Origin of the sequence: Sinorhizobium sp. 8-89, assembly GCF_030124325.1 — a bacterium.
In the GTDB taxonomy this organism is placed as follows: Bacteria; Pseudomonadota; Alphaproteobacteria; order Rhizobiales; family Rhizobiaceae; genus Sinorhizobium.
Genome location: NZ_JASKLR010000026.1, coordinates 21,730 through 72,404, shown reverse-complemented (window position 1 = coordinate 72,404; position 50,675 = coordinate 21,730). Strand labels below are relative to the sequence as shown.

Sequence of the window (50,675 nt, the reverse complement as noted above, 5' to 3'; positions counted from 1 at the left end):
GGCGCTGCTGCGCAAGCGGGCCGCTCGCAGCTTCGACGCCATCGCCGAGGCCCTCGGCGACATCTGCAATCTCTTCTCCGTCACAGAATGCAGAAACTATTTCAATGCGGCCGGATATGAGGCCAATTAAATGCGACACGCTTTAATCGAGCGCGATTTGACCCCTCGCGTTTGGTCTCTTCCCTATTTCACCCCGCCATGTGCGAGCCCGCTGACCAGGTAACGCTGCATGAAAAGCGCGATCAGGTAGACGGGCGAGATGCCGGCGAGCGAGGCAGCCGCCATCTGGCCGAAGTTCACCAGCCTGTCATCCTGGAAGAGCGATATGCCGACTGGCAGCGTTCGCGTGGCGTCGGAAAAGGTGAAGGCGGAGGCGAACAGGAACTCGTTGTAGGAAAGCACCGTGACGATGATCAGCGTCGCCACGATGCCCGGCGCGATGACCGGTGCGACGATCTGCAAAAGCGTGCGAAACGGTCCCGCGCCGTCCATCGCCGCCGCATGCTCGATCTCGATCGGCATCCGGCGCAGGAACGGCGTCAGCAGCCAGAAGGCGACCGGCACGTTGGCGAAGCCATAAACAAGGATGAGACCGGCGCGCGTGTTGAGAAGGCCGGTTGCCTTCAGCAGGAAGAAGAGGGGGATCAGGGCCACGATGGGCGGCGCCATGTAGCTCGAAAGCGCCACGTCCGCCAGCCACTTGCCGCCAATCTTGAGCCGCAACACGGCGTAGCTCGAGGGGAGCGTAAGCGCGATGGTGAGGAGGCCGGCAAACACGGAGACCGCGACCGAGTTGAATATGAAACCGTCAATATCGGCCGCCTCGAAGGCGCCCGGCCAGTTCGCAAATGTCGGCACTGTCGGCCAGAAATGGCCGCTCAGCACGTCGTCCTTGGTCTTGAAGGAAACGGCCAGGAGATAGAGGATGGGCAGGGCGAAGAAGCCGACGATCGGCGCCGTCGCCATCGCCAGCCAGAGATGTCGAGTGCCGAGCCTCATGCTTCCCGCCTTTCGAAATGCTGGTGCAGGCGAACGACCGGGAGCGTCGCCAATCCTATGACTAGGCCATAGACGATCGTCTCGGCCGCCGCGCGCCCCACGTCGAACTGCTCGATCGCCCGCCGGTAGATGGAAAAGCCGGCAGATGTCGTCGCGAAACCCGGCCCGCCGAAAGTGAGGATGTAGACGAGGTCGAAGAGCTTGAACGAGAGAATGAGTTTCAGAAGATAGATCGACGAGAGCGGCGCGGCGACGAGTGGGAGCGTGATGTGCCGAAAGCGTTGCCAGGCATTCGCGCCGTCGACGAGCGCTGCCTCGTGGACGCCTTCCGGTATCGTCGAAAGTGCCGCAAAGCAGAGAATGACGATGAAGGGCGTCCATTGCCAGAGGTCGGCGACGGCGATCGCCAGCCAGGCGAGCGAGGGATGGCCGAGGAAGGAAATCGGTTCGGAGATCACCCCGTATTTGATCAAAGTACCGTTTAGGAGCCCTCCGGCCGGCGCGAGAATGAGCTTCCAGGCGACGCCGACCATCACCGGCGGCGTCATCAGCGGCAGCAGCACGAGGCTCATCAGGAAGCGTCCCGCCTTCAAAAGGGAGCTGAAAAGAAGCGCGATCACGAAGCCGAGTGCGAGTTGCAGCAGCGAAGTTGAAAGCGCATAGGCCACACTTCGTCCGATCGCCGAGAGAAAGAGCGGATCCTGTAAGGTTATCGCGAAATGCTTCATGCCAACGAAGCCGCGGAACGGCCTTCCAAGCGTGCTCTTGCTGAAGGCGAGCGCCAGCAGAAAGATGGTCGGGTAGAGCGTCGTGACGCTGAGCGCAAGCATAATCGGTGCAATCCACAACGCACGGCTGAGCCGCGCCGGAAGGGTGCTCCGGCGCGTGGCAAGGCGGGTTTCATCAAGCCGCAGGGCGTCGGCGGCGAAGACGGTCATGCCGCCTCCGAGAGATCGGGACGTGTCGGCCCGGTGCCGGCCTGGGTGGCGAGGAGCATGTCTTCGACGTCGTCGAGATCACGCGGCGAAAGGGCGCTTGTTGCCGCATCGATCCAGCCGTCGATGTGCTCCGGCTTGCGTGCTCCGATGATGGCGCCCGTGATGCCGGGCCAGGCAAGAACCCAGGCGGCCGCGACGGCCGCAACGGTCGTATGGTGCCGCGCGGCAATCGGCCTCAGCCCATCTGCGAAGGCAAGATTGCGGTGAAGGGCCTCCCCTCCAAACTCCTCGTCGCGCGAGCGCCAGTCATTTTCAGGGAGGGCGCGAGCGCGCGCTGGGGTGAAAGCACCGGTGAGCAGGCCCGACTGGAGGGGACTGTAAGCAATGACGCCGCTGCCATGGGCCCGCACCCAGGGCAGGTCTTCCTCGGCGAATCCGCGTTTGATGGCGGAGAAGGGCGGCTGCACCACGTCCACGGGGGCAACTTTCGCCGCTCGCTGCAACAGTTCCCGATCGTGGTTCGATAGCCCGATGGCTCCGACCTTACCCTCGGCTTTCAGGTCGGCGAAAGTGGCCCAGTATTCCTCGATCGGCGTACCGTCATTGGCCGGCCAGTGCATCTGGTAGAGGTCGATGACCTCGACATCGAGGCGCCGCAGCGAATCTTCGACCTCGCGACGCAAGGACTTTGCATCACCGATGCGGGCGGGTAGGGCATTGCGGTTCTCGGAGTCCCAGACAAGACCGGCCTTGGTGAACACGAAGGGACGCTCGGATCTCGGGATCGTCGAGAGTGCCTCGCGAACGATCTCCTCGGAATGGCCGAGACCGTAGACCGGGGCCGTGTCGATCCAGTTGATGCCGCGCGCAATTGCATGGTGGAGGGCCGCGATCGACTGGGCATCATCCTGCGTCCCCCAGCCCCAACCCCAATCGGGGCCGCCGATGGCCCAGGCTCCAAAGCCAACCGGTGTGATGTCGAAATCGGTGCGGCCGAGCCTGCGCTTCGGCAAGGAATGTTCGCTCATGGTCTCTCGCCTCGTTTTGGAAGTGGCGGGGCGCGCCGGAAGGAAGCGATGGCGCGCGCCCCTAGCGCAATCAGCCGTTGACCTCGATGATCTCGGTCCAGGCCCGGTGGGCATCGGCGATCGCCTGTTCGGCGCTCTTGGTACCGGCGAGCGCCAGTGCCAGTTCGTCGGTGAGCGCGTTTTCGAGCTTCGGCGCGTAGACGGCCGTCGGCCAGGCAAGGCTGTTTTCCAAGGCGCCGTCGTCGAGCAGCGGCTGTACGAGCGGTTGGAAGGCCTTGAACTTCTCGGATCTCAGACCCGACTGGCGGTCGGGATCGATGCCCGAACCGGTGAGCGCCAGGAGCTCTTCATGATAGCCTTTGCTGGTGACCAGCTTGATCAGTTCCCAAGCCACATCCTTGTTCTGCGATCCGGTGGTGATTGCAAAGCCGAAGCCGGCATTGAAGGCCAGGCGCGGCGTCTTGTTGCCGCCGCCAACCGGGATGCGCGCCACACCCCATTTGTCGACGATCTTCGATCCCTTGGGGTCCTGAGCATAGCCGCCGAGGTCGGTCCAGAAGTCGATCTGCGCCGCCTTGCCATTCAGGAACGCCGGCAGGCCTTCCTCGAACCGGGTCTCGAGCGGCGTCGGCAGCGCGTGGGGCGCGGAGGCGAGCAGCGACTTCAGCGCCTCGACAGCCTCTGCGCTATCGAGCGCCGACGAACCGTCCGCTTTGAGGAAATTGCCGCCGAAGCCCGTCAGCCGGTTGGCATAGGTGGACAGGATGATGACCGGGATTTTCGCTCCTAGCACGGCGGCACCGTAGATGCCGTTCTTCGACTCGGCCTCAGTGATGACCTTGGCGTTCTCGTTGTACTCGTCCCAGGTCGTCGGCGCCTTCAGTCCATAGCGATCGAAAAGCTCCCGGTTGTAGAAGAGAAGATGGCTGTCGCCGTCATAGGGCAGGCCATAGCGACGGCCATCATGCAAGGTGTACTGGTCGTAGATGGTCTGGATGAAATCTTCCGGCTGGATTTCGGCCTTGTCGCGCTCGATGAGATCCGTCACGTCCTCGGTGACGCCGTCGTCGGCGAGCTGACCCTTGTAGGTATAGAAGTAGTCGATGACATCGAACTCGTTGGCGCCCGATTGCACGTCGAGCGTCGCCTTCACGCTGACCTGGTCATAGGGCACCGCGGTGACATTGACCTTGGCTCCGGTTAACTTCTCGAAATCCTCGGCGATCTTCTTGCCGGTTACGACGTGCGGCTGGATGATCAAGAGGTTGATGGTGCGGCCCGCAAACTTGTTGCTCGAGGCGAGTGCCGTCGACGAGGCCAGCGGCGCGATAAAGGGCAACGCGCCGGCGGCTGCGAGCGATTTCAGTATGCTGCGGCGGCGATAGGTCTGACTGGAAATGGGATTGGACATGCATTCCTCCATCGGGGTCTGTTTGGGCAGCCAATGACCGGCGGGCGAGCTGCTTGCCTGCGGCCTTCGTTCTGCATGATGCGACAGGCGACGAGAGGAATACACATATAGTCCATCGATTATGTGTATTAATCTGGAATGATTTTCCTCCGAGGATGGCGCCTGCGGGGCACGACATGCTCCGAAGCCTGCAGCGGCACGGGACTCTACACGAGGAAGTAATGGGCTGGCCTTCAGCGCGCCCGCCCAAGTTCTCTTCGCATTTGAGCCCGGCGAAAAGTCGACGCAGCCGGATAGCACTCCAGTTTGTGCGCACCGGTCCACGACTTTAAGGGCGGCCTAAATTAGGCGTGAAATCGCGCCGTCGACCTCCGATCAGGATTTTTGAATTTTCCGCGCCGGCAAAATTGGGAGAATTTTTCTTACTGCAGTCCACTAATTGGTAGAGTAAGTCAGCAACTTGGAACCGCGATGCAAATGAATACCGGTGAGTCCGCAGAGAACCACGTTGTTTGCCGGTGAGCATGGACCGGCACTGGTTGCCACCAAAGCATGAAACCCTGGAGAGGAAGACAAATGTCGCATGCAAATAGAGAAGCGGTGAAATTCGCCTACTGGGTGCCGAACGTTTCGGGCGGTCTGGTCATTTCCAATATCGAGCAGCGGACAAGCTGGACGATCGACTATAACCGCAAGCTCGCGCAAATCGCCGAGGAGAACGGCTTCGAATATGCCTTGAGCCAGATCCGCTTCACCGCCGGCTATGGCGCGGAATTCCAGCATGAGTCCGTCTCGTTCAGCCATGCGCTGCTCGAATCGACCAAGACGCTGAAGGTCATCGCCGCCATCCTGCCGGGACCGTGGAATCCGGCGCTCGCGGCCAAGCAGATCGCCACGATCAATCATCTCACCAACGGGCGTGTCGCCGTCAATGTCGTCAGCGGCTGGTTCCGCGGCGAGTTCGCCGCAATCGGCGAGCACTGGCTCGACCACGACGAACGCTATCGCCGTTCGGAAGAGTTCATCCGGGCGCTGCGCGGCATCTGGACCGAGGACAATTTCACCTTCCGCGGCGACTTCTATCGGTTCAACAATTATTCGCTGAAGCCGAAGCCTATCGATCCGCAGCCGGAAATCTTCCAGGGCGGCTCGTCGCGCGCCGCGCGCGACATGGCGGCCCGCGTTTCCGACTGGTATTTCACCAATGGCAACACGCCGGACCAGATCGCCAAGCAGGTGAATGACATCCGCCAGAAGGCCAAGGAAAGCGACCACTCGGTTCGGGTCGGCGTCAATGCCTTCGCAATCGTCCGCGAGACGGAGGAAGAGGCGAAGGCCGTGCTTGCCGAGATCATCGAGAAGGCCAATCCGGAGGCGGTCAATGCGTTTGGTCACGAGGTCAAGAATGCCGGCAAGGCTTCGCCGGAAGGCAAGGGCAACTGGGCGAAATCCTCCTTCGAGGATCTCGTCCAATACAATGACGGCTTCCGCTCCAATCTGATCGGTACACCGCGGCAGGTGGCCGAGCGGATCCTCGACCTGAAGCGCGCCGGGGCCGACCTCATCCTGCTCGGTTTCCTGCATTTCCAGGAAGAGGTCGAATATTTCGGCAAGTACGTCATTCCGCTGGTGCGCGAACTGGAAGCGGCAGAGGCGCTGCAGCCGGTTGCTGCGGAGTAGTCGGTAGAATTCACCTTGATGGAATAAGGCATGCTGGAACGCCGGTCCGTACCACAACAGAATTACCGGGCTTCATTGGGACGGCCGGGGGAAGCTGTGCGCCGGTGGCAACGGGCTGTCGTGGCGCCCGGAAGCTGTTGAGAGGGAAAATATGCACGCGATGACATTTGCCCTTGGGGGGCTGGGCACGTCTGCCTTCCCGCCAGAGGTCCAGGAGCACCTCCTCGACGTTGCCGCCAGGCCGACGCCTCAGCCGCATGCGGCGATTTCCAGCGACCTGCTGCTTGGCCTTGAAAGCGTGAGCCTCTCGTTCGGCGGCGTCACGGCTCTGGACAATGTCGATCTCGCGGTGCGACGCGGCGAAATCCGCGCCATCATCGGCCCGAACGGCGCCGGCAAGAGTTCGCTCATCAACGTGATCAGCGGCATCTACCGGCCGGATCGAGGTCAGGTGGCGATCGGCGGCAAGCGCTACGGCGCGGTGCCGACCGAAAGGCTGGCGCGCCTCGGTATCGCCCGGACCTTTCAGAACCTCGCCTTGTTCAAAGGCCTGAGCGTCCTCGACAACGTGGTCGCCGGGCGGGCACACACGGTCCGCTCGACGTTTCTCGGTCAGATCGCCCGTGTCGGCGCCGCCCGCCGCGAAGAGGCGGACGCGCGCGACCGGGCCCGGCGCATCCTCGGCTTCCTTCATCTCGAACACGTCGCCGGCCGCCTTGCCGGCACCTTGCCCTATGGGCTGCAGAAGCGGGTGGAACTCGCCCGTGCGCTGGTGGCGGAGCCGGAGATCCTGCTTCTCGACGAGCCGATGGCCGGCATGACCGCCACCGAGAAGAACGAGATGGCCGCCTTCGTGCGGGCGACCCGAGAAACCTATGGCACGACCGTGATCCTCATCGAACATGATATCGGCGTGGTCATGGAACTGTCGGACCGGATCGCCGTGCTCGACTACGGCCGCAAGATCGCTGACGGAACGCCGGAAGAGGTGAGGGCAGACCAGCGCGTCATCGACGCCTATCTGGGCGTCGCGCCCGAGAATGAAGACGGAGCGGGGATCTGATGTCGGACTTCGATTGGCTTTTCTTCACCGAGGTGCTCGTCGGCGGGCTGCTCTCGGGCGTCATGTACTCGCTGGTCGCGATCGGCTTCGTGCTGATCTATAAAACCTCAGGCGTGTTGAATTTCGCGCAAGGAGCGCTGCTGCTCTTCGCGGCACTGACTTTCGTCAGCCTCGTCGAACGCGGCGTGCCTTTCGCGCTGGCGCTCGCCATCACCTTTGCCCTGATGGTCGTCATCGGCATCGTTATCGAGCGAACCGTACTTCGCCCGCTCACCAACAAGCCGCCGATCACCCTTTTCATGGCGACGCTCGGCCTCTCCTATGTCATCGAAGGGGCTGCGCAGCTCCTCTGGGGGACGCAAGTGCATGCGCTTGAGCTCGGCATCGAGGACATCCCCTTCGATGTCGGTGGCGTCCTCATCAGCCAGTTCGACATTTTCGCCGCGGCTGTTGCGGCCGGCATGGTGGCGCTGTTGTCGGTCTTCTTCCGCTACACTCGCGTCGGTCTCGCCTTCCGTGCGGTGGCGGACGATCAGTTCGCGGCGCTCGCCATCGGCCTGCGGCTGCCGTGGATCTGGGCGACCGTCTGGGCGACCGCCGGCCTGGTGGCGCTGGTCGCCGGTCTCCTCTGGGGCTCGCCTCGGTGTGCAGTTCTCGCTGTCGCTCGTTGTCCTCCAGGCTCTTCCGGTCCTCGTTCTCGGTGGCTTCGATTCAATTCTCGGCGCCATCGTCGGCGGCCTGCTGATCGGCGCGACCGAGAAGCTCGCCGAAGTCTATCTAGGTGACTATTTCGGCGGCGGCATCGAAAGCTGGTTCGCCTATGTCGTGGCACTCGCCTTCCTTCTTGTCCGCCCCTCCGGTCTTTTTGGCCAGAAGCTCGTGGAAAGGGTCTGATCATGGTCTCGATTGCAACCGACCTTCCCGCGTCCTCGACGCTTCCGCGCTGGCTGGCGCCAGTGGCGCTCCTTGCCGTTGCCTATCTCGTCGTTCCATTCGTCGGCACCAGCTATTTCTTCGAGGCGATCCTCCTGCCGTTCCTGGCGCTCAGCCTCGCTGGCGTCGGCCTCAACCTTCTGACCGGCTATGCCGGCCAGGTATCGCTCGGCAGCGCTGCCTTCATGGCGGTCGGTGCCTTCGCCGCCTATAATTTCAACCTGCGCGTCGAGGGCCTGCCGCTTGTCGCGAGCATCGTGCTCGCCGGCTTTTCCGCAGCTGCGATCGGCATCGTCTTCGGCCTGCCAAGCCTCAGGCTGAAGGGCTTCTATCTGGCGGTCTCGACGCTTGCCGCACAGTTCTTCGTGCAGTGGGCCCTGACGAAATTCGGTTGGTTCTCCAACAATTCCGCTTCCGGCGTCATCGATGCGCCGCCGCTGGCGATCGCCGGTATTACCTTTGAAACCGCCGCCGGCCGGTATCTCTTCGCGCTGAGCGTCGTGGCGCTGCTGACCTTTCTGGCGCTGAGGCTCGTCTCCTCTCAGACCGGGCGCAACTTCATTGCGGTGCGCGACAACGAGACGGCCGCCCGCATCATCGGCGTGAGCCGGAGGATTTCGTCCACTGGCTCGAGCAGCATGCGAGGAAGGTTTCATCGGAGGGCTTCGCGTCGCGAGGTGACTATGGTCTTTATCTGCGCGACCGGCTGGCGTCGCTGCTTCGAAATGGCGACCGCCGCGCGAGGTTCGATTTCGTCAACGCGAAGGCGCAGAATTGCGTTCATTCCAGTGAGGCCGGCCTTGTCTTCAAACTGGACAACGGCACGGAGCTTAACGCGCGCCACGTAGTGCTCTGTCTTGGTGTCGGAAACGCCGATCTGCCACTCAAACCGGATCATATCGCGACAGGCGCGCAAAAGCGCATTGTGCGCAATCCCTGGCGGCTGAGCTGGCTTTCGAGGGTCGGCCGCAGCGACACCATCTGCATTCTCGGCTCCGGATTGACGATGGTCGATCAGGTGCTTGCATTACGGGTCCACGGTCACCGCGGACCGATCCGCGTCCTGTCGCGCCGTGGGTTGCTGCCGCATCCGCATGCGCAGGCAAGCCACCGTGCGCAACCGATCGAACCGGAGCTTGCGGGTTCGCGGGAAATCAGTGCCTTGCTTCAGGGCTTTCGCAGGCAGGTTCGCAACGGCGCGGACTGGCGGGGTCTGATGGACGGTCTCAGGCCGATGGCGCAAGGGCTATGGCAGCAGCTTTCGAACGATCAACGTGCCCGATTCCTGCGCCATGGACTCGCGTGGTGGAACATCCATCGTCATCGCATCGCTCCGGAGATATTCCTGCGACTCGAGACGTTGAGACGCGACGGCATCGTCACTGTCAATGCCGGTTTCCTCGAGGCGATCGAGGAAGGACATCGTGGCGTGCTGGTGCGCTACAGACAGCGGCAGAGCCACCGCTCAAGGTCATTCAATGCAGATTGGATCGTTAACTGCACCGGCATGGAGCGCGCCGGTGTTAGCCATTCTCCGCTGCTTAAAGGAATGCATCGACACGGATTGATCGCCGCCGATGAGCTCGGGCTCGGCCTTTCGGTCGACAGGCACTCCCGTGTAATTGACTGCGAAGGAAAGCCGCAGCCCGGGCTCTACGCCGTTGGCGCTCTGACAGCCGGCCAGTTCTGGGAAATTACTGCGGCTCCCGATATCCGCGTGCAGGCGACTAACGTCGTAGGTGCGATCGCTTCGAGGCTCCGATACGGCGTTCGAAGCTAAGTCTGCTATGCCGGTGGAAAGACGGCATGCTGCACAAGGCAAGCATGCCGTCCGGGCGTCTTCAAGCGGCGTCGATCGCCTGCGCAAGGTCTGCGATGAGGTCGTCGGGATGCTCAATGCCGATCGACAGGCGGACATAGCCGGGCGTCACGCCCGTGGCGAGTTGATCCTCGGCGGAGAGCTGCGAGTGGGTCGTGGTCGACGGATGGATTGCCAGTGACCGCGCGTCGCCGATGTTAGCGATATGATAGAAGAGCTGCAGGGCGTCGATGAAACGGCGGCCGGCCTCGCGCCCGCCCTTCAGCTCGAAACCGACCAGCGCGCCATAGGAGCCGGATTTGAAATACTTGGCCGCCCGCTCCGCTGCCACGCCCCTCTGGAACTTCGGGAAGACGACGTTCGAGACGTTCGGGTGGGCCTTCAGGTAGTCGGCGATCTTGATCGCATTCTCGTTGTGCTGGCGCAGCCGCAAGGGCAGGGTTTCAAGGCCCTGGATGAGCTGGAAGGCGATTGCTTCCGCCTTCTCGACCCAGGTCTTGCCCTGATAGCTCGGATCCGGCTCGTTGATGTTCGGCTGCCGTTCCCTGACCTCGGCCCAAGGGAAATTGCCGCCATCGACGATAGCGCCGCCGATAGAAGTTCCATGGCCACCGATGTATTTCGTCGCCGAATAGACGATGATGGCGGCGCCATGGTCGAGTGGCCGGATGATCACGGGAGCCGCGGTGTTGTCGACGATCAGCGGAATGCCGAAGCGGCGTCCGATGGCCGCGACTTCAGCGATCGGGAAAACCTCGAGCTTTGGGTTCGGGAGGGCTTCGGCGTAATAGGCGCGGGTGCGGTCGTCGGTCGCGCGGGCGAAGGCTTCCGGATCCGCCGCATCGACGAATCGTGTCTCGACGCCGAAGCTCTTCAGCGTGGCGGCGAAAAGCGCCCAGGTGCCGCCGTAAAGGCCCGCGGCGCTGACGACATTGTCGCCAGCGCGAGCGACGTTGAGGATGGCGAAGGCGGATGCGGCCTGGCCGGAGGAAACCGCGAGCGCGGCGGCGCCGCCCTCGAGCTCGGCGAGGCGTTGCTCGAAGGCGTCCTGGGTCGGGTTCGATACCCGAGTGTAAAGGTGGCCGGCCGCTTCCAGCGCGAAGAGCTTGTCGGCGCCTTCCGTTCCGAGAAGCTGATACGTGGTCTGGTAGATCGGCACGGCGACCGCCCCTGTCGTCGGGTCGAAACGGAAGCTTCCGCCGTGCAGGGCCTGGGTTTCGGGATGGCGGCTCTTGAAGGTCGGCGCGCCCGGCGCCGCCTGTGGCGTTGCGGACTGCTTGAGGGTCTCGGTAGATTGCTGGATGGTCATCGTTTCCTCCGTGGAAAGGGTTGGGTTAGCGAAGACGAGGGGAGTCGAGCAGGAGGGGCGGCGCCTCAATAGGCGGAACCGCCTGCACTGCCGGACAGTTGTTCCGGGCTCAACAGATCGGCATGATGGGTGCGCGCCACATCCGGATGGGAACGCAGCCGGCTCTTCAGGTGGTTTTGGCCCACCTCGCGGAAGATCGGGTTGAGCGGATCAACCGATACGCCGCGCTCGGCGTGCTTCAACTCTTCGGGCAGCTTGATGACCGGGATGGTGGCGTCGTAGCGAGCTCCCAGGAAGAAGGCGACGGAGTACCGTTCCGTGCCCGCCGGCGGTGCGACCACGACGTGGATGTCGGCGCGGACGAAGCCGTTCGTCGCGAGTTCCAGGAGCTCGCCGGTGTTGACGACGAAGGTGCCCGGAACGGGCGGCGCGTCGATCCAGACGCCATCCTCGGTCTGCACCCTGAGCCCGGCAATCGTGTCCTGCAGCAGCACCGTGACGAAGCCGCCATCCTTATGGGCGCCGACGCCCTGTTCCGTCTCGGCGACGTCACGGCCGGGATAGCGGATGATCTTCAGGAGTTGCGAAGGCTGCGGCTCGTAAATCTCGGCGAAGGCATTTTCCGGCTGCCCGAGGGCCACGGCTATAGCCTTCAAAACGTCGATGCCGATCCGCGTGACCTCCGCCTGATACGCGAGCAGCAGGAGTTTGAGTTCCGGCAGCGCGTTCGGCCATTGGTTCGGTCCGATGAGGCGCTTCCAAGCCGGAGTGTCGGGACCGATTTCGACGGCGGCGCCTTCGGTGTTGATGTCGAGCTGTTCGCGCCAGTCCTGCTGGCCGCGCGTGCGTTCGTAGCCCGCGCGGTTGTAGCCGCGGAAAGGCGGCGACTTCACCATTTCGATCTTCAGCTTCTCCTCGAGCGGGAGTGCGAAGAAGTGCTTAGAGATCGCCAGCACGCCGGCGATCAGCTTCGGAGCGACGCCGTGACCGGTCAGATAGAAGAAACCATGGTCATGCAATCTCTTGCGGAGCTCGCCGACGAAGCGGGCACGCTCCTCCTGTCCGCCGTGGAACCGGGAGATATCGATCAGTGGCAAATGTGTCGGTAGGGCGTGGATGCTCATGCTACTCTCCTGATGTGGCCGCGGCAGGCGGTCTCAACCGGCATCTCTTTCGCGGCACCTTGGAAAAGCCTATAATCTACAAATCTAGTAGACAAAGTATGTTCATGCCGCGGAAGCAGCGGTTCGGGAAATGCTTTTGCCGCCCGCGCGGGCGGGCATTGAAATTGGCCTAGCGCCGCTTGGTTGTGCCAAGCCGTGGCGGGACTGGTAATCTGCTTTTCTCGAAATGAGAGGACTCGAAGAAAAAACTTCCACGAGTTAATATATTAAAATGATGGAATAACTGTATTGCTGCTGCCGAACTGCGATGCTGATGGCGAACGATTTCTCGGCCGAACCGGACGGAGCCTCCGATGAGCAAGACCATTCGCTTCAATGCCTTCGACATGAACTGCGTTGGCCATCAGTCGCCCGGGCTCTGGGCGCATCCGCGCGATAGATCCTTCAAATACAAGGATCTGGACTATTGGCAGGACCTGGCGCGCACGCTCGAGCGCGGCGTCTTCGACGGCATCTTCATCGCCGACGTGATCGGCTATTATGACGTCTACAGGGGCAACAACTATCACGCCATCCACCAGGCGGCGCAGATTCCGGTCAACGACCCGCTGCAGCTCGCCGCCCCGATCGCGCTGGCGACCGAGCACCTCGGAATCGGCATCACGGCGTCAATCTCGTTCGAGCATCCCTACACCTTCGCGAGGCGGCTTTCGACGGCGGATCACCACACCAAAGGCCGGATCGGCTGGAACATCGTCACCTCCTATCTCGAAAGCGGCGCGCAGAATGTCGGCCAGGGCGGTTTGCGCAAGCATGACGACCGCTATGCCGTCGCCCAAGAGTACCTGGAAGTGATTTACAAGCTGCTTGAAGGCTCCTGGGAGGATGACGCCGTGGTCCGCGACCGGGAAGCCCGCGTCTTTACCCATCCCGAAAAGGTTCACGAGATCGGACACAGCGGCAAATATTTCGAGGTGCCGGGCTATCATCTTTCCGAACCATCGCCGCAGCGCACTCCGGTCCTCTACCAGGCCGGCGCGTCCGGACCGGGCAAGAAGTTTGCCGCAGAGCATGCCGAATGTGTCTTCGTCGCGGCCCAGACGAAGACGATTCTTCGCAACTACGTCGCCGATATACGGGCAAGAGCCGTGGCTGCCGGCCGTTCGCCCGACGGTTTCAAGATGTACAACCTCTTGACCGTTATCGTCGATGAGACTGAGGAGAAGGCGCGGGCAAAGTTCCGCGACTATCTCGACTATGTCTCCTATGACGGTTCGCTGGTCTTCATGTCCGGCTGGACCGGCATTGATTTTTTCCGCTATGAGCCGGACGACCTGGTGCGGAAGGTCGAGACGAACGCCATTCACTCCGCCGTCGAAAGTCTTTCTGAAGGCGATCCGAACAAGCGCTGGACCATTCGCGAGCTCGCCGAATGGGGCGGCGTGGGCGGCATGGGGCCGGTCGTCGTCGGCTCTGCCTCGACCGTTGCGGACGAGTTGCAGCAGTGGGTCGAGGAGACCGGTGTCGACGGCTTCAACCTCGCCTATGCGGTGACGCCCGAGACCTTCGAGGACATCGTCGGCTATCTCGTCCCGGAGCTGCAGAAGCGCGGCGTCTATCCCAGGCAATACCGTCCCGGCACATTGCGCGAAAAGCTGTTCGGGCGCGGGCCCCGCCTGGAGGCGCCGCATCCGGGCGCAAATTACCGCGACATCGAAGCCGTCAAACGCGGCGAAGCGCTGCGGGCCACCGGCAGCTAACTCTCACCAAGGAGCATCAGAGCATGGGCACACTCCCGGACGCGCAAATCGACCATTCCGTCCACCCCCGCGTGAACTCGGCCGATCCGGTGGCGCCGCGTCCCAAGCCGGCGACGCCGGCGCACGTCATCAGGAGCGATCAAGAGGCGATCGAAATCGCCGAAAGGCTGGCGGAAAAATTCAAGGCCGGAGCGGCGCTGCGGGACCGCGAAGGCCTGCTGCCGATCACCGAGCTGGACGAGTATTCACAAAGCGGCCTCTGGAGCATCAACGTGCCGAAGGCCTATGGCGGACCGGAGGTCTCCTATGCGACGCTCGCCCGGGTCATCGCCACCATCGCCGCCGGCGATCCAGCGATCGCCCAGATCACCCAAAACCATCTCGCCATCGTCGCGACCGTGGATCTCGACGGTACCGAGGAACAGAAAAAGCTGTTCTTCTCCTGGGCGCTTCAGGGCATCCGCTACGGCAACGCTTTCTCCGAACTGAAGAGCAAGACGGTGGCGGCGTTCGAGACCAAGGTCGTCTTCGACGGCGATGACGTGATCGTCAACGGGGAAAAATTCTATACGACCGGCGCGCTTCTTGCGCATGTGGTGCCGATCGTCGCGGTCGACGAGAACGGGCAGGGCCACCTGGTCTTCGCCGACCGCGACGCGCCCGGACTGACGGTCACCAACAACTGGTCGAGCTTCGGCCAGCGCACGACGGCTTCCGGCTCGGTGAAAATCAATAACGTCCGCGTGCCGCGTTCCCGCGCGGTGCATGTCACCTCCTTCGATCATCCGACGGTCGGCGGTCCGGTCTCGCAGATCATTCAGTCGGCGATCGACGTCGGAATTGCGCGAGGCGCGATCGAGGACACGATCGCCTTCGTCAAGAACCACAGCCGTCCCTGGATCGACAGCGGCAAGGAAACGGCGGGCGAGGATCTGTTCACGATCGCAGCCGTTGGCGACCTGAAGATCAAATTGCACGCCGCCGAGGCGCTTCTCGAGATCGCCGGCCAGAGCATCGACGCAGCAAAAGCGAACCCGACGCTCGAGACGGTCTCCGAGGCGACGATCAAGACCGGGGAATCCAAGGTGTTCACAACTGAAATCGCCATTCTCGCGACCAACAAGCTGTTCGAGCTTGCCGGCACGCGCTCGACCCTCGCTGAGCACAATCTCGACCGGCACTGGCGCAATGCGCGCGTCCATACCCTTCACGATCCGGTGCGCTGGAAGTTCTATCACGTCGGCAACTACTACCTGAACGGCGTGCATCCGCCGCGCCACGCCTGGAATTGAGGGGGAAGCGATGAGCCACAACGACCGCAGACTGCACCGGGAGGCGGCACTCGTCGCCGGCCGCCCCGCGCCCCATATCCCGCCGCGTCGGGTGAAGGCGCACCGCATCAAGGACGACGGCGAGGCGATCGCCGTCGCACGCGAGCTCGCGCGCGAGTTTGCGATCGGCGCCGCCGAGCGCGACCGGGAGCGGCGCCTGCCGATCGCCGAGATCGAGCGCTTCTCGCAATCGGGTCTTTGGGCGATCACCGTGCCGAAGGCCTATGGGGGCGCCGGCGCTTCCGCCGTCACGCTCGCCGAGGTCACGGCGATCATTTCCGCCGCCGATTCGAGCATCGGACAGATTCCGCAGAACCACTACTACATGGTGGAGGCACTAGGACTCGCCGGCGGCGAAGCGCAGAAGGCGCATTTCTTTGCGCGCATTCTCGACGGAGACCGCCTCGGCAACGCATTCACCGAGATCGGCACGAAGACGCCAGTCGATTTCAAGACACGTTTTCGCCAGCAAGACGGAAAGCTGCTGCTCGACGGGCAGAAATTCTACTCGACCGGTTCGCTTTTTGCCCACATCGTCGTCGCCGTGGCGAAGGACGAGGCCGGCCGGGTGCATCTCGTCTTCATCGATCGGGCAACCCCAGGCCTTGATCTCGTCGACGACTGGAGTTCGTTCGGCCAACGGTCGACGGGAAGCGGCACAGTCACCTTCGATGACGTCGAGATCACGCCCTTCCAGATCGTCGATCACGATGGGGTTTTCGAGCGGTCGACGCCGATGGGACCCTTCGCACAGATCATTCATTCGGCAGTGCAGGTCGGGATCGCCCGCGGCGCTCTTGCGGAAACGATCTCCTATGTGCGGGCGCATGCCCGGCCGTTCTTCGAGCTCTCGATCGAGCACGGATACGAGGACCCGCACACGATCCATGCGGTTGGAGACGTCTCGATCCGTGTGCATGCGGCTGACGCGCTGCTTTCCCGCGCTGGCCGGCTACTCGACGTCACGAGGGAAAATCCAACGGAAGGCACGGTTGCGGCCGCATCGATCGCCGTCGCGGAGGTCAAGGCGCTCGGGACGGAAGTCGCCCAGCTTGCGTCGACGAAGCTGATCGAACTCGGCGGAACGCGCTCGACCCTCGAGAGCTACGGCCTTGACCGCTTCTGGCGCAATGCCCGCACCCATTCGCTGCACGATCCGGTGCGGTGGAAGTATCATCATATCGGCAACTATTACCTGAACGGGCTGTTGCCGCCGCGGCACGGCGCCATTTGACATTTGAGGTGTCTTTTCGACCGCGCCCCGGGCGCGGGAACTGGGGGGGGCCTACATGCGGAAATTCGAGCCTTTGCCAGTCCTGGCCATCGTCGGAGGCGGCTTCAGCGGTGCCGCCGTCGCACTGCATCTGGCACGCAGCGAGCGGCCAGAGGCCCGCGTGGTCGTGTTTGAACCGCGCCCCAGGCTCGGTGCCGGCCTCGCTTACGACACGGCTGAACTGACGAATCGGATCAATGTACCCGCCGGCAGAATGAGCCTCTATCCGGACGAGCCGGAGAGTTTCGTCGCCTATCTGGAACGGGCAAATGCGCTCGCCGGCGACCCGGATGCCATCACCGCGGACGGCGTCGCCTATCCGCGCCGATCCGTGTTCGGTGATTATGTGGCGAGCGAGCTTGCGCCTTATCTCTCGAGCGGGGCGATCGAGCACCGACGCGCCCAGGTGCTCGGCATCAGACGCTCGACGGGCCAGTGGACGATCTCCACCAGCAACGGTGAGGAACTGGTGGCCGACATCGTGGTGATCGCGGTCAGTCATCCGCCGCCCGCTTTGCCGAAAGCCCTGCTGCCCGTGCTGTCACATCCGAAGCTGGTGGCCGATCCGACGAAGGCCGGAGCGTTCGAGGTCATTGCGCCAGCGGATCGGGTCCTCATAATCGGCAACGGTCTGACGTCAGCCGATGTCGTCGCCGCGCTCGAGCACCGGGGCCATCATGGCGCGATCATTTCCATCTCGCGTCGGGGCCTGCGGTCCCGAGGCCATCCCGCCCTCGCGCAGGATCCTTATGGCGACTTTGTCTCCGAACCGATCACCCACGCCTCCGAACTTCTTCGTCGCATCCGCCAGGCGCTTCACGCGGCCCGGCAACAGGGGCTCGACTGGCATCCCGTCCTCGATGCCCTGCGGGCGCAAGGCCAGCAGATCTGGCAGGCCCTACCCGTCGTTGAGCGCCGGCGCATCGCCCGACTTGGGCGGCCCTATTGGGACGTCCACCGCTTCCGTATAGCGCCACAGGTCGAAACGGTGATCGATCGCGCGGTGGAAAGCGGCAGGCTGAACATTCTAGCTGCCTCCATCGTATCTGCGGCGATTGAAAGGCAGGAGATCGTGGTCGACTTGAAGGAGAGGGGGCCGGGCGCACGGCGCCGGATTGCGGCAGACGCCATCCTCGTCACCACCGGTCCCGCTCACGGAGGCATTCTCCGATCCCAGCCCTTCCTTGCAGCGTTGGAAGAGGCCGGCGCACTAACACCATGCGAAACCGGGCTCGGCATTGCTTGCGATCTCCAGGCGCGCGCCATCGGCGCCAATGGCCTTGCCGACCCAAGCTTGCTCATAGCGGGGCCGCTCGCACGCGGCACCTTTGGCGAACTGATGGGGCTCCCGCAGGTGACCGAGCATGCGGTTTTCGTTGCCCGTGAAGTGGAAGCGCTCTTGGCGGTCGATGCGCCGGCCAGCCAAACCGGCCAGGGCGGTTGGGCGGCGAGGGGATAGCACAGGCATTCGCGTACTGATCCGAGTGTGACGGATAATCTCCGGGAAGGTCTTCTCTTTGAAAAAATATTGCTTAGTAAAACTATAGATTATCATATTATCACCACATGATCGGTGATGCGCTGCGGTTCGGTGAAAGATTGAGGCGGGTCACGATAACTCGCAGGCGCGCGCTGGCGCTTTGCGGCTGAAAGGATAGAAAATGACCAAGACTGACAAACCGCTTGATTTCCTTTGGTTCATTCCCTCCTCGGGCGACGGCGCCTATCTCGGATCCGATGATCTGAGCCGGCCCTCCGATCCCGGCTATTTCCGCGAGATCGCGTCGGCTGTCGACCGGCTGGGCTATTCCGGCGTGCTCATCCCGACCGGAATAGCCTGTGAGGAATCCTTCATTCTTGCGGCCAACCTGGCGGCCTTCACGGAAAAGCTTAAATTCCTCGTTGCTATTCGCCCCGGAATCGCCTCGCCTGCCTACTATGCTCGCCTCGCCTCGACGCTCGACCGCGTCTCGCATGGCCGTCTGCTCCTCAATATCGTCGCGGGTGGAAGCGCCCAGGAGCTCGCCGGCGACGGGGTCTTTCTTGCACATGACGAGCGGTACGAGCATGCGGACGAGTTCTTCCAGGTCTTCAATCGGCTCCTCGAGACCGGCAAGGCCAAGCTGGATGGCAAGTACATAAAGGCTCACGATGCACAGCTCGGTTTCCCGCCGGTACAGGAACCGCGCCCGCCGCTCTATTTCGGTGGATCGTCCGATGCAGCCATCGAGTTTTCCGCCGGTCTCGTCGACAAATATCTCACGTGGGGCGAGACGCCGGACCAGGTCGGCGAAAAGGTCGCCAAAGTGCGCAAGGTTGCTGCCGCCAAAGGGCGTGAAGTGACCTTCGGCATCCGCCTGCACTTCATCGTGCGCGAAACCGACGACGAAGCCTGGGCCGCCGCCGACCGACTGATTTCCAAGCTCTCCGACAAGACGATCGCTGCCGCGCAGGAAGGATTTGCGAAAAATTCCGATTCCGTCGGGCAGGCGCGCATGCTGGCGCTTCACGGGGGCCGCCGCGACAAGCTCGAGGTTTCGCCCAATCTTTGGGCCGGCATCGGACTCGTCCGCTCGGGCGCGGGGACCGCGCTCGTAGGCTCGCCGAAGACGGTCGCAGCGCGCCTGAAGGAATACCAGGCCCTCGGCATCGATACGGTCATCGCCTCCGGCTATCCCCATCTTGAGGAAGCCTATCGCGTGTCCGAACTGCTGTTCCCGGAAATAGGCCTCGGTGGCCCGCGCAACCAGATCCGCTCGTCCTTCGGTGAGCGGCAGGTTTTTGGCGGCGGCGGACACGGCGGCAATCTGCGGGTCGTGGCAGGCTCCTGACTTTCGCTTGGGCAACTAGCGAATGGCCCGCGCGCGGGCTGCTGATCTGGCGAAGGTGGAATTCCTGAACAGAGGGAGTGATAGATGTCGGTTCAATCGTCCGTGCGGACATTTGATGTCGAAAGAATAACCAGCCATTCAGCAAACCGTCCCGTCGATGCTGACGGTTTGAAGGCGGCGCTGCGCGCTTTGGGTGGCGGCGTCAGCATCATAACAGCGGGGGAGGGCGAAATACGCACCGGAGCCACGGTCACCTCGGCGACGGCCCTATCCGTCGAACCGCCGCGCATGCTCGTTTCCCTCAATCGATCATCATCGACCTGGCCCGTCGTTGAGCGTTTCGGCCACTTCTGCGTCAACGTCGTCGGCTCGTCGCACGAAGCACTTGCCAACCAGTTTGCCGGCCGCGGCGGACTGAAAGGGGTGGACCGCTACCGCGGCGGCGCATGGACGCGCCTCGTGAGCGGCGCGCCGGTCCTCGAGGATGCGGCGGCGGCAATAGACTGCGAAGTCGAGGAGGCGATCGAACGCCACAGCCATGCGATCGTGCTTGGCCGCGTCGTTGGTATTCGGATTGGCAATGGCGGCTCGCTGGTTTACCGCGATGGCCGATACCTCGCGCTCGGTGGCTAGCCGTCTACCAGACGTCGCACATACCGCACAGTTTATATCGAATTATTGACGAATAACCAGAACGCGGCGAAAGTGTGCGCCGCCTCAAAACGGTTCAAGCGAGAGGAATGGTCAAATGCCGCTCGGTATGGTGAACTTTTCCTTCGATCTTCTCGCCCCTTGGCGCAGGCGAGCCGAGGCGTGCGACATCCGCTCCGCGAGCGCGGCTGCGAAAAAGCAGGATAACAACGAAACCGTCCCAGGCGTCCGATCCGAAGAGGAGCGAGAACACGAACAGGCGCTGTTCTGGGGTCTCTTTCCCGTTCTCTAAGCGGGAGAGGAAGAGTGTGGAGCGGTTTTCCGCGCTCGTGTCTTGGGCTGGAGCCGATCGGGTCCAAGCCCTCGGCAGCGCCTGACAATGCGAAAACCGCCTGTCCGGCTGGCTATCATCAGGGAGGATGCATCTGAGATGGGATCCATTACACATCTGCATGAGCGCCCGCGACCGGCGCCGCTTCGCATCGCCTCCGACGAAGAGGTGCTTACCGCGGCCGGCGAGGTCATCGCGCTCGGTACTGATGCTCCCGCAGCCCTCCTGGTCGAGTCGCTGGTGAGTTCAGGCCTGCTTGCCATATCCATTCCGAGCGACTTTGATGGCGCGGACGTATCGAACGGCTTGATAGCACAAGTGGTATCGCAGATTGCGCAAGTGCAGCCGGCTGCCGCACGCGCTCTGGTCCAGCATTTTCGCGCGCTTGAACTGGTTCGCAACTCCGGCAGCGAAGAACAACGACGCAGCATTTATCTGCACGTGGAATCGGGTGAAAGGCTGTCGTGTGGAGGCATTGGAGAGCATACGGCGAGCCAGCGCTATTTCACCGATGGCATAGGGTTCAGACTAAGCGGCGCGCTCGAGGTGGCCAGTCTTGGCGTTCCGGACTGGTTTGCAGTGCTCGCCAGTAGCGAGGCCAAGTTGCTCAGCCTGCTCCTGGTTCAACGGGGCAGCACGCGCACCGAACTCGTCGCCGGGAGCCAGCCGGCGCGCTACCGACTCGACGAGGCCCATGTGCCCGCGGACGCGGTGCTTGCTTTGCACGAAGATGCGCTGCCGCTTTCGCAGTCACTGGGGACGATCCTGCATGCTTCGACAATCCTGGGCGAGAAACGCCAGCGCCTCGGTGCAGATCTGGCGCTTTGGCGGGGCGGCGTCCGTTCCGGCGACCGCCCATGGGACGAGCGGATCGGAAAGCTCCAGGTGGATATCGAAATACTGGCAGCGCTGATAGATCGGGCAGCGACCGCGCTTGATCTGGCGCAGGTCAATCCCTCCCCGGCTGGCGTGTTCCATGTATGCCGCAGCGCTTCTGCACTTGAATTCGCTGCTCTACCTGACTGCCATCGCGCGCGCGACAGCGACCGCCTGCTCGCCCAACTCGGACGGACACTTTTGACGGATTAGCGTGGCGCTGCTGTTGCCGCAGGCAAGACCGCTTCACTCGCCGGCGATGAGCGTTTCGGTATAGCTATCGGCATCCGCACCATCTTTGGCGACGAACTGAGCAAGCGTCATGTTGTCGAGGATGGTCGCGATCGCGTCGCGAACCTCCGTCATCGACAATCGCACCTGACAGCCGACCGGATCGTTGCAATCGTCACAGGCCTCGAAAGCGGTCCGGCTCGCGCAGCGGATGGGGGCGAGTGGTCCGTCGAGTGCGCGGATTACCTGGCCGATCATGATCTCCGAGGCTGGCCTCGAGAGAGCGTAACCGCCGTTTGGGCCCTTTTTCGATCGCAGGATTCCCACATTGCGAAGCTCGAGCAGAATTGTGTCAAGGAACTTCTTCGGCAGGTTGTTGCGCTTGGCGATCTCCGTCACGAACGCCGTTTCGCCGGGATCGAGGCGTGCCAGATCAACCAGCGCCTTCAATCCGTACTTGCCCTTTTTCGTAAGCATTCTGGAACTCGGATGGTGTCGATGTTGCACGTGCCGAGCGGCAACGTGCGGGAGGCGAAAACCTACTATTTCTGACTAAGTAAATAGGTTTTGGCGATTTAATGTGCAAGTGAATTTCGCGTGGAATTATGCCCTAATTCCGAGAAATCTCCTACCCACCGAGGTTGATGTGGCGCGAGGTCTGAAAATCGACAGCAGGCATTTTTCACCCCTTGCCGAAAAATATTGTCTATTATCTAGATAATATTGGTAGATTATTATTTGAGACAGATGTCTTCGAGCCGTTAGGGTTCCACATCGGCAATCTCCATTGCAGCTTCCGCACGCGTGGGGCGCAGATGGCAGCCTTGCCCCGGTTAGGAAGTACTGCCTGGGAGACTATTCGATGAACGCAGCTATACGGTACCTTGCTAAGATTGCTCTCGCCGGGAGCATCGCTCTCAGCCTCGCCACAGTTGCTAAGGCCGAGGACAAGATCGTCAGGATCGGGTTCCAGAAGTACGGCACCCTCATTCTGCTAAAGGCAAAGGGCCTGCTCGAGGAAAGGCTGAAGCCGCAGGGCTATACGGTCGAGTGGACGGAATTTCCGGCTGGGCCGCAACTCCTAGAGGCCCTCAACGTCGGGTCCGTCGATTTCGGTACTACGGGTGAGGCGCCTCCCATCTTTGCGCAAGCGGCCGGAGCTCCGCTCGTCTATGTCGGCTATGAGCCGGCGGCCCCGGAAGCGGAGGCGATCATCGTCCCGAAGGACAGCCCGCTCAAGGGAGTTGCCGATCTCAAGGGCAAGAAGGTCGCGCTGAACAAAGGCTCGAACGTCCACTATCTCCTGGTCAAGGCACTCGAGAAGGCGGGGCTTTCCTATTCCGACATTGACGTTTCGTTCCTGCCGCCGGCGGACGCGCGTGCCGCCTTTGAAAAGGGGGCGGTTGACGCTTGGGTAATCTGGGAACCTTTCCTCGCTGCCGCGGAGGCCGCTACAGGCGCAAGGCAGCTCGCGAATGGTACCGGCGTGGTGGACAACCACGAGTTCTATCTCGCCTCCCGCAACTTCATCGATACGCACCCCCAAGTGGTTGAGACTATCGTCGCGTCGCTCGGCGAGGTCGACACTTGGATTAATGCCAATCGCAGCGACGTTGCCGAGCAGTTTTCTCCAGCACTCGGCCTTCCCAAAGACGTGCTCGAAGTGGCCGTCGAGCGGCGCCAGTATGGAGTGAAGCCGATCACGCCGGAGGTGGTCGCCGCACAACAGAAGATCGCCGACGTGTTTCATGAGCTCGGTCTCATTCCGACGGCAATCAAGATCGCCGACGCGGTGGAGAAGTGACCGTCGGCAGCGAAACAGCTAGGAAGAAAGACGTCCTGATGGCAATTCGTCCAGCTCAAACCCGAAGCGCGACAGCACTCACGTTCATCGCTTCCTGGGCGCTGCCGCTCGGTCTTCTGGTCGTATGGGAGATCGCCTCGCGCAGTGGCGTCCTGTCGACCCGTCTCCTGCCGGCACCGAGCGCTGTCGCTGCCGCCTTTGCGGAAAGCGTGCGCAACGGCACGCTCCCGACAAATGCCGCGATCTCGACAGAGCGGGCGTTGAAAGGCCTCGCAATCGGTGGCGGGATCGGCTTCGTCCTTGGGATCTTTGCCGGAATTTCGCGCCTCATCGAGGTCGTGTTCGACTCCTCGATGCAGATGCTCCGCAATGTACCGCATCTCGCCATCATTCCGCTCGTCATCCTGTGGTTCGGAATAGGCGAGGAGGCGAAGATCTTTCTCGTGGCAATCGGAACCGCCTTTCCCCTTTACCTGAACACCTTTCATGGAATTCGCACGATCGACGTCCGCTTGATCGAGATGGCGCGTGTCTATGGGCTCGGCCGCCTGGCTCTGTTCTGGCGGGTTATCCTTCCCGGCGCTTTGCCATCGATACTGATCGGTCTGCGATTTTCGCTCGGCATCATGTGGTTGACACTCATCGTCGCCGAGACGATCTCGTCGACGTCGGGTATTGGCTACATGACCATGAACGCGCGGGAGTTTCTGCAGACCGACGTCGTCGTGCTCGGCGTCATTGTCTACGCGCTGCTCGGCAAGCTTGCCGACACCATTACTCGGCTGATCGAGGCCCGCGCGCTCGCCTGGCATCCCGCCTACCGACTAAACGCAACCAGGGAAGCGACATCATGAGCGAGCCCGCATCCGACCTTCGTTTGCGTGAACGGTCAGTACTCCGGGAATCGCCGGGCCCGACCGAACGGAACGTCGTCCGCGCGTTGAAGCCGCGGAAGCAAGAGGAGCGGCGGGTAAATGGGCAGGCCGTGTTGCTCGAAGGACTATCGAAGTCGTTCGGGCGCAGACATGTGCTCTCGCGCTTGAATCTTGAGATTCCTGCCGGCCAGTTGCTGGCGATCGTCGGGCGGTCCGGTTGCGGCAAGTCCACGCTTCTGCGTCTCATTGCGGGCCTCGACCGTTCGAGCAGCGGTACGATTTCAGTGGGCGGTGCTGAGGTGAATTCGCTTCAGTCGAATGTGCGGCTGCTGTTTCAGGATGCGAGGCTGCTTCCCTGGCATCGGGTGATCAGCAACGTCGGGATCGCGCGGGCAAAGAACTGGCGCGACAGCGCCGCGGCGGCTCTTGCCGATGTCGGGCTCGCGGATCGGGCGAATGACTGGCCGGCTGTCCTCTCGGGCGGCCAGGCCCAACGCGTCGCCCTCGCACGCGCCTTGGTCAGCCGGCCGGGCGTGCTTCTGCTGGACGAACCATTCGGCGCGCTCGATGCCCTCACGCGCACGGAGATGCACCGCCTGCTCGAACGCATCTGGCACGAGCACGGCTTTACGACGGTTCTGATCACGCACGATGTTGCGGAGGCAGTCGCGCTTGCCGATCGGGTGATCGTCCTGCGCGACGGCGGGATCGCCCTCGACATTCCGATCGACCTTCACCGCCCGCGTCGCGGGCCGGCGGACACGTCAGCCGTCGCGTTTCAGGCGCGAATTCTGAACGAGGTATAGGGACAGCCATGGTCTCGTCAGCATCGGAGATGGATGCAACTCCGCTGCCGGTGACAGAGAAGCCTGCTGCTCGACGAGTGCGTGGAAGGATTGGGCGCAGCCGTCGTAGGTGGTGGCCGGCCATTCAGAAGGAGGTTGTTCGCATGAAGCCGCTGATTCCGGACACCGAAACTCTCATTCTTCCGGGGCTGAACGGATCGCCCGATGATCATTGGCAGGCCCACTGGGCGCGGGACAACGCAGGCAGCCGCGTGGTCGAGCAGGACAGTTGGACCTGTCCCGACCTGGATAGTTGGATGGGGTGCCTGGAAAGGGCGATCGAAGCCGCCCCCGGCGATGTCGGGCTCGTCGCCCATAGCCTCGGCTGCTTGCTTGCAGCAAACCTTGCGAGCCACCGCCTCACATCCCGCGTTCGCGGCGCGCTGCTGGTGGCGCCTTGTGACCTCGAAACGACGGAGAAGCTGCATCCCTGCGTGATCAACTTCGGCGGTATGCCACGTTCACGACTGCCGTTCCCGAGCCTCGTCGTCGCAAGTATCAATGATCCCTATATGTCGGTGGAAAGAGTCCGGCTTACGGCCCGATGCTGGGGTAGTGCGCTCATAGATCTTGGCGAGGCCGGGCATATCAACATCGCAAGCGGCTTCGGTCGCTGGCAGACGGGATATGCCTTGTTCGACCTTCTAAGGTCATCGAGCAAACGTTTGCCCATCGGGCGACCACCGCACGACGAGCTTTTCCCGAGAGCAGCCACCGGTGCGCCCCTGGTCCTAAACTAGCGAGAGCGACGATCGCAGAGGCTGCGGCAATATCGGCGGCGGCAAATTACAGCGATCAGCAACAGCCATGAGCCGAATCACGCGCGGCGAAACGGTCGTTCCCGCCACCCCTGATGGAAATTCTGCGGCGAGATTACATTGGAGGCAGTGACCATATCGTCTCCCGGGACTTCCGGCACCCGCCCATATGACTACCAACTTGGCCGATAGGGTTGTCGCTGTTGCCGGACCCATCGCCAGCCGGCTTGATACTGAAACCTGCACTGCAATCATTGCATCACAGTTTGCCCGACCAACGTATTCGACGCCGCTGTCGATGGCACCGCGATCATCGCCCGTCAGAGCGATTGCCAAACCTGCTTCATGTGCGAGGTCTGTTGTCCGGCGGATTCGCTCTACGCCGACCCCGATCCGGCCGTTCCGAACAGAGTGACGTGACGGTGGATGTGAAGCAGGCGGGCCTCGTCGACAGCTATCGCCCGACCGATCGCCTTGGGGCGAGGGAAACGCGCCACCTGCGCCGGGTCGACGACCATTTTCGCCTCCCGCAGTAGGGTGACAAGTCAGCAATGCGGCAGGGAAGGGAGGGGCGCCGCCGCCTTTTCACCGCGGCGGCCGATCAGGCAATTTATTGCGTGTCCAATCGGGGCCGATTCCTACAATGGCGTCGAACGATCAGGAAACGCCATGATACCTTTGGAACTCAGAATCAACGCCGAGCGCCGGTCACTCGCGATCACGTGGGATGACGGCAATTTCTCCTCCATAGCTGCCTCACGATTGCGTGCACTCAGCTGAGCGGCTCATCATGTCCGATCCTCCATCGAGGGCAGGGAGGATTCGTTCGACGACGTGACCATCACGAGCGCCGAGGCAATCGGCTCCTACGCCGTGCGCCTGGGTTTTTCCGATGGCCATGACCGCGGCATCTATCCGTGGAGCTATCTGCGCGACATCGCCAATTCTTGAGGCTTGGAATAGAAAATGGACAAGTTTGTCGAAGGTCTGACGGAAGCCTGCCTTCCACGCCTCGGAATTATGCGGAGCAGAAATCCGCCGCAACTACCGGCAAATCCAGCCGTCATCGATTGAGGCTCCGCATAATCCCACTCTCAGCACAATCGACGTTGCCGGCGTAGATGCGGAAGTGCGGGCCCTTGTCGGAGGGGTTCTCAATGCGGGCGATACGGGCATTGACGTTGAGGGCGAGTGTGCGGATCGAGCCGTTGAACCCGTTTTCGGTGGAGGTGAAGGTGCCGATGGTTGCCATTTTCATGTTCCTTTCGTTGGTTTCGGGCCGCGCCCTTTGCGGCCTCGATGGCTGTCGCAAGGATCGGGGATGATCGGACCGTACCCATAGGGCCGGAACAGCGTGGAGGGCGGCAAGTCGCAAATTTGTTAGTCGGCGAGGAATGGCGGCGGACCCGGGGTCCCCCGCTCGACCTGTCGAGTGGGGTGGGTACCGGCAGGGGTAAGAAAATTGCGGCCGGCCGTTGCGGGAGGACGATCGAGGCGAAGCCGTTCTCCAATCAGACATGCCTCATCGAGCCCGCGGAGACGTGGCCTATGCCGGCGGATCAACGAGAAACGGGCAATGGCGAGCGCCGTCCCTGCCTTGGCCAACTAGAATATTGCTCTGGCGTTGCCTCTCCTAAAGTCATGGCATTTACCTTGATGTCGATAAACCCGACCGACGGGGGAGTTGCCTCCTATCAGCACGATGGCCTCGCGATTGGGCTCGCCTTTGGCGCGTTCTCCTAAGATGTCCTTGAGGTTAATTGGACCGATCGGATGCTAGGCCGCCGAGACGAGATTTTCCTGAACTACTGCTGTTGGCGTCAGACCCGAGGCCAATGGGCTGGCGGGCTTGATGCTGACACTCTGGCACAAGCCAATGAGTGGATAGAAGTCCGCAATCGCTGATGCCCATTGGGACTCGCGACACGAAAGTGCTCCTAAAACGTGTCCGAACCCTTGACTTGTTTACCGGGAGCGGTGCCGGAATGCCCGCTGATCGAGATGCTTTCGGGGATCGGCGGTCAATTGGTCCTTTGGAGGCGCCTATGCGGCGCCCCTGACCTCATGCTGGCGAGCGCCGGCTTGCTGCGCGTGCATCCAATCGGCGATCTGCTGCGCCTTGCTTGCGGCGGTGAAGATGGCGCGCGAGTCGGAACGAAGCACTTCGAGCCAAGAGACGATGTAGCGGGCATGGTCGGGTCGCGGCTCGACGCTAAGGTTGAGATCGGCGCAGATCATCGCGCTCAAGAGCTCGACCGTGCATTCCTCCATGGCGTAGGCGGCCGAGCCGAACCGTCCGGAAAGATCGCGGTCGAGGCGATGCTGGGCGCCGGAGGCGTGTCCGCATTCATGGAGCAGCACGGCGTAATAGGCGACCGCGTCGCAAAAGCAAGCGAACTCGGGCATCTGCACATGGTCGGTTGATGGGCGATAGTAGGCCTGTGATCCCCCATGGCGGATGTCGATGCCCAGCGCCGCGCAAAACCGTTCGGCCTGTTCGATCCGTTCGGCTTCGGGCAGTGCCGGCACCTCGGGCGGCGTGTAACCGTCAACCTGCGCGCAGTTGAAAACCGTGTAGCCGCGGGCGAACAGGCGCCGTGCGGGCTGGTCGTTGTCTTCGTCACCGTCTCGATCATCGGGCTCGCCGTGGCGATCGGTGGTCTTCCAGAACACGACGAGATGGCCGCGCTCGCCCTTGCGAACCTGGGCGCCGAGCGCCTGCCATTGGCGGTAGGTGCCCCAGATGCCGGCGGGATAGCCTGCAGCATGCGCCGCGGCCCAGAGCGAGAGGATGTTTACGCCGCGATAGGCCTTACGCGAGGCGATGTTGTAGGGTGTCGTGATGGCCGATCCGTCGTGATGCCAGGGCATCCGGTACTCGCCGGCGCCGGCCTCGATGGCGGCGATGATCTGGCTGGTGACGCGCTCGTAGATATCGGTCCGGATCGGGCTCGTGGAATCTGTGGTCATTGGTGCCTCCTTCAGCTCGCCCTCTTCGTCGAGGGCGAGGCAGCAGGGGCAGACGCGGAAAGCCGGCTCGTCATACCCTGTTCTCGGTGCTGGTTGCGGAACAGGGTTGATGGGCTGGCAGCGTCTGCCACGTAACCGAGCCCCGCCTCGACGGGCGAGTTGAAGGAGGCACCCGAACAGATCGACGCCCGAAATGGCCCCGGATGATGCGCCGCTCTCAGCCGGCGTCGTCTCGCGGCGAGCGCTCCAGCGGCACAACAACCTTGCGTCACCAGATCGGCCAGCTCTTTCTGCGGACCGTCGGTGGCGGCATCACGCTCGACTGGAACGTCAGCACCGGTCACGGAGCCATTCCCCACATCTTGCGGGATCGAAGGGCATGCCGGTGGCGCGACCGCAGGGGCCGCGATGGCGGCGTCGAGGAAGTTTTCGCGAAAGTGCATTGACCTCCCCGGCACATTCGATGCCGCAGCTGAGGCGTTTAATACCCCTCCAATGATCGACCGGGTTCAGCGTTTTGATGTTCTCGACTATCGAGCCCATGGCGCCGTTATCGTTGGCGGCCTCGTCAACAATTATCGATTTCGTCGATGTCGGTTATTCTTGCACGGGGATGGACCCTTATGAGATACATCGGGGAGGGGTCCTTTTCCAGGGATGGGGACCGGCCTTGGTCTGTCTTCGTTCTTCCTCGAAGACATCTCCTGGACCGCTGATCGGGCGGCCGGACGCACTGCGGCCGACCGGCAAAGGAAGAGCGGTCGGGGCGCAGGGCGGTGTTTGAGCGTCACAGGAGGACCGATCTGCGAAGGGTTTCCGCTCCTTTCAGTCCCTTCATTCTCTGGCCCGTCACACAACTATCATTTGAGTTTGTCACCAAACTGCAAGAATATCGGTTTGTAGTGGAGGAGGGGCCGCATGAAGAGGAGTTCCGCCTACGCCGAGACGGGGCGACATGCCGGCCCGATGCAGGCGACGGATTTCGTCATGACACTCGCGGCGTTGATCTCTTCGATCCTGGCGCAATCGTTCCAGCCCGGTTGGCGCACTGACGGCGACGTTTTCGGCGCCATCATAACAGGCACCGCAAACTGGAGTCAGCGCGCGTTGAGCAGAACTTGAGCCAATTGGGCACCTGTGCGCTCGGCGCCGACGCGGGCGATGATCGCATGCGATGCACGCCCTCGGTTCGATGCGGACGCGCCGCTGCCCCTTCGTGGCAGAGCCTGTTGCGCGGCGCCCGCCACAGCATTAGACGTCTCTCGGGCCAGCTCAGCTTGAGGCCGGCGGCTCTGGGGCAAGGAATCGACGTCCTCGGCGGGAGGAGCCTTCCTCCTCATGAGTAGAGTAGGGGGGCTGGCGAGTTCGTCCGGTGCCGTAGCGCAAAAGCGGCGGATCCGGGTCGCGCATAGCGTCAGGCTCAGGCTCTAGCTTCACCGCTTCGGTGGGCCCGGGGAGGACCACTTCTGCCGCACTGGTGGCGGTCAAGACTCCGCTTCGTCTCCCGAAGTGGAAGATTGTGGCTGCAATACTAAACACGATGCTACAGCCTGCAGTTCCGTCGTTAGTTGGCGTCCCGTCCGCAACTCATAGGAAAACGCGTGTAGCCGCCACCGACTGTCTGGTTTGTCGCGTGTGCGACCAATGCGGTTCGGCCTGGTTTCCTGCTTCTCATTTAACCTGTTGATAGTCCAGGCATAATTCCTGCTGAGCGACCCTCTGCGTAGCTGGCACGAATTTTGATGCTTCCTCGTCGCGAGGCGGCACCAACTCCCAAATGTTACCTACTGATTGCCTCGCCTTGAGAGGAGATTAATGCTGAACGGATGGCGACCTAAACCTGTCGGAGGCCAGCTCATTGATGTAGTCGCGGCTATTGATGAAATTGCGGCATCGTTCCCGGACAGGATTGCGATTAAACATGGCGCGGAGGAACTCACATATGATGAGCTGCGAGTGCGGTCTGATAGCATCGCAAGCACCCTACGTGAGTGCGGCGCACAGGGCACGGTTGTGGGCTATTGCGGTGAACGGAACTCCAATTGGGTAGCCACAGTAGTCGCAATTCTGAAAAGCGGCTCAACGTATTTACCCCTCGATCCATCCTTACCGGCCTCCCGAATTTCGTTCATGATTAAGCAAAGTGGGTGCACTTTGATTATCGGGCCAGAAAGACCGGAAGCGCTTGGTTTGTTTGAGGAAGACTGCGACGGCGCTCGACAATTCATGACGGTGCAGAAAGCGCTATTGGGTAGCCGGGTCTCTCCTGCCATGCCAGCTTCAGCGGAAGGCCGTCTCGCTTACATTCTGTTTACGTCCGGTTCGACGGGACGGCCCAAGGGCGTGATGGTGAAGCGCGCGGGGCTAAATAACCATTTGATGGCAAAGATAGAGGTGCTCGAACTACGTGAGCAGGACTGTGTCGCACAGACTGCCTCTCATTGCTTTGACATCTCCCTGTGGCAGCTTTTGGCAGGGTTATGTGTCGGCAGTTGCGTCGCGATCATAGATGATGCCGCACTGAGATCTCCGATAATCCTTCATAAGGCGCTGCAGGCACATTGTGTCACGATTGTCCAATTCGTTCCATCGGTGCTCGCCGTTTTCGTTGAATATCTGCAGACACTCTCAGCCAAGGAGCGGCTCCTTGGTGCCTTACGCTTGGTCTCCACCGTCGGCGAACCGCTGACGCCCGCCTTGGCGCGCCGCTGGCTGAAACTCTATCGTCAAATCCCAATTCTCAATCACTACGGCCCGACCGAATGTGCGGACGGGGTTACGCATCATTTGATATCGGTCCCACCCAGCACAGCTGACGCCTATGTGCCTATCGGTAAGCCGATCTCCAATCTTGAGGTCTATGTCGTCGATGGATCGCGTCTGTGCAAGACGGGAGAGGTCGGCGAAATCTGTGTCAGTGGAGTCGGTCTCGCCGATGGGTACATCAACGATAGCGAGCGCACCAAAGATGCCTTTTTGCCAAACCCGTTCTCGGACCACCCGTCCTATCGCCATCTCTACAAGACCGGCGATCTCGGACGAATCAGGGCAGACGACCTGCTGGAATGTCTGGGTAGACGAGATCGTCAGATCAAGATCCGGGGGCACCGGATCGAACTTGGAGAGATCGAGTCTCGCCTCTGCGCTCATCGTTTGGTGACTGCCGCAGTGGCTATCGCACCCGTCCACGAGAGCGTGAAACTCACGGCGAGGGACATAACCAATACCGACGGCGATACTGGGTCAAGACGAATTGTGGCCTATGTGTCGGCTCCTGCCGACCTATCAGAGGGTGAACTCCGGAGCTTTGTTGCCGAAGCGCTTCCCAACTACATGGTTCCGGAACGAATCATTCGCGTCGACCGGCTTCCTGTCACCCAAAACGGCAAGGTGGATCTCGCGTCGTTGCCAGATCCGACGACCTTTCGCCCCGAGCTGCTCAGTCCCTTCGAGGAACCAAAGACGGCGTTCGAAAGGACACTGCGGGACATTTGGTCCAACGTTCTTAGGATCAAAAATATCGGCGTCAACGACCAATTCATGGACCTCGGCGGCGACTCGCTCCGAGCGATGCTTATATTGGCTCAGATCCAGAGCCAGCTCGGGGCGAATGTGGATTTCAGGCTTGTTCTGAATGGGACCATCAGATCGCTGGCGACGGCGATATCAAGCCAATCCAAAGAAGCACATCACCTGCTTCCTACGTGTGGGAAGCTCAAACGATCACCCCTGACGCGAGTGCAAGAACACCTCTGGTTTCTTTGGCAGCTCGATCCGGCCGCGAAAAACTACATCATCCAGGGTGGTCTGCGTATACGAGGTGCCATCGATCTGACTGCATTCAATGAAGCCTGGTTCGATGTTGTTCAGGCGCATGACGCGCTTTCGGCACGTTTCAGCGACGAAGACGGGCCGGTTCAGATTTTTGATGATCCGCAGGGCTCCGATCTAGAGTTGGTGGACGCCACTGACCTGACTGATCAAGAGGCTGATGAACTTGTGGCAGAGCTGCGGCGCACGGAGCTCAACAAGCCCTTTGATCTCAGTCAGGGGAGTTTGTTTCGGGCGCGGATGATCCGCTTCGGCGCGGATGATCATCTCGTGCTGATCAGCGCGCACGAAATCATCATAGATGCATGGTCAATCTCTGTCCTGCTTAGAGATCTGCGGACGAGATACTCCAATGCTGCTGCTTTCTCTCCAGCAGAACGCATATCACTCTCGACCTATGCTCTTTGGGAAAGTGTACACATTACACCGAAGTCGCTTGATGAGCAGCGGCGCTATTGGCGTCGGCAGATAGGCGACAATCCTCCGGTACTTTCGCTAGGCAGTAGTCGACCGCGGCAGGAAGAGAACTCCTGCCGCGGGAGCTCGCATGCGTTTTTTCTTGGCCGCGAACTGTCTGGTCAAGTGCGAGATTTTGCACGCCGGCACAGATGCACGACTTCCACGATCCTCTTGGCATGTTTCAAGCTGCTGTTGCGAATGTATAGCGGCCAAGATGACGTTATCGTTGGTATACCGCACGTTGTGCGTGGCCAACCAGGCACCGAGAAGATCGTGGGATTTTTCCTCAACATGTTGCCAATCCGAAGCACGATTGACGTCAATAAGTCCTTTGTGACACACGCGACTCACGTGCAGGGCCTTATAAGCGATGCTATCGCGAACTCGGCGTATCCATTTAGCTGGATGGTCAGGGATACCCGATTCCACCGCGAGCCCGGTCAATCGCCCATCTTCCAAGTCATGTTCAACATGTACTCCGAGCTTCCGGAGCCACCTGCAAAACGCGATTTGGAGCTGACATTTCGCGAATATGACACAGGTTATGTGAAATTCGACCTTACCCTGTACGCGCAAGACGAAAACGATGCAATTGCCTTGCAACTGGCTTATGCCGACCACAGTTTTTCGAGCGATGTGATCGCTCGCATGGCTGATAATCTTCGCCATCTCATTGCTGCCTGCGTTGAGAGGCCGGACGAGCCGATTGTTGCCCTGAGCGGCCTCAGCCCGTCGGAAGTTGCCTTTCTCGACTCGCTAAAGGGCGATGAGCGGTTATGCGAGAACGAGCCTTCGCTTGTGGAAGCGTTTGACCAAGTGAGCGCTTTAAATGTGGATCAGGTGGCTTATTTCGGCGAGTTCGGGGCAATTACGTTTGGCCAGCTGCGCAAGCGCATGACCACGATCCACTCCGTTCTGCGAACTTGCGGGGTGGGGCCGGGTGACACGGTGGCCATGCTGGTGGACCGGTCGCCGGATGTGGCGGCGGCAACTTTGGCGATCCGGGATTTGCAGGCCATCGTCGTGCCTATATCGCCAGATTACCCGAAAGCACGGATCGGCCATATCATAAGGGATAGCGGCGCAAAACTCCTTGTTCACGCAAGCGCGGATGAAGAGGTCATGGTCGGTGTGCCGTCCGTCAATCTGTCTACGCTGCAGGCCAAATACGAGCGTGCCCGGGTCTCGAATCGGACTATAGAGCCCATCGAGAAGGACGCAGCCAGTCTAATATATACTTCATCCTCGACGGGTAAGGCGAAGGGCGTTCTCATCCCCGAATCCGCAATACGTAATCGACTGAACTGGATGTGGCGATGCTTTCCCTTTGATGGCACCGACGTGATGGTGGTTCAGAAGTCAGCGGCACTTGTTGCAGCGGTGTGGGAGTATTTTGGAGGGCTCTTGAAGGGGGTTCCGACGCTAATCCTTACGCATGAGCAGTTGCTCGACCCCGACCTCTTGTTGAGGGCATTGGCAAGCCATCGCGTTACGCGGTTGTTTGCCTCTCCGCCCGTCTTGGCCGGTTTAATCGCCTCTCAAAAACGACATCCGGAAACGACCAGCCTGCGCCTAGTTACAAGCAGTGCTGAACCGATGCCGTCATCGCTTCTTGTCCCTTGGCGAGAGTGTTTTCCAGATGTGCCGCTCTGGAATTTCTATGGCACCACGGAGTGCGCGTCTAACGCAGCGGTGTACGAAACCTCGGAGACCGACCATGGCTCATCAGCTGTGCCGATTGGGCGCCCGATCGATAACGTGAAAGCTTACGTCCTTGATGCAGAGTTGAAGCGGGTCCCCGTTGGAGTCGCAGGTGAACTCTGTGTGGCAGGACGCTGCGTGAGCGCGGGATATTGGAAGGATTCCGAGCGAACAAAGCACTCTTTCGTGCCAAACCCATACGATGAAGGTCAATACAGCGTCCTTTATCGCAGTGGTGATATCGCCCGCATCTCAGCCAAGGGCCTTCTGGAGATTTGCGGTCGAGCGGATAACCAAATTCAGCTTCGGGGTTTCAGAATTGAGCTGGAGGAAATTGAAACGGCGCTTGTATCTCATCCTGGCATTCAGCAGGCCGGCGTAGTGCTAGAGAGCGTGGGCGACGACCGGAGGCTGGTTGCCGTTGTGGTCCCCACTCAACATAGCCTGAACTCAGGAGACATTGTGAATCACCTGCGGCTGGCACTGCCGTCTTACATGATGCCATCGGATTTTCGGATGGTGGAACGTATGCCGCTCACGCACAGCGGGAAAATAGATCGAGCGCGTTTGTCCTCGATCTCATCCCGGCGGATCCGAAAAAGCAGATCGGCTGAACCGCGTACGGAGAGGGAGCAACTCCTCGCCGAGATCTGGCAAGAGCTGTTGGGCACCAACACTGTTGGCATCGATGATAGCTTCTTTGATATCGGCGGAAATTCGCTTCTGAGTGTGCGGTGCGTTACACTGGCGCGCAAAGCGGGACTGAAGTTGACCGTCGGTCAGTTGCACCGGACACCGACGATTCGGCAACTGGCAACGGGCCAGACGCCGGCCTCGACGTGTGCCATCGCGGCTTCCAATGGACCGTTGCCAGTGCCCCCCGCGGTCTCACATTGGAACAGTGTTGTCGGAATCGGCGAGCACTACAACATTGGCGATCTCTTCTTCATGCCCGCCGGCCTCTTGGATATATCCATTCTTGAACGTGCCCTTGTGCATGTCATCGGCCGGGAGGAAGGACTGAGGCTCCGAATCGCGCAAACGGAAAGCGGCCTATCTCAGGTAATCGGATCGATACCAGATTCCCTGATAGAAGAAGTTGACCTTGTCGGTATGGCCACGTCAGAGCAACTCACCGTCATTGAGCGCGCCTGTGCGGAGCGTCAGCACAGATTTCGATTTGACGGTCGGACACCTCTTATCCGAGTCTCAGCATTCCGGACATCAGAGAGCGGCGATTACTATTTGCTTGTTCTGCTCCACCACTTTGTAACAGACGGGGTTGGATACAGACTGTTCCTGAATGCACTCGAGACGGCGTATAACTCGTTTGCTGCAGGCCGAACCGCTGTAGATCCAGAGACTACAACCCTCTCTCAATGGCTCGAGCGGTTGGATGATTACGCGAATAGCGAAGCGCCAACCGAGCTCGAACATTGGGAGGGCCTGCGGTATGACTTGTTCGATATGCGCGTGAGCGACGCTGGGTCAGGTGCGGCGGGATTTTCAGCTGACACTGCGAGGTGGCTCCACTATGCAGGTTTTGAAGCCCCTATGGATGAGGAATTCTGCAGACCACTGTGGAAAGATCAGGCCACATATCATCTAAGGATCAGTGAGGAGACGACGGCGAGACTTCTCAAGATTGCGCCAACTTCTGCGCATTGCGAAGATTTTGATATATTGCTTGCGGCTATCTCGGGGGCATTTGGCCGCGCTTTCGGAAATTACTCGCTCTGGATTGACAGCCTCACTTCGACCCGGGCAGGGCTGTTCGACGACATCGATCCGTCGCAAATCATCGGCTACATTGGTGAACTGGTACCGCTGCCGTTATACCTTACCGGAACGGAATCTCGTCCAGACCGCGCTCGCGCCATATATCAGCAGCGCAACTCGTTGCCGCGCAAGGGCATTGGTTTCCGTGCCTTGAAGTTCTTGAACCGGTATCCCGCTGTGCGGGAGCGGGTCGATCGTTTGCCGTTACCCCGGATCGGAGTGAACTATCGCTCGAGACTCCAACGTCATTATCCGCGCCGCCTGCTATCCAGAGATCCATCCCCACTGTGGATCGGCGAAGATATGGATCAGTCAGTGATGAACTACCTCTTCTGGTTTCGTGTTGGATATCAGTCGGGCGAACTGCGAGTTGAAGTGAGGTACGATCCACGACAAGTGAGCTACGAATCCACCCGCACCCTCTGCACCCTCTTCCGCGAGGAACTGCTGCGGACTGTCGATGCGTTCGGAGAGTTGGGGCAACCGGCCCGATAGGGCCGTTGAAGCTGCTTATGAAGGAAGAACGCATGTCATCGCAGGCAGAGCATTTCGGTTTGTTGGGGGACAAGATTCCCCGCCTCATCATGCGTCTTGCCATACCCTCGATTATTGGTTTGTCGATTAATGCACTTCAGCAGTTCGTGAATGCAATCTTTGTTGGAAGGCTCGGCCCCCAGGCCATCGCTGCCGTCAGCATCACTTTACCGATTATCATCCTGCTTTCGGCCGTCGGGCAGGGGATCGGCGTCGGTACAGCATCATTCGTGTCGCGAAATCTTGGCGCTGGCAACTCGTCAGAGGCGAGTCGCGGTGCGAGCTTGGCACTGGCTCTCGCGGCTCCGATTGGAGTGGCGCTTACCCTCGTTCTACTTTTCAGCTTGCGCGACGCTCTCGCTTTGTTCGGCGCCAGTCCGACCATAATGCCAGCCGCACTCGACTATGCATCGACGCTCCTATTTGGTTACACCTTCATGCTGTTGAACATAGTCAGTGGGTTCATCGTCAGGGCGGAGGGTAACACACGATTCAGCATGTGGACCATGATTATGGCTTTTACGCTGAATGCCCTGCTCGATCCGATCCTAATTTTTTCGCTAGATCTCGGAGTTCGCGGCGCGGCGCTCGCAACACTGTTGTCTCTGATGGCCGCCACCAGCATCTACGTCGTATACTTCCTGAAGCAACGTGGGATTGTCCGTTTCAGCCCTTCTTACATCACTTTGAGGGGCGGGCGCATAAGGCAGATCGCCGCCGTCGGAACGCCAGCAACCATCACCGGTATCTTGTCTGCTGTTGCATTTATGCTCTTGTACAGGGCTGCTGCACCATTCGGCGACAATTCCATTGCCGCTGTTGGCATAGCCTCACGATTGCTGACAATCGGGGCATTCCCGATTATCGGCTTTTGTATAGGCTCGCAGGCGGTTCTTGGTTTCAGTTGGGGAGCAGAGGATTTCGCTCGAGTGCAGAAGGCCGCGACGTTCATGCTTTCTATGGCCTTCGCATTGTCAGCTAGCTTTTCTGCTGTGGTCGTGATTTTTGCCCGGCCAATCGTCTGGCTTTTCAGCGATAGCGCGGATGTCATTGAAATCGCCGTCTCCACTTGTATTATGTTCCATCTCTTTTTCGGGCTCTTTGGCGTTCAATACGTTGTAATAACTATGCTTCAGTCGTTTGGGCGATCACGCCTGAGTGCGGTCGTGGCCTTCGCGAGGCAAGGATATCTCTTCGTACCAGCCATACTCCTATTTCCACGTATTTGGGGCTTCAAGGGACTATTGATCAGCCAGGCAGTTGCTGAGCTGGTGGCAGGCCTGCTTGCCGCGTTTGTAATGCTCAAGCAGTTCAGGGATATTAAGGGATTAGTCCTTAGACGGCCAGGGCACGAGGTGAAGGCTGAGAGTTGATGAGGACGTGCAGATCATTTCGGATCTGTTTGCGATTCTAGCTGACCAGCGCGGATGCAATTGGTAGTTCATCCTTCCCCTTGGCTGCTAATCTCAATCCGACTCAAACGGCATCGGCGGGCACAGTCGTCGGCCTGAGCGCGATATTGCATGAGGTATTCAACAGTAATAGTGCCCGAGCGAGAGGAAATCCCCAGGTGATAGAGACGCTGCTTCCATCAAACATAGCCGTACAAACCTGTCGAGCAAATGAAGTCAGCAGGGCCGAAGTGATGGTCGAAGAAGAGAGTGCGGTTGTCAGTGCAGTCGAAAGCAGAAGGCGTGAATTCGCCATCGGACGGACTTGTGCTAGATCGGCATTGTCCAAGCTTGGCTTTCCTCCATGCGCCATCCCAGGTGGACCCCACAGAGCGCCGCTTTGGCCGTCTGGCATAGTTGGCAGCATAACGCATTGTGCTGGATTCTGCGCTGCGGCTGTGGCCCTGCAGGAGGACTATGTTGCGCTTGGAATCGATGCAGAAGTCGACGAGGAGCTGCCGTCGGGCGTTTTGGCGATCATTTCGGTTGACGAGGAGCGACAGTGGTTGGCCAAATACCGCGCAGTAATTCCGCGGCGTCGCTTTGCTTGATTTCTCAATGAGCCGATGGCTAACCCCCTTTCCTGTGGTGAGGGTAGGAGAGGGTGCGAAAGATCGATAGTCGCAAAAGTATGAGTGCCCGCTCTGGGTGGGCGGAACGGGCACTCACAAAGCACCGGACGCGCCCAGGCTTCTTGCTCCTCCTACCTTGGGATTGTAGGTAATCTCACCTCCTCAAGTTGTTGATGCTGACGCGCTATGCCGATTATGTGCCGCTCCAGCAGTGCAGGCGCGGGGCCCATTCGAGGCTATCCAATGACCGCCGGTCGGCTTCACTGCCAACAGCGCGGTTCAAGACCGCCGTTTTAACCCCCTCATCTGAAGGGAGCAAAGCAGGGGCTCCGGCGCGATAGAGGGGCCATAATCCTTAGCGCGAACCGCGGTCACGGCGGCGTCGGGCGCTTCGAACTCGCCCTTGCCAGTGTGCTTGGCCAGAAGTCCCTCGGCCGTGGCGCAGGGCGTTCAGATCTGCCCGTCTTGCGTTCGCCCCATCACCTTGCCCCAGGTGAGGCGGAGCGATCCATTCGCGTCGGGATACACGGGCCGGCCGATCGCCTTCCGATAGGCGAGTAGACCCTGCATGTAGATCGCGCGCGCCGCCTGCGTGCGGCCGGCGCGGTCCTTCTCCGCGCCCTCTGCGGCTAGGTCGCCGGGATAAAGCGCGGCCGCCAGCTTGATCAAAGGGTCGTCCGATGCCTCGAAGGCAACTGCCGGCCTGTCGAGCCAGTCGAGCCGCGTGGCCGTGTCGGCGAGTTTGGGGTCATCTTAAAGTCGATCGACGCCGATTTGGCCCAGAGCGGTATCGAACGCAGTGTCGCGGTCTTTCGCCTCCAGCCGGTGATATTCCTTAAGCGCGCCGTCGAGCAGCTTGCGATCGACGTCGGGCAGATACTGGCATTCGACGTGTGTCAGTCGATCGATGGTCTCGTTGCGGTCACCGTCCTGAAAGCCGCTTTTGCGGGCGGCATCGGGCTTCTCGTGCTCCTTCGCCCAGCGATAGAGTGTGCGCGCGGAGGAGAGGATCTGCGCTTGGCCGAGCAGCGCCTCCCCAGCTCCTCGAGCGAGGCCCGGCTGTTCTCCGGAGATCGCCAGCCAGCTTCTTCTCGTAGTTCCCACGCTTTGCAGGATGGAGGCGTAGCGGATCTGCGCGTCGCGGTTGCCTGCCGTAGCCTGCTTTATCTCGGCGGCATAATCCGAGAGCGAACGCTGGTGGTTGCCACTTCCACGGGAGCAATTGCTCAAGCCTTTTAATCGGCGCGCCGGCGCGAGAGCGTGCCTTCCTTTAGAAGGAAAATGATCGATTTATTCCGAACTGGTCCGCTTTTTGCAGGTCTCTCTGACAAAGCCCGCTGTCCGTTCGCGAAATGCGATGATGGGGGATCGATTTGCTGGTGGAACCCTATGGCAACTGCTGAAACCTTCTATGACGTCATTCGCCGCCAGGGGATCACACGGCGCAGCTTCACCAAGTTCTGCAGCGTAACGGCCGCGAGCCTCGGTTTAGGCCCGGCAGCGGCGACAGCCATGGCCGAGGCTCTCGAGACGAAAGAGCGGGTGCCCGTCATCTGGATGCACGGCCTCGAATGCACCTGCTGTTCGGAGAGCTTCATCCGCTCGGCCAACCCGCTGGTGAAGGATGTCGTTCTGTCAATGATCTCGCTCGACTACGACGACACGATCATGGCAGCGGCCGGCCATCGGGCGGAAGCCATCCTCGAAGAGACCAAGGAGAAGTACAAGGGCAAATACATTCTCGCCGTTGAGGGCAATCCGCCACTCAAAGAGGACGGTATGTTCTGCATCGACGGCGGCCGACCTTTCGTCGAGAAGCTTAAATGGATGGCGGAGGACGCGATGGCGGTCATCGCCTGGGGTACTTGCGCCTCTTGGGGCTGCGTACAATCGGCAAAACCTAATCCGACCCAGGCGACACCGATCGACAAGGTCGTCCTCGACAAGCCGATCATTAAGGTTCCGGGGTGTCCGCCGACCGCCGAGGTCATGACGGGCGTCGTCACGTTTATCACCACATTTGGCAAGCTGCCCGATGTCGACCGGCAGGGCCGGCCGAAGATGTTCTATTCTCAGCGCATCCACGACAAGTGCTATCGCCGCCCGCACTTCGACGCCGGCCAATTCGTCGAGGAATGGGATGACGATGGCGCTCGCAAGGGTCACTGTCTCTATAAGATGGGCTGCAAGGGGCCCACCACCTACAACGTCTGCTCCATCATGCGCTGGAACGGCGGGGTCTCCTTCCCGATCCAGTCGGGCCACGGCTGCATCGGCTGTTCGGAAGACGGTTTCTGGGACAATGGCACCTTCTATGACCGGCTGACCACCATCCACCAGTTCGGGATCGAGGCGAATGCCGACAAGGTCGGCATGGCCGCGGCCGGCGTCGTGGGCGGCGCGATCGCCGCGCATGCGGCTGTGACCGCCGTCAAGCGCGTAACCATAAAGCGCGAAAAAGCCGACTCTTAACCCTCTAGGCAGGAAAATCACCATCATGACGATCCAGACTCCGAACGGCTTCAAGCTGGACAATTCCGGCAAGCGCATCGTCGTCGATCCCGTTACCCGCATCGAGGGGCATATGCGGGTCGAGGTCAATGTCGACGAGAACAACATCATCCGCAACGCCGTGTCGACCGGCACGATGTGGCGCGGCATCGAAGTGATCCTGAAGAACCGCGACCCGCGCGACGCCTGGGCCTTCACCGAGCGCATCTGCGGCGTCTGCACCGGCACCCATGCACTCACTTCGGTGCGCGCGGTCGAGAACGCGCTTGGCATCACAATCCCCGAAAACGCCAACTCGATCCGCAACCTGATGCAGCTCGCGCTGCAGGTTCATGACCACGTGGTGCACTTCTACCACCTCCACGCCCTCGACTGGGTCGACGTGATCTCGGCGGTTTCGGCCGATCCGAAGGCGACCTCCGCGCTCGCGCAGTCGATGTCCGACTGGCCGCTCTCCTCGCCTGGGTATTTCAAGGACATCCACAGCCGGCTCAAGAAATTCGTGGAGTCGGGCCAGCTCGGCCCGTTCAAGAACGGCTATTGGGGCAACGCTTCCTACAAGCTGCCGCCGGAGGTCAACTTGATGACGGTGGCGCATTATCTCGAAGCTCTCGACTTCCAGAAGGAGATCGTCAAGATTCATACGATCTTCGGCGGCAAGAATCCGCATCCGAATTGGCTCGTCGGCGGCGTGCCCTGTCCGATCAACATCGATGGCACCGGCGCCGTCGGTGCGATCAACATGGAACGGCTGAGCATGGTGACCTCGATCATCGATCAGCTGATCGAGTTCAATGACAAGGTCTACATCCCCGATATTATGGCCATAGGCTCGTTCTACAAGGACTGGCTCTATGGGGGCGGGCTCTCCGGAAAGAATGTGCTCGCCTATGGCGACGTGCCGGAGTACGCCAACGACTATTCGGATGCGAGCCTCAAGCTGCCGCGCGGCGCGATCATCAACGGCAACCTTGCCGAAGTGCATCCGGTCGATCACGCTGACCCCGAGCAAATACAGGAATTTGTCACCCACTCCTGGTACAAGTATCCCGACGAGAGCAAAGGCTTGCATCCATGGGACGGCGTCACCGATCCGCATTACGAACTCGGCCCCAACGCCAAGGGCACCAAGACCAATATCCAGCAGCTCGACGAGGGCGCCAAATATTCCTGGATCAAAGCGCCGCGCTGGCGCGGCAACGCCATGGAGGTCGGGCCGCTCGCCCGCTGGATCGTCGGCTACGCCCAGAACAAGGCCGAGTTCACGGACCCAGTCGACAAGGTGCTCAAGGACCTCGGCCTGCCTATCTCGGCTCTGTTCTCGACGCTCGGTCGTACGGCGGCCCGCGCGCTGGAATCACAATGGGCGGGCTACCAGATGCGCCATTTTCAGAACAAGCTGATCGCCAACATCAAGGCCGGCAACTCGAGCACCGCCCAAGTTGACAAGTGGAGCCCTGAGACTTGGCCAAAGGAGGTCAAGGGCGTTGGCTTCACCGAGGCGCCGCGCGGTGCGCTCGCCCACTGGATAAAGATCAAGGACGGCAAGATCGACAATTACCAGTGCGTCGTCCCCACCACATGGAACGGTAGCCCACGCGATCCGGCCGGCAACATCGGCGCCTTCGAGGCATCGCTGATAGATACACCGATGTCGGACCCCGCTCAGCCACTCGAAATCTTGAGGACCATCCACTCCTTCGATCCGTGCCTGGCATGCTCAACACATGTCATCAGCCCGGACGGTCAGCAAATGGCCAGGGTCCAGGTCCGGTGAGGAGGTTGGGGTATGAGTATCCATGAAACTCCCGCCGCCGCAGACGCACATGGCGAAAAGGCGGTCCAGCGCCAGAGCGTCTATGTCTATGAGGCCCCGGTGCGCATCTGGCACTGGGTCAACGCCTTCGCCATCCTGACGCTCGCGCTGACCGGTTACTTCATCGGCTCGCCGCTGCCTTCGGCGCCCGGAGAGGCGAGCGCCAATTTTCTGATGGGCTATATCCGCTTCATCCACTTCGCGGCGGGGCAGGTCCTCGTCGTGTTCCTGATCCTCAGGGTCTACTGGGCATTCGTCGGCAACACTCATGCCCGCCAGATCTTTTACGTGCCGTTCTGGAGCGTCCATTTCTGGAAGGAATGGCTGCACGAGGTGCTGTGGTATACCTTCCTAGCGCGGCAGCCGACGAAATATGTCGGCCACAATCCGCTCGCCCGCTCTACCATGTTCCTCCTGTTCACTCTGCCGCTTTCCTTCATGGTGAGCACCGGTTTCGCGCTCTATAGCGAGGGGGCCGGCCGCGACAGCTGGGAATATGCGCTCTTCGGCTGGATGTTCTCGATCTGGCCGAACAGCCAGGACATCCACTCCCACCACCATCTCGGCATGTGGGTGGTCCTCGTATTCACGATGGTCCACATCTATGTGGCCGTGCGCGACGACATCATGAGCCGGCAGAGCATCATCTCGTCGATGATTTCGGGCGTGCAGCTCTTCAAGGACGGGGAGGGCTAGATGGCCAGCCCTCCCCCGGCACCCTCGTCAGTGTTACGCATTCTCGTACTCGGCATTGGCAACATCCTCTGGGCCGACGAGGGTTTTGGCGTACGCGCGGTGGAACAGTTCCATAAGACCTACGAAGTGCCCGATAGTGTCACTATCCTTGATGGCGGCACGCAGGGGCTCTACCTCGTCCAGTTCGTCAACGAGCACGATCGGCTGATCGTCTTTGACGCCATCGACTACGGTCTCGAGCCGGGCGCGATGAAGGTGGTGTTGGACGACGAAGTGCCGAAATTCACCGGCGCCAAGAAGTTGAGCCTGCACCAGACTGGATTCCAAGAGGTGCTGAGCGCCGCCGACCTAATGGGGCACTATCCGGAGCGACTGGCCCTGATAGGCTGCCAGCCTCTTGATCTCGAGGACTGGGGCGGTCCGCTGACAGCACCGATCAACGCGGTCATACCCGCGGCCGTCGAAACGGCCGTTCAGATACTGAGAAGCTGGGGCGTCGCGGTCAGGGCGCGACCAGATGGAGCGGTGTTTCTGCCGCTGCTCGAAAACGACATCGATTGCGAACATTACGAGCGGCGCGCCGAGTCGGCGCGTTCAACTAGTGAGGGGATCCCATGAATTGCCGGAAAATGACGGTGGCGCTCGCCGCGCTTACGCTACCGGGCGTCGCCCATGCCCATGTCGGGCTGCATGCCGATGGCACGCTTGCAGGTCTCGGCTATCCGTTCAGCGGTTTCGATCATATCCTGGCGATGGTTGCGGTTGGCTGCGCGCCGACCCTAGGCGGCAAGGCCCGATGGATCGTGCCCTCCACCTTTGTCGCGGTGATGGCGATCGGCGGCAGTATGGGCACCTATGGCATCGCGCTTCCGATGGCTGAGACCGGGGTCGCGCTGACGGTGGCCGTGCTCGGTGCCTTGGTGGCCTTAGAGGCCTTCGATGTGAAGGTTCCTACTTCAGTGGCCGGGACCGTGGTCGGGATTTGCGCCCTCTTCCACGGCCATGTCCATGGTACCGAACTGTCGAGAAGGGCGCATGCGGGCGACTATGTGGCCGCCTTTCTCGGCGCTACGATCGTCCTTCATCTCATTGGTTCGGGCTGGCCTCGCTCAAGTCCGGCAGGGCCAGGGCGGCCGCGGCGCGAATCGCCGGCGCGGCTGTCGCCCTCGCTGGCGCGGCTCTGCTTGCGGGCTGAACCATCCCCCACCGCTGAGGCCTGCCGGGAGCCGTATGGGGCACCCTACGCCCCGCGCCTACCCATTCCGCCGTTCGGAACGGAGTAATGTCATGTGCATCGGCATTCCCATGCGCGTCGTCGCGGTTAACGAGTTTGTCGCGCAATGCGAACGTCACGGCGCGATATTGTCGATCTCACTCACGCTGGTCGGCCCGCAGCCGCCCGGCACCTATGTCCTCACCCATCTCGGCTCGGCCATCCGCGTACTCGATGCCGACGAGGCGCGCGTGATCGACGATGCGCTGTCGGGTTTGGCCGAAGCGGCAGAGGGAAGAGCCTTCGAGACCTTTTTCTCCGATCTCATCTCCATCGAACCGGAACTACCATCGCATCTGCGCGACAAGTGAAAAATCCCAGGCTGGAACTTGCATCCAGATCTCGGTGACGCTCAAGAAGGCGAAAAGTTTTCATCCAACATTCGTCAGTCTGGCACGCTGTTTGCAGGCCATACGTTCTGCATGGTGATTTGTGGAGGAGAGAATGCCATCTGCCGTGGTCCGCGCCCTGAGCGAGCGGGTGCGCCTTCCTGTTGTCGACGAGACGAACATCGACGTTTTCCTCGCCTCGACAACGGGCGAGCCTGTCAATGCCGTGTTGTTCTTCACCGGCGATCCGTCGCAACGGCCCGAGGTCGATGACGTCGCCGTCATTCTTCCCGAACTCCTGCGGTTCTTCCGCGGCCGCCTGCGCGGCGCAGTGGTCCGCCGCACGGCCGAGGACAAGCTCAAGACGCGCTTCAACGTCGTCGTCATGCCAAGCCTCGTCGTGACGTGGCGGGATCAGCTGGTGGGCGTGCTCGGTAACGTCCGCGACTGGTCGGAATATATCGAGAAAATCGGCGCCTGCCTCCCGCCCGACGCGCCGGTCGTGGTGCCCTCGGGCGGACCACAGGTCGTTATGCCCGTGCCGGCAGGTGAGATCGTGCGATGAGGGCCGGTTTTCGGGTTTCCCCCAATGGCGAGGATGCCGCGATGACGGTTATGCAGATCGGCGCCGAACCGCAACCAGGTGCCCGCAAGCTCAATCTCCTCGCCACCAGCAGCGGCGAAGAGATGATCCGCCGTTGTCGTCGGACGGCGATGCTCCTGCCGGAACTGGCCGACGCGCTCGCGGTTCAGAAGGCCGACGAGCCGGGCCGGCTGTTCGACATCACCGATTTCGCCGGTGAGGACAGAGAACTGATTGCTCAAACTCTCGGCGAGGGTGAGGTTGCCGGCGTCGCGGCCCTTGCGAACGGCATCACGGCGCAGATGCAGGAAGCGGTCATGGCCGGCCTCTGGCGAATCCGATTTACCGACGCCGAGGGCCGGCGCATTGCCGACTATGTCGAAGTGGCAAGTATCCCGGCCGCCGTCCGGCGGGCGCGTTCGGTGCTGCCAGCATCGATCAGCCACGGGCCGGCCCCGCCCGGCGCCATGAATATCATGCCCGTGCTAAGCGAGATCGGCGACCGGATCAGTCGTTATCGCGATGGCGATCCAGGATATGTCATAAACTTCTCGCTCTTCCCAATGAGCCCGGAAGATATGGCCTTTTTGCAGGAGACGCTGGGTGCAGGCCCGGTACAGCTCACTTCACGCGGCTACGGAACCTGCCGTATCGTCGCGACCGGCACGCGCAATGTCTGGTCGGTCCAAATGTACAACGCCATGGACACGATCATTCTCGATACGTTGGAAATCTGCGGCATTCCCTCGGTCGCCATCGCCGCCGAGGAGGATTTCCGCGACTCCGAGGCGCGGTTGCGCGAGATTGAGGAGGCGTATTTCAAATGAGCGCCTTCGAGAATTTCGGTAAGCGCGAGACCCTGTCCGACGAGGACAGAATGGAATGCGGCATCTGCTGGCACGTTTACAATCCCGCCGACGGCGACCCGGTCTGGCAGATCCCGGCCCGCACGCCGTTTTCCGCGCTGCCGGAGGACTGGCGGTGTCCGAATTGCGATGCACTGCAATCGAAGTTCATGAGGCTGGGCGATGATAGCTAATGACCGAGCGGCAGTCGATCCGGCGCGGGCGCTCGGCTTGCGGCTCGAGAGGCACTACCGGCAGATCCGCGCCACGGCCATGGTGGATGTACCGATCTGCAATGCCGCGCTCGGCGTCGCGGCGACCGGCTTCCGGACCTATAGCGGCCGCGCCTTCGGGATCGTGACCACGCCCTGGTTCATGAACCTCGTGGTTGCGGATCTGCCCGATGGAACGCCCGCCGCTCCGGCCGCCGCGGGCTCCACGGTCCGCATCGGCCTGCCTGCGGGTGAGGTCGACTTCATCGTCGGCGAACTCGATGCGGTCGCCCGTGTCGATTCCTGTTCACTGTTCTCTCCTGTCTTCGAGTTCTCGACCATGGAGGCGGCACTTGAAATCGCCGAGGAGGCCGTCCGCGCCCTCTTCGATCCTGGCACGCTCGTACCGCCGCCGTCGCCGTCCGCGATCGTCAACCGGCGTGATCTGCTGCGCGGGCCCTTCTCTCGGCGCGAGGAGACTTCGGAATGACGCTCCTTCTCGGGGCAGGCACGATCAGTATCGAGGTGACGGTGTCACGCGCGCTCGCCCGCTCCGTCTCGGTGAAGGCGAACCGCCTGAAGGGGCTGACGTACATCTTCGTCGGTCGCAGACCCGAGGAAGCACCCGCGCTTGCGCCGCAGGTGTTCTCGCTTTGCGGCTTTGCGCAATCGGTGGCGGCCCGGCTTGCCGTCCTCAACGCGGCGGACCTGGCAATGAACGACGAGGAGCGCGCGGGCGCCAGCGCGGGAATGCTGGCGGAGCGGATATTCGAAACGCTGCGCGCGCTCATCCTCCATTGGCCGACTCCCCTGCCTGCACCGCTTGCCGCGGCCGCCGGTAAACATCTCCGCGAGGCGCTGGCCGCCTCGAAGGCGATTATCGCGGAGGTCAAGGCCCAGAGAATCGACCGGTCGCACCTAGCGGTGGCGACCGAGCGGCTTTCCGCTGCAGTCACCGCGCTCGGAATCCCTGGTCAGGGCGATGCGCCCTTGTCGGGGACAGCCTGGGCAGCGATGCTTCGCGACGTCGAGAACGACCATACCTTCACCGGCCGCAGTCCCGATGCGCTGACCATCAAGGACGACGCGGAAGTCGTAGTGCGGCTCTGCAACGAGCCCGGCTATGCCGACCTGCCGCACCTTTTCGGCCGCGTAGCGGAAACCGGCGCATATGCCCGTTTCGCGCCCGCCGGCTTCGTCCCGGCATCCCATCTGGCGCAGCGCCTGCGGGCCAGAACCGCCGACGTCTACATCTCGCTTAGCCAACTCATGGCTCTTGCGAGGACAGGGGAGTTCGACTGGACTAGGCTCGCCTCCAGCGGGCCTACGCCGCGCCAGGGTGGCTATGGTGCGGTCGAATGCGCGCGCGGACGGCTCTATCATCAGGCCGAGATCGGAGACGACGGCAGACTTTCAGCCTATCGCATTCTCGCCCCGACCGAATGGAACTTTCATCCAGCCGGCCCCTTCGTCGAGACACTTGTGTCGTCGTCGATCGGGAGCAACGAGGCTGCCGTCCGGTCGGTATCCCGGCTCGCGGTCCTTTTCGATCCCTGCGTGGCCTTCGAGATCGATGTTCGCGAGGTTGGCGATGCATGAAATGTCGCTGATGGAGAGCGTGATCGAGATCGTCTGCCAGACGGCGCGGCAGAACGGCGCGACGCGGATCAAGTCGGTCCGCCTCGATGTCGGCGCGCTCAGCCACGTCGATACGGATGCGCTGCTCTTCTGCTACGAGGCGGCGCGGTACGGCACGATCGCCGACGCCGCCACGCTGGAGATCAATCGCATCGCCGGCGAAGGCTGGTGCCTCGATTGCGGCAAGACGGTAGCCCTGGAAGAGCGGTTCGGCGCCTGCCCGAACTGCAAACGGCACCGCGTCCAGATGACGGCAGGCGATGAATTGAAGATCAGGGACATGGAGGTGATCTGATGTGCACGGTATGCGGTTGCGGGACGTCGGCCATCGAGGGCAACAAGCACGAAGCGAGCGGCCATGGTCACGGCCATGACCATCACCATCACCACGGTCACCACGATCGTGGCCACCACCACCGACATCATGGCGCCCACGAGCACGACCAACAACCCGGCCACGGCAGCGTCGATTATGGCTACGCCATTTCCGGCGTGCATGTTCCGGGGATGAGCCAGGAACGGATCATCCAGGTGGAGCGGGATATCCTTTCCAAGAACGACGCCTATGCGGCCGAGAATCGGTGCTATTTCGGGCGCCGGGGCATCGTCGCCCTCAACTTCGTCTCCAGCCCCGGCTCGGGCAAGACCAGCCTGCTAGTCCGCACGATCAATGACCTGAAGAACCGCCTCTCGATCTCCGTCATCGAAGGCGACCAGCAGACCTCGAACGATGCGGCGCGGATCCGCGAAACCGGGGCGCAGGCGATCCAGATCAATACCGGCAAGGGCTGCCACCTTGACGCCCACATGGTCGGCCATGCGGCCGAGGAACTCGCGCCGGAACCGGGCTCGGTGCTCTTCATCGAGAACGTTGGTAATCTCGTCTGTCCCGCCGCCTTCGACCTCGGCGAGGACCACAAGGTGGTGGTGCTCTCGGTCACCGAGGGCGAGGACAAGCCGCTCAAATATCCCGACATTTTCGCCGCTGCCGACCTGATGATCCTCAACAAGGCCGACCTGCTGGCGCATCTCGACTTCAATGTCGGGCTCTGCATTGCAAATGCATTGCGCGTCAATCCGCGCTTGCAGACGCTAACCCTCTCCGCCCGCACGGGAGAGGGGATGGAAGCCTTCTATGCCTGGCTCGAATCATCCGCTCCCCACCGGCCCGCGCGGCCGAAGGTGGCATGACCCATGGCGGGGGCGCTTGCACGACCGACCGCAAACCGGGTCCGACGGCTGAGACTCCGAGTGCGCGGCGCCGTGCAGGGCGTCGGGTTCCGACCGTTCGCCTACAGGCTTGCGCGCACCATGCGGCTCTCAGGCTTTGTGCTGAACGACAGTGCCGGCGTGCTGATAGAGATCGAGGGCCCGGATGCGGGCCGCTTTCCCGATGCGATCCGGACCCAGGCGCCGCCGCTCGCCCGCATCGATTCAATCGACGTGCTCGAACTCACGCCAGCCGGCGGCGAGCGGTTCGAGATCCTCGAGAGTGTGAGCGGCAGGACCGGCAAGGGCTGCCACCTTGACGCCCACATGGTCGGCCATGCGGCCGAGGAACTCGCGCCGGAACCGGGCTCGGTGCTCTTCATCGAGAACGTTGGT

At 61.3% G+C, this 50,675-nt stretch carries 44 protein-coding genes and 5 pseudogenes; 37 read left to right on the top strand and 12 right to left on the bottom strand.

All coding sequences use genetic code 11. The annotated features are described in order from the left end of the window. Positions 1-183: 183 nt before the first annotated feature. The 4 genes from QN219_RS28575 to QN219_RS28560 form a co-directional block, all read right to left on the bottom strand. A complete protein-coding gene (locus tag QN219_RS28575) occupies positions 184-999 on the bottom strand; it encodes a carbohydrate ABC transporter permease (protein WP_284003678.1) in 816 nt (271 codons plus the stop codon). After that, the gene (locus tag QN219_RS28570; RefSeq protein ID WP_284003676.1) at positions 996-1,937 is read right to left on the bottom strand and encodes a sugar ABC transporter permease; all 942 of its coding nucleotides are present in this window, start codon (positions 1,935-1,937) and stop codon (positions 996-998) included. The genes QN219_RS28575 and QN219_RS28570 overlap by 4 nt, the downstream gene beginning before the upstream one ends. Beyond that, entirely contained in the window at positions 1,934-2,965 is a 1,032-nt protein-coding gene (locus QN219_RS28565) for an aldo/keto reductase (RefSeq protein ID WP_284003675.1), read from the bottom strand. Before QN219_RS28565 ends, QN219_RS28570 begins: the two co-directional genes overlap by 4 nt. A 70-nt stretch (positions 2,966-3,035) precedes the next feature. Continuing rightward, on the bottom strand, positions 3,036-4,376 hold the full coding sequence (locus QN219_RS28560) for a sugar ABC transporter substrate-binding protein (RefSeq protein ID WP_284003674.1): 1,341 nt from the start codon (positions 4,374-4,376) through the stop codon (positions 3,036-3,038). Between the two features lie 576 nt (positions 4,377-4,952). Between QN219_RS28560 and sfnG the strand changes: the two genes are divergently transcribed. The 6 genes and pseudogenes from sfnG to QN219_RS28530 all read left to right on the top strand — a co-directional run bounded on the left by sfnG (position 4,953) and on the right by QN219_RS28530 (position 9,832). Then, the gene (sfnG, locus tag QN219_RS28555; RefSeq protein ID WP_284003673.1) at positions 4,953-6,056 is read left to right on the top strand and encodes a dimethylsulfone monooxygenase SfnG; all 1,104 of its coding nucleotides are present in this window, start codon (positions 4,953-4,955) and stop codon (positions 6,054-6,056) included. Positions 6,057-6,207: 151 nt separating this feature from the next. After that, positions 6,208-7,119, top strand: coding sequence for an ABC transporter ATP-binding protein (locus QN219_RS28550; RefSeq protein WP_284003671.1), 912 nt, complete (start codon positions 6,208-6,210; stop codon positions 7,117-7,119). Next, positions 7,119-8,013: pseudogene (locus QN219_RS28545) on the top strand (branched-chain amino acid ABC transporter permease). The gene QN219_RS28550 and the pseudogene QN219_RS28545 overlap by 1 nt, the downstream one beginning before the upstream one ends. A 2-nt stretch (positions 8,014-8,015) precedes the next feature. Further along, positions 8,016-8,657 (top strand): annotated as a pseudogene (locus tag QN219_RS28540) (branched-chain amino acid ABC transporter permease); the annotation flags it as partial. Between the two features lie 53 nt (positions 8,658-8,710). Beyond that, positions 8,711-8,857 (top strand): annotated as a pseudogene (locus tag QN219_RS34060) (FAD/NAD(P)-binding protein); the annotation flags it as partial. A gap of 42 nt (positions 8,858-8,899) precedes the next feature. Next, positions 8,900-9,832 carry an FAD-binding protein gene (locus QN219_RS28530; protein WP_284003670.1) on the top strand — a complete coding sequence of 311 codons (933 nt, stop codon included), beginning with the start codon at positions 8,900-8,902 and terminating at the stop codon, positions 9,830-9,832. A 61-nt stretch (positions 9,833-9,893) separates the two neighbouring features. Here the strand turns inward: QN219_RS28530 and QN219_RS28525 are convergent, their stop codons facing one another. Both QN219_RS28525 and QN219_RS28520 read right to left on the bottom strand, forming a co-directional pair. Continuing rightward, on the bottom strand, positions 9,894-11,180 hold the full coding sequence (locus QN219_RS28525; protein ID WP_284003668.1) for a PLP-dependent transferase: 1,287 nt from the start codon (positions 11,178-11,180) through the stop codon (positions 9,894-9,896). Positions 11,181-11,245: 65 nt separating this feature from the next. Then, positions 11,246-12,304, bottom strand: coding sequence for an isopenicillin N synthase family oxygenase (locus QN219_RS28520; protein WP_284003666.1), 1,059 nt, complete (start codon positions 12,302-12,304; stop codon positions 11,246-11,248). A gap of 353 nt (positions 12,305-12,657) precedes the next feature. Between QN219_RS28520 and QN219_RS28515 the strand changes: the two genes are divergently transcribed. The 8 genes from QN219_RS28515 to QN219_RS28480 all read left to right on the top strand — a co-directional run bounded on the left by QN219_RS28515 (position 12,658) and on the right by QN219_RS28480 (position 21,570). Next, positions 12,658-14,064 carry an LLM class flavin-dependent oxidoreductase gene (locus QN219_RS28515; RefSeq protein ID WP_284003665.1) on the top strand — a complete coding sequence of 469 codons (1,407 nt, stop codon included), beginning with the start codon at positions 12,658-12,660 and terminating at the stop codon, positions 14,062-14,064. 23 nt (positions 14,065-14,087) lie between these two features. After that, positions 14,088-15,356 (top strand): SfnB family sulfur acquisition oxidoreductase, encoded by a 1,269-nt coding sequence (locus QN219_RS28510; RefSeq protein WP_284003664.1) that lies wholly within the window; start codon positions 14,088-14,090, stop codon positions 15,354-15,356. A 10-nt stretch (positions 15,357-15,366) separates the two neighbouring features. Further along, a complete protein-coding gene (locus QN219_RS28505) occupies positions 15,367-16,629 on the top strand; it encodes an SfnB family sulfur acquisition oxidoreductase (protein ID WP_284003662.1) in 1,263 nt (420 codons plus the stop codon). A 55-nt stretch (positions 16,630-16,684) separates the two neighbouring features. Next, positions 16,685-18,127, top strand: a complete 1,443-nt coding sequence (locus tag QN219_RS28500; protein WP_284003660.1) for an FAD/NAD(P)-binding protein — start codon at positions 16,685-16,687, stop codon at positions 18,125-18,127. 202 nt (positions 18,128-18,329) lie between these two features. After that, a complete protein-coding gene (gene ssuD, locus QN219_RS28495; protein WP_284003659.1) occupies positions 18,330-19,499 on the top strand; it encodes an FMNH2-dependent alkanesulfonate monooxygenase in 1,170 nt (389 codons plus the stop codon). Positions 19,500-19,583: 84 nt separating this feature from the next. Beyond that, positions 19,584-20,132, top strand: a complete 549-nt coding sequence (locus QN219_RS28490) for a flavin reductase family protein (RefSeq protein ID WP_284003658.1) — start codon at positions 19,584-19,586, stop codon at positions 20,130-20,132. Positions 20,133-20,247: 115 nt separating this feature from the next. Then, complete coding sequence (locus QN219_RS28485; RefSeq protein ID WP_284003656.1) at positions 20,248-20,442, top strand: hypothetical protein; 195 nt, start codon at positions 20,248-20,250, stop codon at positions 20,440-20,442. Between the two features lie 138 nt (positions 20,443-20,580). Next, positions 20,581-21,570 carry an acyl-CoA dehydrogenase family protein gene (locus tag QN219_RS28480; RefSeq protein ID WP_284003655.1) on the top strand — a complete coding sequence of 330 codons (990 nt, stop codon included), beginning with the start codon at positions 20,581-20,583 and terminating at the stop codon, positions 21,568-21,570. 33 nt (positions 21,571-21,603) lie between these two features. Here the strand turns inward: QN219_RS28480 and QN219_RS28475 are convergent, their stop codons facing one another. Then, the gene (locus tag QN219_RS28475) at positions 21,604-22,065 is read right to left on the bottom strand and encodes an Rrf2 family transcriptional regulator (protein WP_284003653.1); all 462 of its coding nucleotides are present in this window, start codon (positions 22,063-22,065) and stop codon (positions 21,604-21,606) included. A gap of 385 nt (positions 22,066-22,450) precedes the next feature. On the opposite strand from QN219_RS28475, the gene QN219_RS28470 reads away from it, so the two are divergent. The 4 genes from QN219_RS28470 to QN219_RS28455 all read left to right on the top strand — a co-directional run bounded on the left by QN219_RS28470 (position 22,451) and on the right by QN219_RS28455 (position 25,852). Beyond that, positions 22,451-23,392, top strand: a complete 942-nt coding sequence (locus tag QN219_RS28470; RefSeq protein ID WP_284003651.1) for a sulfonate ABC transporter substrate-binding protein — start codon at positions 22,451-22,453, stop codon at positions 23,390-23,392. Positions 23,393-23,430: 38 nt separating this feature from the next. Further along, on the top strand, positions 23,431-24,246 hold the full coding sequence (ssuC, locus tag QN219_RS28465; protein ID WP_284003650.1) for an aliphatic sulfonate ABC transporter permease SsuC: 816 nt from the start codon (positions 23,431-23,433) through the stop codon (positions 24,244-24,246). Further along, positions 24,243-25,073 carry an ATP-binding cassette domain-containing protein gene (locus tag QN219_RS28460; protein ID WP_284003649.1) on the top strand — a complete coding sequence of 277 codons (831 nt, stop codon included), beginning with the start codon at positions 24,243-24,245 and terminating at the stop codon, positions 25,071-25,073. Before ssuC ends, QN219_RS28460 begins: the two co-directional genes overlap by 4 nt. A 143-nt stretch (positions 25,074-25,216) precedes the next feature. Beyond that, positions 25,217-25,852: an alpha/beta hydrolase gene (locus tag QN219_RS28455; RefSeq protein WP_284003648.1), complete on the top strand. Its 636-nt coding sequence runs from the start codon at positions 25,217-25,219 to the stop codon at positions 25,850-25,852. A 395-nt stretch (positions 25,853-26,247) separates the two neighbouring features. On the opposite strand, the gene QN219_RS28450 is transcribed toward QN219_RS28455, so the two are convergent. Further along, positions 26,248-26,388, bottom strand: a complete 141-nt coding sequence (locus tag QN219_RS28450; protein ID WP_284003647.1) for a hypothetical protein — start codon at positions 26,386-26,388, stop codon at positions 26,248-26,250. Positions 26,389-26,704: 316 nt separating this feature from the next. Here QN219_RS28450 and QN219_RS28445 point away from each other — a divergent pair, with 316 nt between their 5' ends. Next, positions 26,705-26,821, top strand: a complete 117-nt coding sequence (locus QN219_RS28445) for a gamma-butyrobetaine hydroxylase-like domain-containing protein (RefSeq protein ID WP_284003646.1) — start codon at positions 26,705-26,707, stop codon at positions 26,819-26,821. 124 nt (positions 26,822-26,945) lie between these two features. On the opposite strand, the pseudogene QN219_RS28440 reads toward QN219_RS28445, so the two are convergent. The 3 genes and pseudogenes from QN219_RS28440 to QN219_RS28430 all read right to left on the bottom strand — a co-directional run. Further along, positions 26,946-27,122: pseudogene (locus QN219_RS28440) on the bottom strand (DUF736 family protein); the annotation flags it as partial. Positions 27,123-27,913: 791 nt separating this feature from the next. After that, positions 27,914-28,840 carry a zincin-like metallopeptidase domain-containing protein gene (locus QN219_RS28435; RefSeq protein ID WP_284003644.1) on the bottom strand — a complete coding sequence of 309 codons (927 nt, stop codon included), beginning with the start codon at positions 28,838-28,840 and terminating at the stop codon, positions 27,914-27,916. 11 nt (positions 28,841-28,851) lie between these two features. After that, positions 28,852-29,283, bottom strand: a complete 432-nt coding sequence (locus QN219_RS28430) for a hypothetical protein (protein WP_284003643.1) — start codon at positions 29,281-29,283, stop codon at positions 28,852-28,854. A gap of 475 nt (positions 29,284-29,758) precedes the next feature. Here QN219_RS28430 and QN219_RS28425 point away from each other — a divergent pair, with 475 nt between their 5' ends. From QN219_RS28425 to QN219_RS28410, 4 genes are all read left to right on the top strand, one after another. Continuing rightward, on the top strand, positions 29,759-29,962 hold the full coding sequence (locus QN219_RS28425) for a hypothetical protein (protein WP_284003641.1): 204 nt from the start codon (positions 29,759-29,761) through the stop codon (positions 29,960-29,962). A 693-nt stretch (positions 29,963-30,655) separates the two neighbouring features. Next, positions 30,656-37,105, top strand: coding sequence for a non-ribosomal peptide synthetase (locus tag QN219_RS28420; RefSeq protein ID WP_284003640.1), 6,450 nt, complete (start codon positions 30,656-30,658; stop codon positions 37,103-37,105). Between the two features lie 17 nt (positions 37,106-37,122). Continuing rightward, positions 37,123-38,517: an MATE family efflux transporter gene (locus QN219_RS28415; RefSeq protein ID WP_309486637.1), complete on the top strand. Its 1,395-nt coding sequence runs from the start codon at positions 37,123-37,125 to the stop codon at positions 38,515-38,517. A gap of 272 nt (positions 38,518-38,789) precedes the next feature. Then, a complete protein-coding gene (locus QN219_RS28410; RefSeq protein WP_284003679.1) occupies positions 38,790-39,146 on the top strand; it encodes a hypothetical protein in 357 nt (118 codons plus the stop codon). Positions 39,147-39,617: 471 nt separating this feature from the next. Here QN219_RS28410 and QN219_RS28405 read toward each other — a convergent pair. Continuing rightward, positions 39,618-40,271 (bottom strand): annotated as a pseudogene (locus QN219_RS28405) (S46 family peptidase). A 285-nt stretch (positions 40,272-40,556) separates the two neighbouring features. Between QN219_RS28405 and QN219_RS28400 the strand changes: the two are divergent. The 14 genes from QN219_RS28400 to QN219_RS28335 form a co-directional block, all read left to right on the top strand. Further along, on the top strand, positions 40,557-41,639 hold the full coding sequence (locus QN219_RS28400) for a hydrogenase small subunit (protein ID WP_284003639.1): 1,083 nt from the start codon (positions 40,557-40,559) through the stop codon (positions 41,637-41,639). Between the two features lie 25 nt (positions 41,640-41,664). Continuing rightward, entirely contained in the window at positions 41,665-43,455 is a 1,791-nt protein-coding gene (locus QN219_RS28395) for a nickel-dependent hydrogenase large subunit (protein ID WP_284003638.1), read from the top strand. Between the two features lie 12 nt (positions 43,456-43,467). Further along, on the top strand, positions 43,468-44,190 hold the full coding sequence (gene cybH, locus QN219_RS28390; protein WP_284003636.1) for a Ni/Fe-hydrogenase, b-type cytochrome subunit: 723 nt from the start codon (positions 43,468-43,470) through the stop codon (positions 44,188-44,190). Then, complete coding sequence (locus tag QN219_RS28385) at positions 44,191-44,808, top strand: HyaD/HybD family hydrogenase maturation endopeptidase (RefSeq protein ID WP_284003635.1); 618 nt, start codon at positions 44,191-44,193, stop codon at positions 44,806-44,808. After that, positions 44,805-45,473 (top strand): HupE/UreJ family protein, encoded by a 669-nt coding sequence (locus tag QN219_RS28380; RefSeq protein ID WP_284003634.1) that lies wholly within the window; start codon positions 44,805-44,807, stop codon positions 45,471-45,473. The genes QN219_RS28385 and QN219_RS28380 overlap by 4 nt, the downstream gene beginning before the upstream one ends. 4 nt (positions 45,474-45,477) lie before the next feature. Then, a complete protein-coding gene (locus QN219_RS28375; protein WP_283979516.1) occupies positions 45,478-45,774 on the top strand; it encodes a HypC/HybG/HupF family hydrogenase formation chaperone in 297 nt (98 codons plus the stop codon). Between the two features lie 133 nt (positions 45,775-45,907). Continuing rightward, a complete protein-coding gene (locus QN219_RS28370) occupies positions 45,908-46,357 on the top strand; it encodes a hydrogenase accessory protein (protein WP_284003631.1) in 450 nt (149 codons plus the stop codon). Then, on the top strand, positions 46,354-47,202 hold the full coding sequence (locus QN219_RS28365; protein ID WP_284003630.1) for a hydrogenase expression/formation protein: 849 nt from the start codon (positions 46,354-46,356) through the stop codon (positions 47,200-47,202). Before QN219_RS28370 ends, QN219_RS28365 begins: the two co-directional genes overlap by 4 nt. Continuing rightward, the gene (locus QN219_RS28360; RefSeq protein ID WP_284003628.1) at positions 47,199-47,414 is read left to right on the top strand and encodes a rubredoxin; all 216 of its coding nucleotides are present in this window, start codon (positions 47,199-47,201) and stop codon (positions 47,412-47,414) included. Before QN219_RS28365 ends, QN219_RS28360 begins: the two co-directional genes overlap by 4 nt. Continuing rightward, positions 47,404-47,922 (top strand): [NiFe]-hydrogenase assembly chaperone HybE, encoded by a 519-nt coding sequence (gene hybE, locus QN219_RS28355; protein WP_284003627.1) that lies wholly within the window; start codon positions 47,404-47,406, stop codon positions 47,920-47,922. The genes QN219_RS28360 and hybE overlap by 11 nt, the downstream gene beginning before the upstream one ends. Next, positions 47,919-49,031: a nickel-dependent hydrogenase large subunit gene (locus QN219_RS28350; RefSeq protein ID WP_284003626.1), complete on the top strand. Its 1,113-nt coding sequence runs from the start codon at positions 47,919-47,921 to the stop codon at positions 49,029-49,031. Before hybE ends, QN219_RS28350 begins: the two co-directional genes overlap by 4 nt. Next, positions 49,024-49,365 (top strand): hydrogenase maturation nickel metallochaperone HypA, encoded by a 342-nt coding sequence (gene hypA / locus QN219_RS28345; RefSeq protein ID WP_284003625.1) that lies wholly within the window; start codon positions 49,024-49,026, stop codon positions 49,363-49,365. Before QN219_RS28350 ends, hypA begins: the two co-directional genes overlap by 8 nt. Next, entirely contained in the window at positions 49,365-50,261 is an 897-nt protein-coding gene (gene hypB / locus QN219_RS28340; RefSeq protein WP_284003624.1) for a hydrogenase nickel incorporation protein HypB, read from the top strand. The genes hypA and hypB overlap by 1 nt, the downstream gene beginning before the upstream one ends. A 3-nt stretch (positions 50,262-50,264) precedes the next feature. Further along, positions 50,265-50,675 (top strand): acylphosphatase (locus QN219_RS28335; RefSeq protein WP_284003622.1); only part of this gene is annotated, 411 nt, incomplete at its 3' end.

Coding starts and splice junctions, on each gene's coding strand:
- QN219_RS28575 (WP_284003678.1), bottom strand. CDS start 999: ATGAGGCTCGGCACTCGACATCTCTGGCTGGCGATGGCGACGGCGCCG.
- QN219_RS28570 (WP_284003676.1), bottom strand. CDS start 1,937: ATGACCGTCTTCGCCGCCGACGCCCTGCGGCTTGATGAAACCCGCCTT.
- QN219_RS28565 (WP_284003675.1), bottom strand. CDS start 2,965: ATGAGCGAACATTCCTTGCCGAAGCGCAGGCTCGGCCGCACCGATTTC.
- QN219_RS28560 (WP_284003674.1), bottom strand. CDS start 4,376: ATGTCCAATCCCATTTCCAGTCAGACCTATCGCCGCCGCAGCATACTG.
- sfnG (WP_284003673.1), top strand. CDS start 4,953: ATGTCGCATGCAAATAGAGAAGCGGTGAAATTCGCCTACTGGGTGCCG.
- QN219_RS28550 (WP_284003671.1), top strand. CDS start 6,208: ATGCACGCGATGACATTTGCCCTTGGGGGGCTGGGCACGTCTGCCTTC.
- QN219_RS28525 (WP_284003668.1), bottom strand. CDS start 11,180: ATGACCATCCAGCAATCTACCGAGACCCTCAAGCAGTCCGCAACGCCA.
- QN219_RS28520 (WP_284003666.1), bottom strand. CDS start 12,304: ATGAGCATCCACGCCCTACCGACACATTTGCCACTGATCGATATCTCC.
- QN219_RS28515 (WP_284003665.1), top strand. CDS start 12,658: ATGAGCAAGACCATTCGCTTCAATGCCTTCGACATGAACTGCGTTGGC.
- QN219_RS28510 (WP_284003664.1), top strand. CDS start 14,088: ATGGGCACACTCCCGGACGCGCAAATCGACCATTCCGTCCACCCCCGC.
- QN219_RS28505 (WP_284003662.1), top strand. CDS start 15,367: ATGAGCCACAACGACCGCAGACTGCACCGGGAGGCGGCACTCGTCGCC.
- QN219_RS28500 (WP_284003660.1), top strand. CDS start 16,685: ATGCGGAAATTCGAGCCTTTGCCAGTCCTGGCCATCGTCGGAGGCGGC.
- ssuD (WP_284003659.1), top strand. CDS start 18,330: ATGACCAAGACTGACAAACCGCTTGATTTCCTTTGGTTCATTCCCTCC.
- QN219_RS28490 (WP_284003658.1), top strand. CDS start 19,584: ATGTCGGTTCAATCGTCCGTGCGGACATTTGATGTCGAAAGAATAACC.
- QN219_RS28485 (WP_284003656.1), top strand. CDS start 20,248: ATGCCGCTCGGTATGGTGAACTTTTCCTTCGATCTTCTCGCCCCTTGG.
- QN219_RS28480 (WP_284003655.1), top strand. CDS start 20,581: ATGGGATCCATTACACATCTGCATGAGCGCCCGCGACCGGCGCCGCTT.
- QN219_RS28475 (WP_284003653.1), bottom strand. CDS start 22,065: ATGCTTACGAAAAAGGGCAAGTACGGATTGAAGGCGCTGGTTGATCTG.
- QN219_RS28470 (WP_284003651.1), top strand. CDS start 22,451: ATGAACGCAGCTATACGGTACCTTGCTAAGATTGCTCTCGCCGGGAGC.
- ssuC (WP_284003650.1), top strand. CDS start 23,431: ATGGCAATTCGTCCAGCTCAAACCCGAAGCGCGACAGCACTCACGTTC.
- QN219_RS28460 (WP_284003649.1), top strand. CDS start 24,243: ATGAGCGAGCCCGCATCCGACCTTCGTTTGCGTGAACGGTCAGTACTC.
- QN219_RS28455 (WP_284003648.1), top strand. CDS start 25,217: ATGAAGCCGCTGATTCCGGACACCGAAACTCTCATTCTTCCGGGGCTG.
- QN219_RS28450 (WP_284003647.1), bottom strand. CDS start 26,388: ATGGTCGTCGACCCGGCGCAGGTGGCGCGTTTCCCTCGCCCCAAGGCG.
- QN219_RS28435 (WP_284003644.1), bottom strand. CDS start 28,840: ATGACCACAGATTCCACGAGCCCGATCCGGACCGATATCTACGAGCGC.
- QN219_RS28430 (WP_284003643.1), bottom strand. CDS start 29,283: ATGCACTTTCGCGAAAACTTCCTCGACGCCGCCATCGCGGCCCCTGCG.
- QN219_RS28425 (WP_284003641.1), top strand. CDS start 29,759: ATGAAGAGGAGTTCCGCCTACGCCGAGACGGGGCGACATGCCGGCCCG.
- QN219_RS28420 (WP_284003640.1), top strand. CDS start 30,656: ATGCTGAACGGATGGCGACCTAAACCTGTCGGAGGCCAGCTCATTGAT.
- QN219_RS28415 (WP_309486637.1), top strand. CDS start 37,123: ATGAAGGAAGAACGCATGTCATCGCAGGCAGAGCATTTCGGTTTGTTG.
- QN219_RS28410 (WP_284003679.1), top strand. CDS start 38,790: ATGGTCGAAGAAGAGAGTGCGGTTGTCAGTGCAGTCGAAAGCAGAAGG.
- QN219_RS28400 (WP_284003639.1), top strand. CDS start 40,557: ATGGCAACTGCTGAAACCTTCTATGACGTCATTCGCCGCCAGGGGATC.
- QN219_RS28395 (WP_284003638.1), top strand. CDS start 41,665: ATGACGATCCAGACTCCGAACGGCTTCAAGCTGGACAATTCCGGCAAG.
- cybH (WP_284003636.1), top strand. CDS start 43,468: ATGAGTATCCATGAAACTCCCGCCGCCGCAGACGCACATGGCGAAAAG.
- QN219_RS28385 (WP_284003635.1), top strand. CDS start 44,191: ATGGCCAGCCCTCCCCCGGCACCCTCGTCAGTGTTACGCATTCTCGTA.
- QN219_RS28380 (WP_284003634.1), top strand. CDS start 44,805: ATGAATTGCCGGAAAATGACGGTGGCGCTCGCCGCGCTTACGCTACCG.
- QN219_RS28375 (WP_283979516.1), top strand. CDS start 45,478: ATGTGCATCGGCATTCCCATGCGCGTCGTCGCGGTTAACGAGTTTGTC.
- QN219_RS28370 (WP_284003631.1), top strand. CDS start 45,908: ATGCCATCTGCCGTGGTCCGCGCCCTGAGCGAGCGGGTGCGCCTTCCT.
- QN219_RS28365 (WP_284003630.1), top strand. CDS start 46,354: ATGAGGGCCGGTTTTCGGGTTTCCCCCAATGGCGAGGATGCCGCGATG.
- QN219_RS28360 (WP_284003628.1), top strand. CDS start 47,199: ATGAGCGCCTTCGAGAATTTCGGTAAGCGCGAGACCCTGTCCGACGAG.
- hybE (WP_284003627.1), top strand. CDS start 47,404: ATGATAGCTAATGACCGAGCGGCAGTCGATCCGGCGCGGGCGCTCGGC.
- QN219_RS28350 (WP_284003626.1), top strand. CDS start 47,919: ATGACGCTCCTTCTCGGGGCAGGCACGATCAGTATCGAGGTGACGGTG.
- hypA (WP_284003625.1), top strand. CDS start 49,024: ATGCATGAAATGTCGCTGATGGAGAGCGTGATCGAGATCGTCTGCCAG.
- hypB (WP_284003624.1), top strand. CDS start 49,365: ATGTGCACGGTATGCGGTTGCGGGACGTCGGCCATCGAGGGCAACAAG.